The organism is Pseudomonas sp. G.S.17 (assembly GCF_038096165.1).
Classification (GTDB): domain Bacteria; phylum Pseudomonadota; class Gammaproteobacteria; order Pseudomonadales; family Pseudomonadaceae; genus Aquipseudomonas.
This window is the reverse complement of sequence record NZ_CP151076.1, coordinates 4,331,233-4,388,638: the sequence shown is the minus strand read 5'-3', so window position 1 is coordinate 4,388,638 and position 57,406 is coordinate 4,331,233. Positions and strand designations below refer to the sequence as shown.

Sequence of the window (57,406 nt, the reverse complement as noted above, 5' to 3'; positions counted from 1 at the left end):
ACGACAGCGACATCACGCTAAAAACGCACGCTGCGAGCGGTACCGTCCGAAACTACCTTAAGTCGGCTGCAGATATATATTTCGATGCTGATGGAGCTGTGATCGCGGATATGGTCCCGTTCGAGGTGAAAGCGGCAACCATGCTGATGCTTGGCTATTTGTACAAAGATCGCGACGAAAACGCCGATGGTGCCTTCGAGCAAGGTTATCTGCCGAAGCCCGTCACAGCCCTGCTGTATCCGCTGCGCGATCCGGCTTTCGCATGAGCTTGCGAGCAGGTCGCCTGCGCCACAGAATTAATATTCAAAAGTCTGAGCCGGTCCAGGACCAGCAAACCGGCGAGATGATCGACGTATGGGTGAGTCTGGTCGAGGTTTGGGCGTCAGTAGAGCCCCTAAGCTCGCGCGACTTGATTGCAGCCCAGGCAGTCCAGTCCGAGATAGTCGCCCGGGTCCTCATAAGAGCCCGCCCCGGAATAAATTCCGCCATGCGCGTGATCCATCGCGGGGTCGTCTATGTGATCAAAGGTGATCCGCTGCCAGATCGTGAATCCGGTCTGGAGTATCTAACGCTAATGGTCGCTGCGGGGGTGCTCGATGAGTGATCGGATTCAGTTCAAGCTCAAGGGTGCCGATGAGCTGTCAGCCAAGTTCAAGGAGCTCTCGGAAGGGATGCGGAACAAAGTGGCCCTGCCTGCCGCGAAAGATGCGATGGACATTGTGCTGATCGATGCGAAGGACCGCGCCGCTCGGGTGGACGACCCGACAACCCCGAATTACATCCCGGCCAACATTGCGCTGATCGAGCGCAAGAAGATCGGTGAAGAGATGGGCGCAGTTGTTGTGTCCGTCGGCGTTCGGAAGAAAAAGCGCGGGCAGGGTGGCGGCAACACGTTCTATTGGTGGTGGGTTGAGCTCGGCACCGAGAAAACACGCGCACGGCCATTCATGCGGCCTGCGCTGGCGAACAACAAGGAGGCGGTCTTCAAGGAGTTCCTGAGCTCGGCCAAGTTTCAGCTGATTAAGCTGGGGGTGAATTGATGTACCCGCCACTCTTCGCGGTTTGCTCCGCAGATCAGGCCGTCACTGCATTGCTGGGCACCGGCACTACACGCATCTATCTGTTCGGACTGGCTCCGGACAAGGTCGTCAAGCCCTACGTGGTTTGGCAAAGCATCGGCGGATCGCCAGAGAACGTGCTCAGCGGCCGCCCTGATATGGACGGTCACGCGCTTCAGGTCGATGTGTATGCATTGACCGCGCAGTCTGCAAGAGAGGTCGCTACCGCGATCCAGCGCGCCATTGAACTGGAATGCACGATCACGGGCTACAACGGAGAGTCACGCGACCCCGTCACGATGAGTTATCGCAGCAGCTTTGACATCGACTGGATTGTCAGCCGATAGCACCAAATATCTCTGAATCATCAAGAGCCCGCCCTTCAGCGGGTTTTTTTATGTCCGCAAGAAATGACTTCCAGTGAAGTCGAGGAGTTTACATTGAGTATCAAAACGCAAGGTACGGACCTGTACGGCATCGACCCGGTCCTCGGCAACGTGATTTTCGTCAGCTGTGTAACGTCGATTGACGGCATCGACTCGACGCTGGATCAGATCGAAACGACCTGCCTGGGTGACGATGCTCGCGAGTACGAAGCAGGCCTGGCCACTCCCGGCACCGGTAGCTTCGGTATCAACACTGATTCGCGCGACCCGGTTCACGTCCGTTTGCACGAAATCAAACGCCTGGGCTTGAAAATGAACTGGGCTGTTGGCTGGTCTGACGGTCGTGTTGATGGTGTCGGCATTCCACCAACTGTTGGCGTTGCTGGCCAGATCGCGGCGCTCAGCCTCACCAGTGCGGGCACCGGTTACACGACCGCTCCCACTGTGGCCTTGACTGGCGGCGGCGGTACTGGTGCAACAGCAACTGCAACGGTCGCTGGTGGTGTGGTTACCGGTTTCAACATCACCAGCGCAGGCACCGGCTACACGTCGGCCCCGACTGTCGCTTTGACGGGTGGCGATGGCACTGGCGCGACAGCTACGTCCGTGGTTTCGGTTGCTGGCGACTTCGACCTGCCATCCACTCGCACCTGGATCACTTTCCGGGGCTTCATGAACAGCTACCCGTTCAGCTTCGCGCAGAACGACGTTGTTAAATCCACCGTGGGCATCCAGATTTCTGGCGACCCAATGCTCATCGCGAAGGTTGCTTAAACATGGCGAACTTGACCATTGCTTCACTCATCGCGGCGGGCGCCTTTGCTGAAGCCCCGATGAAACAAGAAATCACGTGGGAGTCGGGCGGCAAAGTAAATAAGGCTGCGGTTTACGTCCGTCCGGCTTCTTACACCACCGTGACCCAGGAATGGAAAGGCATCCACGAAAATCAGGATGCCGTAGCCGGCCGAATCGCTGGCTACATCTGCAACCAAGATGGCGAGCAGATCTTCTCCGTGGACGATGTCTTGGGTAAGGCGGAAGAGGGTCGCGGTGAGCTCTGTGCCGAACTGACCGTGGCGCTGTTCGCGGCGATCAATCGGGCCAATAACCCGCCAGTGACGGCGGAAAAAAAGTCCCCGAAGAGTTCTGGCACCAAATCGTCCTCGCCGGAATCGGCGGCAGAACCATCGCCGAAGCCAAGCGAAACCTGAGTTACCTGGAAGCGCTTGATTGGATGGAATACATCAAGCGCAACGGGGGACTGAACGTCGCGTCTCGCATGGAGCAGGGCTTTGCCTTGCTCGCCATGATGATCAATCGATCTGTTGGCGGTAAGGCCGAGCTTGAGGACTTTCTGCCTGACAGGAGCCAGCCAGAGCCAGAAGTTGAGGGCGAAGAGGCTTCAGCGTCAGCGCAGGATGTGTTCCTGCTGTTGCGGGGATTGGCGAAGCCAGAAAAGTAACGCCTGCCGGTGGTGGGCGCCGCTCACTGCCAAGGGCGGCGACCATGCTAGAGTCGCAGCTCAACTATGGAGGGCTGTGCTGTGCGTGGATTTGGTTTCGTTGTCCTAGTAGTCGGCATCATCGCGCTGTTGGCGGCCATGAATATGGATGTCTCTGTCGCTTCCGGCGCGGGTCGAGTGAACAATCTCGGACTGATGTCTGAGAGGCAAAACTTCACGATGATTGCAGGTTTAGCAGTTATCGCGGGGCTCATGATGGTTATCTTCGGCAGTAAAAAGCCGGCGGCAATAATCGCTCATGCTGCAGATTCCGGATATGACACGCGCGCATGCCCATTGTGCGCAGAAACAATCAAGCGCGCGGCCATCAAGTGCAAGCACTGCGGCGCGGATGTTGGGCAGGCGCAAGTTACCCCGGTCAAACCTTCGCTTCGATTCGGATGGGTTGCACGGGTGATCTGCTCCGATCAGGAAGAGCGCGATCGAGTAACTGCAGCAATTCAGGAGGCCGGATTCCCTGTCGTCGAGATGCATAAGGTCGGCGGATTAGCTGCTGGGGCTTATGAAAAGAAGCCGCAGGCCGAAGAGGTTGCCGCCTATCTGGAGGAGCATCTCGGATATGCAGTCACGGTAATGTTCCGTGACAAGGTCAGTGGCGACTACAGCTGACCGCCCCAAATTTTAAAGCCCGCCCCTGAGCGGGCTTTTTATTACCCACAAACCGGCCATTGCCGGTTTTTTTGCGCCTGGAGATTAGTATGGCAACAGATAGCCTTGGCCAGCTGACGGTCGATCTTGTTGCTAATACTGGCAGCTTTGAAAAGGGTATGGACCGCGCCCAGCGGTCATTAAAAGCAGCGACAAAGGAAGCGGCTTACCAGGGCAATCAGCTTGAAAAACTGGTTGGCCAGATTGATCCGGTCACCGGCTCTCTTAACCGGCTGGATAAACAGCAAGAGCAACTCAACTCTCACTTTAAGGCTGGCCGTCTTCCTATTGAGGATTACCGTCAGTTCTCTAAAGTGCTCGACGCTCAGAAAGCCGCAGCCGAAACCGCTGGCACTGGACTGGGGAAGCTTGACCGCCAATTCGCGGCCAACGGGCAGACCCTCAAGCAATATCAGAACAACCTGCGAGGTGTGCCCGCTCAGTTCACGGATATTTTCACGTCGCTGCAGGGCGGCCAGGCTCCTTTTACTGTTCTTATCCAGCAGGGCGGTCAATTAAAAGATATGTTTGGCGGCCTTGGGCCTGCCACTAAAGCTTTGGGCGGCTACGTCCTCGGCCTGGTAAACCCGCTCACTATCGCTGGCGCGGCAGCGGTTGCGCTGGCGGTTGCGTATAAGCAGGGATCAGACGAGTCTTCGGCCTACATCGCCGCGCTGAGCAGCACTAATAATTTCGCCGGCACCTCTGCAGACGGTTTGGCGACGTTGGCCGAGCGAGTATCTGACGTAACCGGAACGGTTGGTGCCGCGTCTGAAGTTCTGGCGCAGCTTGCCGGCTCTGGCAAGATCGCAGTCGGCTCGTTCGACATGATCGCCGTTGCTGCCCTGAAGACACAGTCTGCAACGGGTCAAGCCGCGTCTGAGATTGTTGCAAACTTCGTCAAAATCGCCGATGACCCGCTAAAAGCAATCATCAAGCTCAACGAGGGAATGAATTTCCTCAGCGAGACTGTCTACAGCCAGATTAAGGCATTCACCGACGCCGGCAATTCCCAGGCCGCCGCCGCTGCGGCGAATGCTGCATATGCGAGTGCGGTGTCCGAAAGTGCGGATAAGATCAAAGAAAACCTCGGTTACGTTGAGTCGTCATGGAATTTTGTAAAGGAAGCTGCTAAAGGCGCATGGGATGCGATGGCCGGGATCGGGCGAGATACCACGCTTGATGAGGGGATTAAGAAGGCGCAAGAGCTTGTAGACACGCTTGCTGCGGCCAAGAAGAACGCTCTACCTGGCACGCCATCCAATGCCATCAGGGAGGAGGAGGCCGCTGCTCACCTGACCTCGCTGCTTATCGAAAAGCAGGAGAAATTACGGCGGGAATCTTCTGCGCGCACATCCGCACAGCAGAAATCGGACGTGTTAGATGCGGCGATCTACGTCGACAAGGTGCACGCTGACGGATTCAGCAAAGAGGAGCAGCGGCTGAAGGCACGCGAAACCTACGAGCTTAAAATTGCGAAGCTGCGCGCGGGCGTCTCCTCGGGCAAAGTTCAAGCTGATGATCCACGGTTGGACGCCGAGCGGATTGCCAAAGACCTTGACGGCATCGACGAAAAATACAAAGAGAAGAAAGCAGCCCGCGCCAAAGCCTATATAGAAGACGCCGGCACCAAAGAACTCGACCAAGCAAAACAGCAGTACGCCGTTTTGCAGCAACAATCGCAGCAGATTGACGATCAGACCGGGAAGACCAAAACGCTTGGCGCCGCTCAGCAAGAGCTGATCAAGTGGGAGCAAGAGCTCTCCGACCTGAAGAACAAAGGCACGCTGACGGCCGCGCAAAAATCGCTGCTGTCCACCGCTGACCAAATCACTGCACAGAAAACGCTGAACGCCGAACTGGAGAAGGACACCGCATCGCGGATTGCGTCTGCCAAACAGGCCGCGCAAATGGCCGAGTTCCAGCAGTCGGTGGCTGACAACGTTGCGCGCTACCAGCAGGGCCTGGACAACCAAGTTGCGGGTATCGGCCTGGGCAGTGAAGGTCGGCACCGGCTGCAAGTAGATCTCTCCTTGCAGCAGGATTATGCCCAACAGCTTGAACGTCTTCGCCGCGATAAAATCGGCGGGAAGATCGATCAGGACACTTACGACAAGCAGACCCAGATACTCAAGAGCGCTCTCGAAGATCAGCTGCAGGCCACGCGCGACAATTATTCAAGGATGGATGCGGCGCGGGCAGACTGGACCAACGGCGCGAACGCAGCGCTGCAGGATTACGCATTCGAAGCGGCTGACATTGCTGGCCAGACCTACGACCTGGTGTCGGATGGTTTGAGCGGCATCGAGGACGCCTTCGTTGACCTGGCAACCACTGGCAAGTTCTCGTTCAGGGATCTTGCTGACTCGATCATTGCCGATCTGGCTCGCATCATTGCCAAGACGCTCATCGTCCAGCCGCTGATCGCGGCTCTGTTCGGCGGGGGCGGCGCGGGTGGCGGAGGGGCATCGCTCGGCGGTCTTGTAGGCTCGATATTTAGTGGCTCTTCCTCTGGATCTAGCAGCTCCAGCGGTTGGGGCGGGATGGTTGGCCTGGGTAAAGACCTGTACTCGGTTTGGAGCGCTGTCACTGGCGTTGGTGCAGATGTCGTCGCCGGCTGGGCAAGCGGCGGCCTCACCGGTGCGGTAACTGGTGGCATCAATTACTACGCGGGCCTGTTGAGCACCGCAACGTCTACATTTTCCACTGGCGTGACAAGTCTTGCCACAGCCCTTGGGCTTCAGACGGCCGCAACTACCGCAAGCACTGCTGCTGCAGGCACTGGGTACGCGCTGGGCGGTTCGCTTGTTTCGGGTACTGCTGGCTCGGCGACCTATGCGGCTGGCACCGGCGCAGGTTCCGGCGTGCTTGCATCTATGGGTGCTATGTGGCCGCTCGCTGTAGTGCTGGGCATGTATCAGTCCGGCAAGCTGTACGACGCTGGCGTCCGTCCCGATGCCGGGAAGGTTCGGGAAAGCGCAGGCGGCACTGCCTTGGGCAACATCGCTATGACGCCTGGCGTCCTTCAGGCAGGCTTTCTGGAGGGTGTGGATAAAGTCCTCGGGAAAGTGGTTGGCGGTAAATGGGCGGCAATTCTGTCCGGCTCAACCTTCCACCAGATGGTGTGGACCGCTGTCGGCAGCAAGCTATTTGGCACTGGATATAAAACCAAGGATGTTGGCATTCAGCTTGGCGTAGACGATGGCGTGTTCGACGCCTCGCAGTACGTTAAGCAGAAGAAAAAGAAGGGCTTGATATCCGGGTCGAACAAAACTCGATACCTGTCAAATGAGCTGGACGAGGGCACGGAAGACGCCCTCGGTTCTGCCTATAACGCCAAGATCCTTGGCGCCATGGGCATGTTCTCGATTCTGAGCATCAAGCTCAGCGATTCGGTGCTGGACGGTCTGGATATGGCCGCGACCCGGATCAGCACCAAGGATAAGACGCCCGAGGCCATCCAGTCCGAGATTGAGGCCTGGTTCGTCAGCTTGGGTGACTCGGCTGTGTCGGCCATCAACAAGGCCACCACCGCCGGATTGGACGGATACACGTTCTCGGGCCTGTCTACCTTCATCAACAATCTGGTCCAGGTAAACGCCGGTTTCGACCTGCTGAATCTGAAAATGCTGGGAATGACAGTTGCCGGCGGCAAGCTGGCGGAATCGCTGCTGATCGGCATTGGCGGCATGGAGCAGTTCAATACCAACGGCCAGAAGTATTACGAAGCATTTTTCAGCGACACGGAAAAGGCCGACGATACGCTGGCGGCAGTGACCAAGCAGTTCAAGGAAATGGGTTACACGCTGCCTGACACGCGTGATGGCTTCCGCGCGCTGGTCGAATCGCTCGACACCACCACGGAAGCGGGTGCAGCAGCAGCTCTAACGCTGATCAAGTATTCGGATGTGGCAGCAGCCAAGTACGCAATTGTTGAGCAGCGAGCCACTGCGGCAGCCGAAGCTCAGGCAGCTTTGGCAGCAACAAACGCCAACTACTACAGCCTGTTCACGACTGATGCGGAAAAGGCCAACGACAAGCTATCCGACATCACGGCGCAGTTTGCCGCGATGGGCCTGGCACTGCCGACGACCAATGAAGACTTCAAGAACATGGTCTACGCCGCTGGCCAGGCGGGTGCATCGGGCAAGAAGGCGTTCGACTTCCTGATGGGTTCGGCAGGCAATGCCAGTGATGCAATTGCGATTCTGGCGCAGCAATCGGCGACGCTGAGAACCAACGCAATCGCTGGCGCGACTGCGGCGTTCGGCACTCTGCAACGCTCGATCACCGCGCAGCAGAAGGATGCAGCGACGGCTTATAACGACACAAACACCGCCTTGACCGCGATGTCCACGACGGCATCGACTCTGGTGTCGGACCTGACCTCGGTCGGATCGAGCCTGAGCAGCGCACTGAAAAACCTGCGGGGCGATTCTGACGCTGCAGTGAAGATGCTGCGGGCCCAGGCCCATGCCACTTTGCAAAGTGCACTGGCCACGGCTCGCGCAGGCGGCTCGCTCGCCGGATTCACTGGGCTCGACGATGCGCTTGATACAGCATCCAACATGGATCCTGAACTGTACGCGTCGCTGGACGATTTCGAGCGGGAGCAGGGCCGTACCGCCAACGTCATTGCCGAACTGAACGAGATCAATGGCGATCAGCTCACGACGGCTCAGAAATCCCTCGCGGCCGTCCAGGTACAGATTGATCAGGCCAAACTGGCTTACGAAACGCAGCTTGGGCAGTTCGATCAAGAGCTGGCATTTGCCCAGGCTCAGCTCGACGTGCTTAACGGCGTAGACACGTCAATCCTGAGTGTCGCGGCAGCGGTAAATGCAATGAATGCGGCAGTTGTTGCTGCGCTCAGGACCAACACCGCAACTAGTGGCCCTGGGAGCGCGTCTGCTGCAACCCCGGCCGATAACGCCACCATGGTCAATACCGCCTACAAAGATATGCTCGGGCGTGATGCAGACGCAGCTGGCCTTGCCGCTTGGGTTGGCGCATTGCAAGGGGGAGCGTCTTACCAGCAAGTGGTGGAAGGGATTCGCGCTTCAGCTGCTGCAAACGGTCAGTTGCTCCCAGGTCACGCGCTCGGTACGAACAGCTGGGACGGCACACCGGCTCTGGTTGGTGAGCACGGCCCTGAGATTGTCATGGCCAACAACATCAGCTCCGCCACGATCTATCCCGCCCAGCGCAGTCGCTCGATTTTGAACGCGGGCAGCGCCGAATCCGCAGGGGCAGACACGGACACCGCGAAGTTTCGGGACAGGATTGTGAAAATCTTGAACGAAGTTTCACGCAATGTCGGCTGGCTCGATGTTTGGAACAGCGACGGCATGCCAGCGACAAGGACATAACCAATGGATATTATTTACCCGGTAAAGGTCACTCCGGCGATCTTGACCAGCACCAACGTGCCCGAAAATGATTATGCCCAGTGGGTAGCCGGAACATATGTATTGGGTGATCGGCGAATTATCATCGCGGAGCACCTGATATATGAAGTTACCATCGCATCAACCACCGACTCGCCGCTTGCGGGAATCGCTAAGCCTGTTCCAAGTTGGCGAGTAGTAGGGCCGACAAATCCATGGCGTATGTTTGATGACAGTGTTGGGACGCTGACAACCAACCCCGGTTCGATTGTCGTGGTGCTGACACCTGGAACGGTCGTTAACTCGATGGCGTTCTTCAACCTTGGGGGGCGATCAGTTCGGGTGACCATGGTTGATCCCACTGACGGACTGGTCTTTGATCGAACGATAAGCCTAGTCAGCGCGGGCGTAAGCAACTGGTACGACTATTTCTTTTCGGATATCGAGACACAGACCGACGTCGTGTTTACCGACATGCCTGCTTACGGAACTGCATCTATCTCGGTGCAGATCGATGCGGGGTCGGGTATTGCATCCGCTGGCCACACCGTTATCGGGAAAATAAAGAACCTCGGTTGCGTAAGTTACGGCGCGGACGTTGGCGCTATTAGTTTCAGCCGCAAAGAGCGGGATACGTTCGGCAGCTTTATCGTCGTAAAACGTTCAAATGCAAAGCGGTCCGGGTTCGATATCACTTTCAACACCAATCAACTTTCATCGTTCCAAAGAACATTGATGAGTTTGGATGCCGTGCCGGTAGTTTGGATTGGATCACCGCTTGCGGCATATGAGGGAACAGTAGTGTTCGGGTTCTATCGAGACTTCACGCTTACTTATGAGGGCCCCAGGATTTCACGGGGCACTATCAACATCGAGGGCTTGACCTAATGGCTACTCCTGGACCCATGCCGGTACCACCGGCCGCCCCGAATCGAGGCGATGCCCCGGCTGACTTTTCGCAGAAGGCTGACGCTTCGACTGCTTACTGGCCGGTGATGACCGCGGCAATCAACGTGCGCGTCACCTACGTCGACGCGCAAGTCGCCGCCGCTTTGGATTACCGCAACGCCGCCGCCCAATCAGCCCAATACGCCGAAGCAGCCGCTGACCGGGCCGAGGCTGTAGACACCAACGTAAGTGAGCAAGTAGCCGCAGCGGAAGCCGCAGCCAACAACGCCGCTGCATCAGCCGCCGCCGCAGAATCAGCTCCCGGCTCTATCGGCAATCTCGCCCTGTTACACGCCCTCACCATCGCAATGCGCTAAGGAATAATCATGGCCAATACTTTCGTTGCACCGTTCGCACAGAAATTCAAGCTGGTCACGGCAATCGTCACAGCCGCTAGTGGTGGCATTGGTACGTCCACTGTCACCGGTTTGCAGCCGATAGCTACTGGCGGTGCGAACGGCTCGCTGATCACCCGCATAACCGCACTTCCTCGTGCGACAGCTACGGCGTCCTCGCTGATCCTGTTCATCGCCAAAGCCGCTACGCCCGCCGTATTCGTGATGGTCGATTCGGAGCTGATGGCCGCCTACACACTCGCGACAACCACGGCCATTCCCGAAACTACGTTCGGCAATATCACAAGCTCGGTTGGTATTCCGCTTGAGCAAGGTGACGTTCTGTATGTGGGCTCGCAGGTTGCGCTGGCGGCCGGTATCGCCTTTTCTGCTTGGCAGGCTGACCTATGATTCTCGGTAACCCGGTCGGGAATATTATGGGTAATCCCTTCAACCTGGCCCCGACAGCAGGCGACATAGTCGGAGGTATTGGCGATATCGTGCCGCGTGCCACTTCTCCCGGAGGCAGCTTCCTCAAACTCAACGGAGCGATTCTGGCAAAGACAGATTACCCGAAGCTGTTTGATGTGCTAGGCCAGCAAGGCAAGCTTAATTCCAACCTTCCGACGGTAAACACGACCACATTCCCTCCGGTGGCGGTTGCTGGCGTTGTCTTTGGGGGTGACGGATATTACGCGGTAGCGAATGGGAATCTGTCGATATACAAAAGTACCGATGGCTCTAGCTGGTCAGTTGTCGCTGCGGGGGTGTTTACAGTTGGCGGGGGCTGGATTTCCTACGCCAACGGGGCGCTATTTGCAGGCGAACAAAACGACAGGAACACCATCAAAAGATCCGTAGACGGGGGCGTGTCATGGACAACGATAACGGTTTCCTTGACTACCACGTACATGAGCGTCGTCTACGCGAAAGGGGCTTATGTACTGTTAACTGCGACAAGCTCAGGGGCATTAAGGTCCACTGACCTAATAACGTGGGTGGGGGCCGGAAGCATATCGGGCTCTTTTCGCTCGGCAGCGGTAGGAAAAGGAACAATTGTCGTTCCAGGGGGCAGCAATAACCAAGTGTATACGTCCATCGACGGAGGCGCGTCCTGGGTTACAAGCGTGCTAGGCGCAGGTAACTGGTCTGGCTCGGCGTTTGGTAACGACATCTTCATGGTTACGAACCGGACAAACAACACGCTGTACACATCCGCTGACGGGCTCGCCTGGGTGGCCGGCACACAGCCTGGCTCCAGTGTGGCTGGCACTCTATCCTTCGGTGACGGGTTATTTTACGGGATGGGCGGGACCGGTGCCGTCTATACGACTCTGGATGGAGCTGATTGGACACTGACAAATATCAGCGGCGGCGGCTCCTATGCCTGGGGGCAAACGACTTACGGCAACTATAAGTTTGTCGCTGTCACCAGCAGTATCTTCGTCGGCCTAGCATGGGACCGATTCGCGTACGACCCTATTCTGAATTTTCAGATACCTACGGTTCTTTTGCAAAATGGGTTATCCGCTTACGTAAAGGCGAAATAGCATGATCAAAGTAGAAAACAACATCCCGGTTCGCGAACCAATCCCCAACTTCATTGCGCAGCCAGACCCGGCAAGCATGCCTGAATGGTATGCCTCACTCCTCGACCTCTCATGGACAGACCCGCAGTTCGGATTGCAGGACGCCGCATGGTGGCCGGAAGAAAACGCTGACGTAGCGCTGGGCACCAACAAGAAGTGGGGCGCTGGAGTCCTCACGCTTGATGCTGATCGCAAGGTCGTAGTGGTCACGCGCAAGCAGGTCAACATGACGGCGGCAGAGAAGGCGGCGCGGGATGCGCTGATCGCCGAACAGTGGACAACCCAGATCGCGGCCCGCCGCTACACCGCCGAGACTGCCGGAACTACCATTGATGGCATGCCCATCGATACCGGACGCGACAGCCAAGGGCTGATTACCGGCGCGGCGGTGCAGGCGATCATCGATCCGGCGTATTCGCTGCACTGGAAAACCTCGGCTGGCTTCGTTGAGCTGACAGGCCAGCAGATCCTCGGCGTGGCTTCGATGGTTCGCGCGCACGTCCAGGCTTGTTTCAATCGCGAGGCTGCGCTGCTCGATGCGGTTGCCGACGGCACTATCACCACCGCCATGCTCGACGAGGGCTGGCCCACGTAATCCATCGACTACAAATTTCAGCTATCCCGGCCGCCTTGAGCGGTTTTTTTGTGCCCGCGATTCGGCGGGCCAAGGACTTTCTATGCCTACGATTTCTCGCGGACTACGCAATGACAACCCCGGAAACATCGACTACAACAAGGCCAATGATTGGCTGGGCCAACTCCCTTTCGATCCGCTCATTGAATCCAGATTCGCCCGGTTCGATAAGCCAGAGAACGGTATCCGCGCACTGGGCAAGCTGTTGCGTAACTACCGGGCCAAGTACGGACTGGACACCGTGAAGGGCCTGATCAATCGTTGGGCACCGTCGAACGAGAACGACACGGCTGCATACGTGGCCGCTGTCGAGAGCCGCATCGTCAAGGCGACCGGCAAGCCTGCTGGGAAGCTGGACCTGGACAGTCCGGTAATTCTTGGCTGCCTGGTGCGCGCGATCATCCAGCACGAGAACGGCAGCATTCCTTATTCGGATTCCGTCATTGACGAAGGTGTGCGGCGGGCTCTGGCATGAGCAAAGCCGGATCGCTCGGTAAATTGCCATACGTCGGCAACGGTCCTGGCCAGTTCTCCATCATTCCGCCGCTCCTCCCTTACAAAGTCGGTGAGTGGGCGCTTTTAGACGATCCGGTTTATACCGACAAGGCAGGAAAGCAGCATCCATGCCCTCGCTACTTCATCACTGACCTTGCATCAATCCCATGGCTAGCGGAGCCGATCTTCAATTCAGTTGATTCCCGGCTACCGGGCGCGATGCACGATCTTTTTTACTGTACCAATGCGCTACCCCGAGCCGAGTGCGATGCGCTGCTCAGAGAAATGTTACTGGTCACCGGCTGCGACGTCGTGCGTGCAAACCTGATCTATGCAGCCGTCCGGGTCGGTGGTGCGAGCCGGTACAAGGCCTGCACTGGCGGACCTAAGCGTGAGGACTTCGCCTGGGAATACATGACTCCTTATGAGGTGATCCTGTACGAGTCCGCTTACAAGTTGAGCGTAAATCACATGTGATGTTTTGATGTTTTGGGTGTTCGTCGGCAGGACGCCTACATTGACGGTCGGAAAAATTAGCACGCCCTTGTATCACTGCTAAATCTGAGATCTGTCAACCAGCCTTCACTGCTGATTTGCCGATCTGTCAACCTGCGCAGAATCGCAAGTTGGGTCGACGGCTCCTATTGCGTCCATCCACCTGCGGTGGCCGGAGACTTCCTCCGCCGCAGGAAGTTAACTTCCCCCGTTGGGGAGAGTGGCCCGCCCCCATCGGGGATTGGGTGTCCAGTAAACTTTGGAGCCCCGGCCTGCAATGCAGGTTGGAGAGGGCAGAACCGATCTGGCCCCAAATGGGGCTGGACACTGCCGCCGTCTGAAACGCAGCGTGATTCTCTTCTATATATAGGCGCGGATTGCATCTTGGCAGAAATGCCCTCGAATCGTTTCCGCAACTAAAAACAGACCCCGCGTGGTACTTGGCCTGTAGGCCCGTATAATGGGCACCATTACGGAAACTATATTGGCCTAACTCATTGAAAACTATCACAACTTCGGCAGACGAAATGGCCGCCGCTGGTTTTTCCCGAATCGCACTGGGTGTCGAGTACAAGGGCTCTCGCTATTGCGGCTGGCAGCGTCAGGCTTCCGGGGTGCTGACCGTTCAGGAAACCCTGGAAAATGCGCTGTCCAAAGTCGCCGACTCTCCGGTGTCGCTGTTGTGCGCCGGGCGCACTGACGCGGGCGTGCATGCCTGCGGCCAGGTCGTGCATTTCGACACTCAGGCCGAGCGTTCCATGAAAGCTTGGGTCATGGGTGCCAATATCAATCTGCCCCATGATGTCAGCGTGACCTGGGCGAAAGTGATGCCACCGGAATTCCATGCGCGCTTCAAGGCCATCGCCCGGCGCTATCGTTATGTCATTTATAACGATCAGATTCGTCCGGCTCATCTGGGTCAGGAAATCACCTGGAATCATCGCCCGCTGGATGCCGAGCGCATGGCGCAGGCCGCGCAGCATCTGGTCGGTACGCATGATTTCAGCGCGTTCCGCGCCGGCCAGTGCCAAGCCAAGTCGCCCATCAAACAGCTGCACCATCTGCGCGTTTCGCGACACGGCAAGATGATTGTCATTGATGTGCGCGCCAATGCCTTTCTGCATCACATGGTGCGCAATATCGCGGGCGTGTTGATGACGATCGGCACGGGCGAGCGCCCGATCGAATGGGCGCGGGATGTTCTGGAGAGCAAGGTGCGCAGGACCGGCGGCGTAACGGCACACCCTTATGGGTTGTATCTGGTGCAGGTTGAGTATCGCGACGAGTTTCCATTGCCGGAACGCTACGTCGGGCCGCACTTTCTGACAGGCTTCTCGGAACTTGACGGCTGACGTCCGGAAAAGCATTTGCTACCATCCCGGACTTTACAGAAAGGCTTGGGGTTCTCTACATGTCAGCCGTTCGCAGCAAGATCTGCGGCATTACCCGCATAGAAGACGCTTTGGCTGCTGTCGAAGCCGGGGCTGATGCTATCGGGCTGGTGTTTTATGCCAGGAGCCCGCGCGCGGTGACCGTGCAGCAAGCGCGGGCGATCATTGCCGCGCTGCCGCCGTTTGTCAGTACCGTCGGGCTTTTCGTCAATGCCAGTGCCTGCGAACTCAACGAGACGCTGGACGCCGTGCCGCTGGATCTGTTGCAGTTTCATGGCGACGAAACGCCAGAGCAATGTGAAGGCTACCATCGTCCTTACATCAAGGCGTTGCGGGTTCAGGCCGGTGACGATATTGCCGCCAGTTGCCGGGCATATTCCGGAGCCAGCGGTATTTTGCTGGACACCTATGTCGCCGGCGTTCCTGGCGGTACCGGCGAAACCTTTGACTGGGCCTTGATCCCGAGCGGTTTGAGTAAACCGATTATTCTGGCGGGTGGCCTGACGTCCGCCAATGTGGCGCAGGCCATCGCCCAGGTCCGTCCCTATGCGGTGGATGTCAGTGGCGGTGTCGAAAAAAGTGGAGGCATCAAGGACCATGACAAGATCCGCGCATTCATGAGTGCGGTGCATGGCGCTTGATAGCCAGCCGCTATAGATGTGACGGCTATTGATTGTCCGCCGTCCATAACCCTGGCTGCGCGATTGACGCACAGGTCGAATTCAAGAGTGCGCAGGTGTCGGTATGCCGCGCAAAAGCTGTTGCAGTTCCACGATTGACGACGTTGTTGTCATGCAGGTCAGGCCAATTGCCGACCGCTGACGCCGTGTTGTCAGATCATCCAAGAATTTAGCTCAAGGGCATGCGCAGACGTCGATTCGTCTGCGTTCGAGCCACCGGTACTGGAGAAATAAAGCATGAGCAACTGGTTGGTAGACAAGCTGATCCCTTCGATCATGCGTTCCGAGGTCAAGAAAAGCTCGGTTCCCGAAGGTCTTTGGCATAAGTGCCCTTCTTGCGAAGCGGTGCTTTATCGTCCGGAACTGGAAAAGACCCTGGACGTCTGCCCCAAGTGCAACCACCACATGCGTATTGGCGCCCGGGCACGTCTGAACATCTTTCTGGATACCGATGGCCGTGCCGAAATCGGCGCTGATCTGGAGCCAGTGGATCGCCTGAAGTTTCGCGACAGCAAGAAATACAAGGATCGTCTCACCGGCGCGCAGAAGCAGACCGGTGAAAAGGATGCGCTGATTTCCATGAGCGGGTCCTTGCTGGGCATGCCAGTGGTCGCTTGCGCATTCGAGTTCTCCTTCATGGGTGGTTCGATGGGGGCTATCGTTGGCGAGCGTTTCGTACAGGCCGCCAACTACGCGCTGGAAAAACGTTGTCCGATGATCTGCTTCGCGGCCTCCGGCGGCGCGCGCATGCAGGAAGCCCTGATTTCCCTGATGCAGATGGCCAAGACGTCGGCTGTGCTGGCCCGTCTTCGTGAAGAAGGCCTGCCGTTTATCTCGGTACTCACTGACCCGGTCTACGGCGGTGTTTCCGCGAGTCTGGCAATGCTCGGCGACGTCATCGTTGCAGAACCCAAGGCGCTGATCGGTTTCGCCGGTCCTCGCGTCATCGAGCAGACCGTACGCGAGAAGCTGCCTGAAGGCTTCCAGCGCAGCGAGTTCCTGCTGGAGCACGGCGCTATCGATTTGATCGTCCATCGCCAGGAGCTGCGTCCGCGTCTGGGCAGTCTGCTCGCGCAATTCATGAACCTGCCGACGCCTAAATTCGTCCCGCCGGTAATTGAGCCTATCGTTGTACCACCGATCCCGGCGAACGTATGACCCCAGGATCGCTGGGCGACTGGCTCGCCTATCTGGAGCAGTTGCACCCTTCGGCCATTGATATGGGGCTGGAGCGTTCGCAACAGGTTGCCCGGCAACTGGGTCTGACCCGTCCTGCGCCCAAGGTGATTACTGTCACCGGGACCAACGGCAAGGGTTCGACCTGCGCTTTCCTCGCGGCATTGCTGCAGGCGCAAGGCTTGAAAGTCGGCGTCTACAGCTCACCGCACCTGTTGCGTTACAACGAGCGGGTGCAGGTGCAGGGCGTCGAAGCCACTGACGTGGAACTGTGCGATGCCTTTGCCGCTGTCGAGGCTGCGCGGGGCGATGTCACGCTGACGTATTTCGAGATGGGCACCCTGGCGGCTTTCTGGCTGTTCGAGCAGGCCGCACTGGATGTTGCCGTGCTTGAAGTCGGTCTCGGCGGTCGGCTGGATGCGGTCAATCTGATCGATGCGGATCTGGCGCTGGTGACCAGCATCGGCATCGACCATGCCGACTGGCTGGGCGACAGTCGTGAATCTGTCGCCTTCGAAAAGGCGGGCATTTTCCGCGATGGTCGTCCCGCGCTCTGTGGCGATCTGGACCCTCCGGCGCCGTTGCTAGCCCAGGCTGCGGCACTCAATTGCCCGCTGTGGTTGCGCGGTCGCGAGTTCGATCTGTCGGTCACCGACCACAACTGGAACTGGCTGGGGCGCAACGGGGCAGGGGAGTTGGTTGAATTACGCGACCTGCCACTGCTCGATTTGCCCATGGAGAACGCCGCACTCGCGTTGCAGGCCTATTTGTTGCTGGATATTGCCTGGCAACCTGAGGTGATTCGCTCGGCATTGCTCGGCACGCGGATTATCGGTCGCCTGGATCGTCGTTCGTTCAAGTGGCATGGCAAGCACCTGCATTTATTGCTGGATGTGGGCCATAACCCCCACGCTGCACAGTTTCTCGCCCGTCGCATGGCGCAGCGTCCGGTCGTTGGCAAGCGCCTTGCGGTGTTCGGTTTGCTGGCCGACAAGGAGCTTGAAGGTGTGGTTGCCGAGCTGGTGGGCAGTATCGCCGAATGGGCTGTTGCGCCATTGCCGACCTCTCGCAGTCGCCCGGCGTCCGATCTTCAGCTTGCGCTACAGAACCTTGGCGCAAAAGTGACGTCCTATCAGAGTGTTGCGTTGGCGCTGGAAGCTCAGTGCGCGCACGCCACGGCCGATGATGAAATATTGCTGTTCGGGTCTTTTTACTGTGTTGCCGAGGCCCTGGAATGGTTGACCCGGCACGCCAAAGAGGAAGCTGCAAATGGCACTGCTGGATAACGTATTCAAACAGCGAATGGTCGGCGCACTGGTGCTTATTGCCGTGGCGGTGATCTTCCTGCCAATGCTGTTCACGCGACAGGACGAGTCGCATCGGGTATTGGTCGACGCGCCGGCTGCTCCGCAGACACCACCGACGCCTCAGGTGCGGATTGAGCCGGTTCCGGTTCCCGAACCTCAGGCCCTGCCTCAGGAGCCAGTACCGGGCGACGACGAAATTGGCCAGATTGCCCAGGCTCCATCGGCGCCAATCGCGCCTGCGCCGCCCGCTGCCAAGCCAGTTCCTGCGCCAGCTGCGCCTGTTGCCAAGCCGGCACCCAAGCCCGCCGCACCAGCTCCGGCGCCAGCCGCCCCGGCAGCAGCGCCAGCTCAAGCCGCGACCAAACCGGCCACGCCTGGCGGCGTCGATGCCAATGGCCTGTCGGTCAGCTGGTCGGTGCAACTGGCGAGCCTGTCGAATCGGGCCAATGCCGACAATCTGCAGAAAACCCTGCGTACCCAGGGCTATAACGCGTATATCCGTAGCGCCGACGGTGTGAATCGAGTGTTTGTCGGTCCGCTGATCGAGCGCGCCGAAGCCGATCGGCTGCGCGACCAGCTCGACAAACAGCAGAAACTCAAGGGCATCGTCGTACGCTTCCAGCCCGAACGCGGCTGAGGCTTTTTCAGCGAATGTGAGGCCTGCCGGTAATCCCCGCTTACCGGCAGGCTGGCGCTCTGCTAAAATGCGCCGCCTTATCTGTTCGCAGGCTCAAACGTGCCATTTACCCCGGTCGACTGGGCGATCCTCGGGATTGTCGTCATTTCTGCTCTGATCAGTCTCAAGCGCGGCTTCGTCAAGGAAGCCCTGTCGCTGGTGACCTGGATCATTGCAGGCGTCGTTGCCTGGATGTTCGGTGCGGGGCTTTCGCAGTATCTGGTCAGTTATATCGAGACGCCCTCGTTCAGGGTGATCGCAGCCTGTACTATTCTGTTTGTCGCCACCTTGCTGGTCGGCGCAATGATCAACTTTCTTATCGGAGAACTGATTCGAGTCACCGGGCTTTCCGGGACCGATCGTTTTCTCGGCATGGTCTTCGGCGCGGCGCGCGGGGGCTTGCTTGTCGTAGTGGCGGTCGGGCTGTTGAGCCTGGGGCCGGTGCAACAGGATCAATGGTGGCAGCAGTCCAGATTGTTGCCACAATTTCTCATGGTCGCTGACTGGTCGAAAAACCTGATTCTCGGGATGTCCAGCAAGTGGCTCGCCAGCGGCATCAGCGTACCTGCTGATCTGCCGTTCAAGGATCACCTTCTGCCGCCTACAATGCCGCAGGAAGTGCTCGGTAAATCCAGTTCCACTAAGTAGGGGTTGTGTCGCATGTGTGGCATCGTCGGTATCGTTGGTAAGTCGAATGTCAATCAGGCGCTGTATGACGCGCTAACCGTCCTCCAGCACCGCGGCCAGGACGCTGCCGGTATCGTAACCAGTCATGATGGCCGGTTATTCCTGCGCAAGGACAATGGTTTGGTTCGTGACGTATTCCATCAGCGCCATATGCAGCGCCTGGTCGGACATATGGGCATTGGCCATGTGCGTTATCCAACAGCGGGCAGCTCGACCTCGGCCGAGGCCCAGCCGTTCTACGTCAACTCGCCGTATGGCATCACGTTGGCCCATAACGGCAACCTGACCAACGTTGAGCAACTGGCCAAGGAGATTTACGAGTCCGACCTGCGCCATGTCAACACCAATTCCGACTCGGAAGTGCTGCTCAACGTCTTCGCCCATGAACTGGCCCGGCGCGGCAAGTTGCAGCCCACCGAAGAAGACGTCTTCGCGGCCGTGTCCGACGTGCACAATCGTTGCCGTGGCGGCTATGCCGTCGTCGCGATGATCACCGGTTACGGCATCGTCGGTTTCCGTGACCCGGATGCCATCCGCCCGATCGTATTCGGCCAGCGTCATACCGACGAAGGCGTCGAGTACATGATCGCCTCGGAAAGCGTTTCCCTGGACGTCCTGGGCTTCACGCTGATCCGTGACCTGGCACCGGGCGAAGCGGTTTACATCACAGAAGACGGCAAGCTGCATACCCGTCAATGTGCGGCGAACCCGAAATACGCACCGTGCATCTTCGAACACGTCTATCTGGCGCGTCCGGACTCGATCATCGACGGCATCTCGGTCTACAAGGCGCGTCTGCGCATGGGCGAGAAGCTGGCCGACAAGATCCTGCGCGAGCGTCCGGATCACGACATCGACGTGGTTATCCCGATTCCCGACACCAGCCGTACCGCCGCTCTTGAGCTGGCGAATCACCTGGGCGTCAAGTTTCGCGAAGGCTTCGTCAAGAACCGTTACATCGGCCGCACGTTCATCATGCCCGGCCAGGCCGCACGGAAAAAATCCGTACGCCAGAAGCTCAATGCCATCGAGCTGGAATTCCGCGGCAAGAACGTGATGCTGGTGGACGACTCCATCGTGCGCGGCACCACTTGCAAGCAGATCATCCAGATGGCTCGTGAAGCGGGCGCCAAGAACGTTTATTTCTGTTCCGCCGCACCGGCAGTTCGCTATCCGAACGTGTATGGCATCGACATGCCGAGCGCTCACGAGCTGATCGCCCACAACCGTACCACTCAGGACGTCGCTGATCTGATCGGCGCCGACTGGTTGATCTATCAGGATTTGAGTGACCTGATCGAAGCGGTCAGCGGCAGCAAAAAGATCAAGATCGATAACTTCGATTGCTCGGTCTTCGACGGCAAGTACGTGACCGGCGATATCGACGAGCATTACCTGAACAAGATCGAGCAGGCGCGCAACGACGCCTCCAAGGTCAAGACTCAGGCGGTGAGCGCGATCATCGATCTGTACAACAACTAATCATCAGGGAGGGCGCGGCATGACTCAGGAATGGGATGCCGGTCGGCTGGACAGCGATCTTGAAGGCGTGGGTTTTGACACCCTCGCCGTACGGGCAGGTCAACACCGCACGCCGGAAGGCGAGCACGGCGACCCGATGTTCTTCACCTCCAGTTATGTGTTCCGCACGGCCGCCGACGCGGCCGCGCGTTTCGCCGGTGAAGTGCCGGGCAACGTTTACTCGCGCTACACCAACCCGACCGTGCGCTCCTTCGAAGAGCGCATCGCCGCGCTGGAAGGTGCAGAGCAGGCAGTCGCCACTGCGACGGGCATGGCGGCAATTCTGGCCACGGTCATGAGTCTGTGCAGCGCGGGCGACCATGTACTGGTGTCGCGTAGCGTGTTCGGTTCGACCATCAGCCTGTTCGAGAAGTACTTCAAGCGCTTTGGTGTTGAAGTCGACTACGTGCCGCTGGCTGAACTGGCCGGCTGGGATGCGGCGATCAAGTCGAACACCAGGCTGCTGTTCGTTGAATCACCGTCCAATCCACTGGCTGAATTGGTGGATATCGCGGCTCTGGCCGAGATCGCCCACGCCAAGGGCGCGATGCTGGTGGTGGATAACTGCTTCTGTACGCCGGCGCTGCAACAACCGTTGCTGCTGGGTGCTGACGTGGTTGTGCATTCGGCCACCAAGTTCATCGACGGCCAGGGTCGTTGCATGGGCGGCGTGGTTGCCGGACGCAGCGAGCAGATGAAGGAAGTTGTGGGTTTCCTGCGTACGGCCGGTCCGACCCTGAGCCCCTTCAATGCCTGGATTTTCCTCAAGGGCCTTGAAACCCTGAACCTGCGCATGCGCGCTCATTGCGCCAGTGCTCTTGAGTTGGCCGAATGGCTGGAACAGCAGGACGGTATCGAGAAGGTGCATTACGCCGGTCTCAAGAGCCATCCACAGCATGCTCTGGCTCAACGTCAGCAGAAAGGCTTTGGTGCAGTGGTCAGTTTTGAAGTCAAAGGCGGCAAGGACGGCGCATGGCGGTTCATCGACGCAACTCGCCTGATCTCCATCACGGCGAACCTGGGTGACAGCAAAACCACCATCACTCACCCGAGCACCACGTCTCATGGGCGTCTGGCGCCTCAGGAACGGGAAGCGGCGGGCATTCGTGACAGCCTGATTCGCGTCGCGGTCGGTCTGGAAGATGTTGCTGACCTCAAAGCTGATCTCGTGCGTGGTCTGGCGGCATTGTGAGCGATTGGGTGGTGGAGGCCGCCAGCTCCAGCAATGGCCGGGTGGCCTTGGTCACCGGTGCGGCACGCGGGATTGGCCTGGGCATCGCTGCCTGGCTGATTACCGAGGGCTGGCAGGTCGTGCTCGCCGACATTGATCGTCCCCGTGGCTTGCGGGTGACCGAAGTGCTCGGCGAGAACGCGTTGTTCGTTGGCATGGATGTGGCCAGCGAAGAACAGGTCTCGGCGGGTGTTGCCGAGGTGATCGGACGCTTCGGGCGCCTGGATGCACTGGTGTGCAACGCTGCGGTGGCTGATCCGCGCAACTCCACTCTCGAAAGCTTGAGCCTTGCCCACTGGAATCGTGTGCTGGCCGTCAACCTCAATGGTCCGATGCTGCTGGCCAAGCACTGTGCGCCGTACCTGCGCGCTCACTGCGGCAGTATCGTCAACCTGACCTCGACGCGCGCTCGTCAATCAGAACCCGATACGGAAGCTTACGCGGCCAGCAAGGGCGGTTTGCTGGCGTTGACTCACGCCCTGGCGATCAGCCTTGGCCCTGAAATCAGGGTCAATGCGGTGAGCCCCGGCTGGATCGATGTTCGCGACCCGTCTGTGAGGCGCGCTGAGCCGTTGTCTGACGCCGATCATGCGCAGCATCCGGCGGGCAGGGTAGGGAACGTGGAGGACGTGGCAGCGATGGTTGCCTGGCTGCTGTCGCGCAATGCCGGTTTCATTACCGGGCAGGAGTTCGTGGTCGACGGCGGCATGACCCGCAAAATGGTTTATGTGGAGTGAAGGTGCCATTGGCGCTGTGATCTGTACGGAGTTGGCAAAGGCGCAAGAAATTGCGCCTTTTTTCGTTTCTGGCTTGCGGGTTGGAGCGTGAGGCTCGCAACTGCTTTTTTGGCTCTTTCGAAAAAAACTTCAAGCAGGCTATTGACTTAGGTTCGTTAGGTGCGTAAATTTCGCGGCCTCAACGAAGCAAAGGGTGATTAGCTCAGCTGGGAGAGCAGCTGCCTTACAAGCAGCGGGTCGGCGGTTCGATCCCGTCATCACCCACCACTTCGTGAGTTTCAAGCGACAAAGTTTGAAAGTTTGATAGCAGCATCGGACGCAAGTCCACCGACAAGCAGCGGTAGTTCAGTCGGTTAGAATACCGGCCTGTCACGCCGGGGGTCGCGGGTTCGAGTCCCGTCCGCTGCGCCATATTTTACGGATCGGGTCAGCCCGGTCTGCGATTGAGAAGCCTAAAGGCTGATCAGTCAGGGTTACAACGAAACAGATTCTCGAAAATCTGTTTCAACAGGTTCAAACGGATGCAAGTCCGAGCGATACGCAGCGGTAGTTCAGTCGGTTAGAATACCGGCCTGTCACGCCGGGGGTCGCGGGTTCGAGTCCCGTCCGCTGCGCCATACATAGCTTCGAGGCCCTTGAACTCCTTGAAGCGAAAAAAGAAAGCGACCTTAACGGGTCGCTTTTTTTTTGCCTGATTTCGGTAGAGTTGGGTCACCGTAGCGTCTGATTCGCGGGCAAGCCTCGCGCCTACTAGTCCATCTCAGGCATGTCAAAACGCTCTACCACTTCATCTCACCCTTGGCCACTTTCGCGCTCAGCACCAGTGACGATTCATCCGCCAGCTTTGGGTAGTGCGCTTTCATCGCTTCAATCAGTGAGACGGAGTCTTTGGCCTTGGTCGTTTCGGCGTCGAAGGTTTTGATATAGCGCGCGGTAAAGTCGGGCGATTGATTCGGCTTCAGCTCACCCGGCAGGAAATGACCGGGCACAATGGTCGCAGGCTGCAGTTTTTCGATCGCCGCCAGCGTCGCCAGCCAATCCTGATGGGATTTCGCGCTTTGGGTGTCCGCCATCCATACGTGAATATTGTTGGACAGCACCACGCCACCCATCACGGCGTTGATTGAGGGGATCCACACGAACGTGCGATCCGGCTGTGGACCGTCCAGGCCGATGATCTGCAGTTTCTGGCCTTCAAGCTTCAGCTCGTTGCCCTGAAGCACTTCAGGAACAATGACCTTGTCGGGCGCGCCAGCACCAAGTTTCGGTCCCCAGTAAGCGAGCTTGGCATCCTTGGTTTCCTTGATATGGGCTACGGTCTGGGCGCTGGCCACGACCCTGGCGTTGGGGAAGGCCTCGGTGAAGGTTTGCAGGCCAAAATAGAAGTCCGGGTCGCCATGACTGATGTAAATGGTGGTCAGATTCTTGCCGCTCTTGCGGATTGTTTCGACGATCTGCTCAGCCTGGGGTTTGGCAAATTGAGCATCGATCAGAATGGCGTCCTTCTCGCCAGTCACCAGCACCGAGGAGACCGGAAAGATGGCCTCATCACCCGGGTTGTAAATGTCCAGTTTCAACGGCTGTGCCGCCAGAGCGGAGCCTGCGAGCCCGAGCAGGGCGAAAGTGGCCAAAAGCCGTCGTGCGGGGAGCGGTAGCATGTCGAGTTCCATCTTGTCTGGTTGGGAGTCGGCAGATTAGTTGAGATTTATCGACCGAAAAACGCTAGATTGGCGGCAGGTTTGTTTCTAAAAACGGTCGAATCATGGACAAATTGTTGGCGATGCAGGCTTTCGTGACCGTCGTCGACTGTGGCAGCCAGACGGCCGCCGCAGACAAGCTTGGTTTGTCCAGGCCAGTGATTTCCAGATTCCTCGCCGAGCTTGAGGACTGGACGGGCGCGCGCCTGATGCATCGTACGACCCGCCGTTTGAACCTGACGGCGGCAGGAACCGAGGTATTGCCCCTGTGCAGGCGCATGCTTGATCTGGCTGAGGATATGCGCGCCGTAGTCGCGACGCCGGAGGTTGAGCCCAAAGGACTGCTGCGCATTACTGCCAGTACCTCGTTTGGGCAGGCTCAGCTTATGCACGCGATAACTGAGTTTGTCGGCCGCTACTCACAGGTCCGCGTCGACATGGTGCTGCTCGACCGCACGGTCAATCTGGTCGATGAGCGCATCGATCTGGCGATTCGTATCACTAACGAGTTGGACCCCAATCTGATTGCACGGCGCTTGACCACCTGCCGTTCGGTGGTTTGTGCCTCACCGGATTACCTGAGGACGCATTCAGCACCCAGGGTGATCGAAGACCTGACACTGCATAACTGCCTGACCCATTCCTATCACAGCAGCAGTCTGTGGCACTTTACCCGCAAGGGCGTGCCACAGAGCGTCGCGGTGAAGGGCAATCTCAGCAGCAATGATTCGATCACCACAATGCAGGCTGCGCTGTGCGACGCGGGAGTGGCGTTGTTGCCGACTTATCTGGCAGCGCCGCTCATCAGGCAAGGTCAGCTGGTCGCGCTGCTGACGGATTGCCAACCGATGGAGTTGAGCATTTTCGCGGTGTATGCCTCGCGTAAACACATGTCGTCAGCATTGCGCGCCATGCTCGACTTTCTGGCTCTGCGGTTTGCCCCCGCACCTGCGTGGGACAGTGATCATTTTGCCGCTTTGCCGGTTGTAACAAGATCCTTTCAATCTGTGCGTTGATCCTGCGCCTGCCTTGTTGCAGACTTGCCGATGTTTTCCTAGTCCGCAGTACTGCTGACCGTTATCTCCTCCAGGATTCTTGATGCCAAAATTATTTAGCTTTCGTACCGCGTGCTGGGCAGTTGCCTTGCTGGCTGCCGCAGGCTGTTCGGCAAAGAAGGCGGCCATGTATGAGCACGAAAACTTTGATGATGCGGGGACTTTTTCCAGAGCCTATCCCGTCACTGACTCCGCTTCCTGTGAAGCGGCGCGCCGTGCCTTGCTCAGTCAGGGTTACATCATCACCAGCAGCGACCCGAAGATGATCAGCGGGCACAAAAGCTTCCAGCAAACCGGCGAAACCCATATGGAGATCAGCTTCAATGTGGTCTGCGCTGCTGATGGCACCGAAAACAGCTCGACCATGTTCGCCAATGCCTTGCAAGACCGCTATGCGCTGAAAAAGACCAACAACTCCGCGAGCGTAGGTGTCGGCGTGCTGGGTTCGGTGTCGATGCCGATCGGCTCGACTGACGACTCAATGGTTAAGGTCGCCAGCGAGACGGTGGCGTCTGACAAGTTCTACGAACGTTTCTTCATTCTGGTGGAAAATTTCCTGCCGCCGGAAGCGAAGAATGCCGCGCATATCAAGGAAAAGCCGAAGACCGACCTTGGCATGCCTGAGCCAGCCGCCAAACCTGCTGCGCTGGCCGAGCCCAAGCCTGCCGACGTCAAGCCTGCTGAAACCAAGGCTGCTGAAGAAGCACCAAAGGCTGAGCCCGTCGCAGCGCCCGCTGTGGAAACCAGTCAGCCTATGCCGGCACCCGCAGCCTCTGATTCCTTCCAGGCCGAGCCAGCGCCTGTTGAAGCTGCACCAGCTACGCCGGAAACCACGCCTACGCCTTGAGCGTTGGAGCGAGCGGGCGGCTTGCCCGCTAATCGACCGTAGGACCGGCTTCAGCCGGGAGAATGCCTCTCGCGGCTAAAGCCGCTCCTACGAGAGCCCACAACCCGCAATTCACCCCAAAAACAGCTTATAAGCCGGATTCTCGCTTTCATCCCAATACGGATACCCAATCTCGGCCAGCGCCGCCGGGATCAGGTGCCGCTCGTTCTCGGGCACCACCAGGCCGGCCATGACCCGGCCATCGGCCGCGCCGTGGTTGCGGTAATGGAACATCGAGATATTCCACTGGCCGCCCAGCTTGTTGAGGAAGTTGAACAGCGCGCCCGGGCGTTCCGGGAATTCGAAGCGGAACACCACTTCATCGCTGACCCGCTCGGAGTGGCCGCCGACCATGTGCCGGATGTGCAGCTTGGCCAGTTCGTTGTCGGTCAGGTCCAGCACCGGAAAACCCTGTTCAGTCAGGCTGGCGACCAACGCCGCACGCGGATCGGTGTCGGGATGGGTCTGCACGCCGACGAAGATGTGCGCCTCGCGGTCGGTGTGGTAGCGGTAGTTGAATTCGGTGATCTGCCGTTTGCCGATGGCTTCGCAGAAGGCCTTGAAGCTGCCCGGCTGCTCGGGAATGGTCACGGCGATGATGGCTTCGCGGCCTTCACCCAGTTCGGCGCGTTCGGCCACATGGCGCAGACGGTCGAAATTGACGTTGGCGCCGGAATCAATCGCCACCAGGGTCTGGCCGCTGACGCCGTACTGTTCGACGTATTTCTTGATCCCGGCGACGCCCAGCGCGCCGGCGGGTTCGGTGATCGAACGGGTGTCGTCGTAGATGTCCTTGATCGCCGCACAGATTTCGTCGGTGCTGACCGTGATCACTTCGTCGACGTAATCCTTGCAGATGTCGAAGGTGTGCTTGCCGATCTGCGCCACAGCCACGCCATCAGCGAACAATCCGACCTGCTGCAACACCACGCGCTCGCCGTAGGCCATGGCTTGTTGCAGGCAGTTGGAATCATCCGGCTCGACGCCGATCACCTTGATCTCCGGGCGCAGGTATTTCACGTAGGCCGCGATGCCGGCAATCAGCCCGCCGCCGCCCACCGGGACAAAAATCGCGTCGAGCTGGCCCGGGTGCTGACGGAGGATTTCCATCGCCACGGTGCCTTGGCCGGCGATGGTGTCGGGGTCGTCGTACGGATGGATGTAGACGAAGCCCATTTCCTCGACCAATTTCAGCGAGTAGGCCAGCGCTTCGGGGAACGAATCGCCGTGCAGCACTACTTTGCCGCCGCGGGAGCGCACGCCTTCGACCTTGATTTCCGGGGTGGTCTTGGGCATCACGATGGTCGCTTCGACGCCCAGCGTCTTGGCCGCCAGCGCCAGGCCCTGCGCGTGATTGCCCGCCGACGCGGTGACCACGCCGCGCGCGAGCTCTTCCGGGCTCAACTGCGCCAGCTTGTTGTACGCGCCGCGAATCTTGAACGAGAACACCGGCTGCAAGTCTTCGCGCTTGAGCAGCACCTGATTGCCCAAGCGTTCGGACAGCTGGCGAGCGCCGTGCAGCGGGGTTTCCACGGCCACGTCGTAGACGCGGGAGGTGAGGATTTTCCGGGCGTAGTGATTGAGCAGGTCGGTCATCGCGTGCGTCCTTCACTGGTATTGAAGGCACGCAGATGCTGCGAGTTGAAGAGGGCGAGCGGGGTTGGGCAAATGATCATGTCTGACTCCTGAGTGGTTGGCCCTGGAGACAGAAAAAACCCGCCTCTAGGGCGGGTTGGGTGCACGCGTCGGCTAACCCGCCATGACTGGAATGGCGGTAATAATAATCTGGCCGAGGAAATGCTTGGTTACGTTCATGGCCTGAAGACTATTTCGGTTGTGTGGGCCAAGTCAAGGCGGCGCGGGGTAAATTCCCGCCAATGTGCCGCGTATCTTTAATGACACTGACATTTTTCCTTCACCTGGGCACTTTAAGGTGGAGGTCATGGTCAGTGAATGCAGTCATTAAAGAACAGCCAAGAGGGCATGCGTTATGGACGACTATCTGGAAGAAATACTCGAATACAAAGCGTTTGAACTGGATCCTCCGGAACCTGCGGACGACGCTACCGAGCTGTAAGCGTCACTTAAGGTTTCAGGCGATATGACGTTGGCTGCGGCGGAACTCCCCAGGAGTCTGGCCGTTCCAGCGCTTGAAGGCGCGTTGAAAGGCTTCGGCCGACGCGAAACCCAGCAGATAGGCAATTTCGCCGAACGCCAGTTCAGTGTCGCGTATATACGTCATTGCCAGGTCGCGTCGCGTGTCATTCAGGATAGTGCGAAAGCGCGTACCTTCTTCCGCCAGCTTGCGGCGCAACGTCCAGGTCGGCAGCTTCAACCGTGCGGCAACCTCTTCAAGATCAGGTTCCCTGCCGCCATTCAACAGCGGTCCGAGCAAACGCGTGATGCGTTCACGCAGGCTGCGGGTGCGGGTCAGTTGCTCCAGTTCCTTTTCACACAGTTGCAGCAAGTGCCGCCAGGTGCTCGGGCAGTGCTCGGGATTGCGCAACGCCAGCACGTCTTGATCCAGCAGCAATTGATTGGAATCTGCGGCAAAGGTCACCGGATTTTCACTCAGCGCTGCATAGTCCGCCGCGTACTGCGGCGCATCGAATTCGATCTCAATGCGCTGCGCGCGAATCGATGTCCCGGCCAGCGTCGAGAGTTGTTGCACCCAACCGGCGAATATCGAATCCACCACGAAGCGGTTGTAAGCGTTGTACGGGCTGATGGAGTAAAAACGCAGCCATGCGCCTTGAGCGTCTTCATGGAAACTCGAATGGCCCCGGTAATTGGAGCCGTACAGCGCTTCAAAACGGATCAGCGTGCGCACTGCCTCACGCACCGTGGGCGCTTGTGCGGCAGTCACGCCCGCCAGGCCGCATTGGTTGATCCGGCTTAACCGGCCCATGCGCAAACCCAGCCCCGGCTGGCCGGTGAGCTGAATGGCGGCATGGCCCAGGCGCATGTAGCGCGGAATCGACAGGCGGGCGCAGGCTTCGCCCAGGCGTGCGGCGTCCAGGCCGTATTGCTCCAGCAGCGGGGCAGGATCGCAACCGAAGCTGCGCACCGCATCGCTCAGGCTGTGAACAAACCCGACGGACAAATCTCCCAGACGCATCGGCGACGGATTCATGGTCAGAGCCAGACGTTGATCAGGCGCGCGCCATGGCCGGTCTTGTCGTCCAGCGAAGGCTCGACGATCTTCAGGCCGTTGCGGCTGGCGAAACTGTGCCCCGCGCTGCCCTGGTCCCAGAACTGACCACGCATGAACACGCTAACCCCGGCGCGGGCCGAGCTGCCGGGCAGCTTGCTGGTCAACGTCAGGCGCTGCCAGGCTTCGCCTTCGCTGAGGCTGCCAGTCGGCATATCGACGGGAGGGGTGAGGTCGGCGCGTTGCTCGCCGCGCCAGGGTTTGAGCCAGCCGCCGTTGCCGACCACGAATGCGGGCACGGCGATCAACTCCGCGCCGCCGTCGTTCAAGCGGCTGTAGTTACGCGGATACCAGCTGTCGATGCCGATCAGGATGCCCAATCGTCCAGCCGGGGTATCGATTACGTTGAGCGGTGCGTCGGCGGCGGACTGGATGTAACCGCGCTGATAACTGGCCGGATACAACTGTCGCTGCGGCTGACCGAGAGGCAAGCCATCGCTGCCAAACGCCAGGCTGCTGTTGAACAGCGGGCCGCTGCCGACTTCCAGTTTGCCGTCAACCACACGGGGTTCCGGCAGCACAATGGAACCGGCGACCAGGGTCACGCCGAATTCCTTGGCCAGCCCGCCGAACAACGTCTGGTAATCCTTGGCCATGCTGGCGGCTTTCATGCGCAGGTGTGCGTCGTTCAGGCGGTTCTCGCCAGTGGCGCCGAGCATGGCGGCCACGAATTTCAGCGGATTGCTCACCGACAGCCAGGTCATGGCGTCATCGATGGTGGTGGCTTGATACAGCTGATTTTTTTCGCCGCTGGCAAACAGCCAGGTGCCGACATGTTCGGGCAGCACAACGATGGTCTTGCTGCTGATCAGGCCTTTGTCCCGCGCCTGCTCCAGATAGGCAGCCAGTTTGCGGTGCAGACGGTCGATGCTTTGGTAGTCGGCGGGAAACAGTTCCGCCTGCACGCCCAGCAGGTTGCCGCGCTCGCCGGGTTGCCCGTCATCGACTGCCAATTGGATGCGCAGGTCGGACAGGTAATGGCCCACCGGCCGCTGTTCGGTCCAGATCCCGTAACCGGTCAGGGCGATCAGCAGCAGCGCGGCAATGAAAACAGCAAAAAATGTTCGCATGAGAAGGAAAAGGGCTGCCGGGTGCGGGTTTGCCGTCTAGGGTAGGGCGCGCCATCGCGCTTGCCAACCCTTGCTGCGCGTTTGGATCAATAACTTGTCACTTTCAGTCATTGAGCGCGCTGGGTGCGGCCTTTACTGTTGCGCCATGAACAGGCCCCGAGGGCCTGAATAATTGACGGTTGCCCAAGGCATCCGCGTCCCGTGATTACGCTTGATGGAGTCTTTATGGCCGCCGCTCACTACCCGCACCTGTTGGCCCCGCTGGATCTGGGTTTCACCACGCTGCGCAACCGCACGTTGATGGGCTCCATGCACACTGGCCTGGAAGAGAAGCCCGGTGGTTTCGAGCGCATGGCGGCGTACTTTGCCGAGCGTGCCCGTGGCGGTGTCGGCCTGATGGTCACCGGCGGTATCGCGCCCAACGATGAAGGCGGGGTGTATTCCGGCGCCGCGAAGCTGACCAATGCCGGGGAAGCGGAACAGCATCGCATCGTCACCCAGGCCGTGCATGAAGCGGGCGGCAAGATCTGCCTGCAAATCCTGCATGCCGGGCGTTATGCCTACAGCCCCAAACAAGTCGCGCCAAGCGCAATCAAAGCGCCGATCAACCCGTTCACGCCCCGGGAGCTGGATGAAGAAGGCATTGAGAAACAGATTCAGGATTTCGTGACCTGCTCGACCCTGGCCCAGAGCGCCGCCTACGACGGCGTCGAAATCATGGGTTCGGAAGGCTACTTCATCAACCAGTTCCTCGCCGCCCACACCAACCATCGCACTGATCGCTGGGGCGGCAGCTACGAAAACCGTATGCGCCTGGCCGTGGAAATCGTCCGTCGGGTGCGCGAGGCGGTCGGCCCGCAATTCATCATTATTTTCCGCCTGTCGATGCTGGATCTGATCGAAGGCGGCAGCAGTTGGGAAGAAATCGTCCAGCTGGCCAAGGCTATCGAACAGGCCGGTGCGACCATCATCAACACCGGGATCGGCTGGCATGAAGCGCGGATTCCGACCATTGCCACCAAAGTGCCGCGTGCGGCCTTCAGCAAAGTCACGGCCAAACTGCGCGGTTCGGTGGGCATCCCGCTGATTACCACCAACCGGATCAACACCCCGGAAATCGCCGAGCAGATTCTCAGCGAAGGCGACGCCGACATGGTGTCCATGGCCCGACCGTTCCTCGCCGATCCAGAGTTCGTCAACAAAGCCGCTGCCGGTCGCGCTGATGAAATCAATACCTGCATCGGCTGCAACCAAGCGTGTCTGGACCACACTTTCGGCGGCAAGCTGACTACCTGTCTGGTCAACCCGCGCGCCTGTCACGAAACCGAACTCAACTACGTGCCCACCCGGCAGATCAAGCGCATTGCGGTGATCGGCGCCGGACCTGCCGGTCTGGCGGCGGCCACGGTGGCCGCCGAGCGGGGACACAAGGTCACGCTGTTCGATTCGGCGAGCGAGATCGGCGGCCAGTTCAACATTGCCAAGCGCGTGCCGGGCAAGGAAGAATTTTTCGAAACCTTGCGCTATTTCGCTCGCAAGTTGCAGACCACCGGCGTCGAAGTGCGCCTGAATCAGCGGGTTGCCGTGACGGATCTGGTCAGCGCGGGTTACGACGACATCATCCTCGCCACTGGTATTGCGCCGCGCACGCCAGCCATTCCCGGCATCGACAACCCGAAGGTGCTGAGTTACCTGGACGTGATCCTGGCGCGCAAGCCTGTAGGGCATAGCGTGGCGGTGATTGGCGCAGGCGGCATTGGTTTCGATGTGTCGGAATTCCTGGTCCATCAAGGTGTTTCGACGAGCCTGGATCGCGAGGCGTTCTGGAAGGAATGGGGCATCGACACCACCCTGCAAGCCCGTGGTGGCGTGGCGGGCATCAAGCCCGAGCCTCATGCACCGGCGCGGCAGGTGTTTCTGTTGCAGCGCAAGGCTTCCAAGGTCGGCGATGGTTTGGGCAAGACCACCGGCTGGATTCATCGCACCGGCCTGAAAAACAAACAGGTGCAGATGCTCAACAGCGTTGAATACCTGCGCATCGACGACGCCGGCCTGCACATCCGCATCGGCGAAGGCGAAGAGAAATTGCTGCCGGTGGATAACATCGTGGTCTGCGCCGGCCAAGACCCACTGCGGGAGTTGTACGACGGGCTGGTGGGCGCGGGCCAGTCGGTGCATCTGATCGGCGGCGCGGACGTAGCGGCAGAACTGGATGCCAAGCGGGCGATTGATCAAGGCTCGCGATTGGCGGCGGGGTTGTAAACCGGCGCAATTCCTGTAGGAGGGAATTTATTCCCGAAGGCATTTGAACGGGCGGTGAATATTCATCGTCTGAACAGGCGCTTTCGCGGATATGCGCCAGACCAGCTGAATGTGCGTGAGTGTTAGACTGCGCCTCTCTCTATGCGGGCCAGACACCGTGTTGCTCAAACCCATCAGCTGGCAACCCCATGCCCCTCTGCAACCGCTGAAACTGCCCTGGTTAGACCACGCCGGGGTCGAGGTGGCGGTGTTGCGTCTGGACCTGATCGACGCGCTGATCAGCGGCAATAAATGGTTCAAGCTCGTCCATCACCTTAACGCGGCCATTCAGGCCAAGACCCAAGGGGTCATCAGTCTGGGCGGCGCTCATTCCAATCACCTGCACGCACTGGCGGCGGCAGGCAAACGTTTCGATTTTCCCACCGTGGGCTTATTGCGCGGTCATGCGCAGCAGACCCCGACCACGCGGGATTTGCAGGCATTCGGCATGCAGTTGCATTGGTTGGGCTATGGCGGCTATCGGGCGCGGCACGAGGCTGATTTCTGGCTACCCTGGCTGGCGCGCTATCCGCACTTTTATCCGATCCCGGAAGGCGGTGGCGGTTTGGCCGGTGCGTCGGGATGTGCCGGGTTATTGAACATGGCGCGCGGCCAGCTGGGTAATCTGGGTTGGGACGATTATCACGGCTGGTGGCTCGCCGCCGGGACGGGCACCACGCTGGCCGGGCTGGTGCTGGCTGAAGCGGGCGCGCATCCGGTGTATGGCGCCATGGCGGTGCCGGATGGGCATGGGGTGCGGGAGAATGTGGCGACGATCTCCGGCGCATCGTGTCAGGGAAGCTGTGCGCAATTTTTCGCGGATGAATCCGCTCCTACACATACCTCGCAAACCGCAGGTTCCACTCCCGCGTATTACTTGCTCGACGCCAGTCGCGGCGGCTTCGCCAAAACCGATCCGCACCTGCTCGATTTCATCGCTGCCAGCGAAGACCAGAGCGGAATTCCCCTCGAACCGCTGTACACCGGCAAAGCCCTGCTGATGCTGCGCGATGAAGTATCGGCTGGGCGTTTCGCCGCAGGCACGCGTTTGATCTTCATCCACACCGGTGGCCTGCAAGGTCGGCGGGCGATGGGCCTCTAGGCGCCCGACTCCTGCCTTTGGCACGAATCCTGCGCCACTCTGGTCATGACGGGTCGGCCCTGAATACGTGGATGACACTTTCAGAGTGAACCCTTTCAGCCGCTGTCCCGATAATCGATAGCTTCCTGATGCAACGTCGAGGTTCAGCATGACCAGTGCAACTGCAGGGCAGGTCAGTCCCGCCACTTTGAGAAAAGTTATTGTTGCCGCCGCCATCGGCAACTTCGTCGAATGGTTCGACTTCGCGGTCTACGGCTTCCTGGCCACCACCATCGCCCAACAGTTTTTCCCCAGCGGCGATGCCAGTGCCGCCTTGTTGAAAACCTTCGCGGTGTTCGCCGTGGCCTTTGCATTTCGGCCTTTGGGCGGGATTTTCTTCGGCATGCTGGGCGACCGGATCGGACGCAAGCGAACCCTGGCGATGACCATTTTGCTGATGGCTGGCGCCACGACCCTGATCGGCGTGTTACCGACCTATGCCGCCGTCGGGGTGATGGCGCCGATTCTCTTGACGCTCATTCGCTGTGCACAAGGTTTCTCGGCGGGCGGTGAGTACGCCGGCGCCTGTGCTTATCTGATGGAACACGCGCCCAACGACAAGCGCGCCTGGTATGGCAGTTTCATTCCCGTTTCGACCTTTTCCGCCTTCGCTGCCGCAGCGGTGGTGGCTTATGCACTGGAAGCATCGCTGTCTGCCGAGGCCATGGGCAGCTGGGGCTGGCGCCTGCCGTTCCTGATCGCCGCGCCATTGGGGCTCGTCGGGCTTTACCTGCGCTGGAAGCTGGACGAAACCCCGGCGTTTCAAGCCGTCAAAGAGGAGCACGCAGTTGCCCACTCGCCTCTTAAGGAAACCCTGCGCAACCACGGCGCGGCGATTTGCTGCCTGGGTGCCTTCGTTTCGTTGACGGCCTTGTCGTTCTATATGTTCACCACTTATTTCGCCACCTACCTGCAAGTGGCCGGCGGCCTGAGTCGTGCCACGGCGCTGCTGGTATCGTTGATCGCCTTGATCTTCGCCGCAGCGATCTGTCCGCTGGCCGGGCTGTATTCGGATCGCGTCGGGCGTCGCGTCACGGTCATGAGCGCCTGCGCGTTGTTGATCATCGTGGTTTATCCATCCTTCCTGATGGCCAGTTCCGGTTCGTTCGTGGCGTCCATTGTCGGCGTCATGCTGCTGGCCGTAGGCGCGGTGTTGTGCGGCGTGGTCACGGCGGCGCTGCTTTCGGAAACCTTTCCAACCCGCACCCGCTATACCGCATCGGCGATCACCTACAACATGGCCTACACCATCTTTGGTGGCACCGCGCCGTTGATGGCGACCTGGTTGATCACGACGACGGGCAGCAACCTTTCGCCAGCGTTTTACCTGATCGCTGTCGCGTTGCTGGCACTGGCGGGCGGGATGGCCTTGCGCGAGACCTCGCGGATTTCCTTGCATGATATTCCGACGGGGGAGACGCCGGGGGCGATGGGCGCTGCGGCGTAGTGCAAATCTGTAGGAGCGAATTTATTCGCGAGGAGGCCGGGCGGTCCGTTACAGCTCTGCTGACTGGACGATCGCCTCGCGAATAAATTCGCTCCTACAAGATGAATCCGGGAAAGAGAACACAAACGCTGCAACAAATTGTGGCGATAGCGCCCCAAAAAATGGCACATTGGTGGCCCCGCGTGCCGTCGACACATTTTGCAATGAGCTGTCAGGGCACATCCAAACGCTCCACGGATGATCTTCATGGCCGTCAGCAATCCTGCTTCAAACGCAATCCCAGCCTCACCGTCCAGCACGACCAGCACGACCAGCCCACTGGTGATGCGCATCATTGGCGCGGTGGCGCTGGGGCATTTGATCAATGACCTGATCCAGGCCGTACTGCCGTCGATCTACCCGATGCTCAAGGAAAACTACGGGCTAAGCTTCACCCAGGTCGGGCTGATTACCCTGACATTCCAGATCACCGCTTCGTTGCTGCAACCCTGGGTGGGTTATTACACGGACCGCCATCCCAATCCGCTGGTCTTGCCGCTGGGTTCGATCTGCACCTTGATCGGCATTCTGATGCTGTCCATGGTCGGCAGCTTCCCGCTGATCCTCCTGGCTTCGGCGCTGATCGGCATCGGCTCCTCGACCTTTCACCCGGAAGCTTCGCGTATCGCGCGGCTGGCATCGGGCGGGCGTTTTGGCTTGGCGCAGTCGACCTTTCAAGTAGGCGGCAACACCGGCTCGGCGTTCGGCCCGCTGCTGGCGGCGGCGATCATCATTCCGTTCGGCCAGGGGCACGTGGCCTGGTTCGGGCTGTTTGCGCTGTTTTCCTTAGGCTTGCTGTACGCCATCAGCCGTTGGTATCGCTCGCACTTGAGTCTGTTCAAGCTCAAGCAAGGCCAGGCCGCGACTCACGGATTGTCGAAAGGCCGGGTAACCATGGCGTTGGCGATCCTGGCGTTTCTGGTGTTTTCCAAGTTCTTCTACATGTCCAGCATCACCAGCTACTTCACCTTTTACTTGATCGAGAAGTTTGATCTGTCGGTAGCGGCTTCGCAGTTGCAGCTGTTCCTGTTTCTCGGCGCGGTGGCAGCGGGCACCTTCTTTGGCGGGCCGATTGGCGACAAGATCGGGCGCAAGGCAGTGATCTGGTTTTCGATTCTCGGCGCTGCACCCTTCACGTTGGCGCTGCCTTACGCGGACCTGTTCTGGACCAGCATCTTGAGCGTGATCATCGGTTTTATCCTGGCTTCGGCGTTTTCCGCCATCGTGGTGTACGCCCAGGCACTGGTGCCGGGCAACGTCGGCATGATCGCGGGGATTTTCTTCGGCCTGATGTTCGGCTTTGGCGGCATCGGCGCGGCCTTGCTCGGTTATCTGGCGGACAGCCACGGCATTTTGTTCGTCTACACGCTGTGTTCGTTCCTGCCGCTGCTGGGCCTGCTGGCGGTTTTCCTGCCGCGCACGAAAAAGACCGCCTGATCGCTCACGCCGGGGAAACGGGCAGGGCGAGACTCGACGCTGCGTTGGTGGTGTCGCCCAGGTTGGGCCAGATGTCAGCGACGAGAAATACTCGCTCGGCTTCTTCCCATTCGCCGTCAGGATTTTCTGTCAGGCGGACCAGAAGTTGCGCTGGCGCTAGTGGGTCCAGTTCCGCCAGCCAGTCAGCAAGTTGTTCGTGGCTCCACGGTTGCGCGTAATGCGCCGGTGCCAGCCAGGCGTGACGTGGCAGCAATTGCCAGCGGCCTTGGGGTCGCTGGGTGACGAAATCCTCCCAGTCGCGCTGATGCAGCCAACTGCCGCGTAAATGCTGGCGATGCGCCCCATCGGGTGATTGCGCCTGACCGGGCCAGGGATACAGCAGGTAACCGCCCAGCCAAAGCTCGGCATTGAAATGTTCGATATCCAGCGCCGCAAGGGTTTCGCGACTTTCCGGACGCGCCGAAATCGGCAACTGATGCTGGCTCAAATGGGCCAGCTTGCGATCCAGCCGGTCATGGCAGCCAGGACCAAGCCATTGCGCCGGATCGCTGCCATCGCCGTTTTGCGGACCCAGATACAGCTTGATCGCCAGTTCCACGTGGTGCACGCCTTCTGCATCGCGCAGCAGCATGTCCAGTTCCCCCAGCGTATGCCCGCCCAGACGGATCGGCAGGTTGGCGGCGATCATCTCGACGCCGGGCGCATGATGCACGGCGAATTGCCACAGACGTTCGTAATACAAACCCAGGCGTCGCGTGGCACCCAACGCCAACCAGTGATCGAGTTTGCGGCTGTCCTGATCCAGCTGGAGCAGGAAGTCGGCCAACTGTTGCGGCTGGTGTACCCAGTCGCTGGCCGATAACGGATGGCGCTGCGGCCACGGGGTTTGCCCAAGCATCGGCGGCGCCAGGATCACCCAGGCGAGATCACGCACTGACGAGGTGCGTAATTGGCGGGGCAGGTGGGTCAGGCTTGGGAATAGGGTCATGAACCGAGGATAGCGGAAGTTGTGGGGGGAAAGCAGACGATCCTTGTGGGAGCGAGCTTGCTCGCGAAGGATTGGTAGATCCAGCAGAGATTCAGCGCCTGACAAGGGTCGCCTCGCCAACAAGTTGGCCCCCACAACATCGGCAATTGCCGCTACCCCGGCCTTTCACCCATAATCCCCTTCTTTAAGCCGCATCGAACCCCCGCAGGAGCCCCATGGAGCAATTTCGCAATATCGGCATCATCGGTCGCCTCGGCAGTGTGCAGGTGCTCGATACCGTTCGCCGACTCAAGAAGTTTCTGCTGGGACGGCACCTGCACGTCATTCTCGAAGACACCATTGCTGAAGTGTTGCCGGGCCACGGCCTGCAAACTTCGTCGCGCAAGATGCTCGGGGAAGTGTGCGACATGGTGATCGTCGTCGGCGGCGATGGCAGCCTGCTCGGCGCGGCGCGAGCGCTGGCCAAGCACAATGTGCCGGTACTGGGGATCAACCGCGGCAGCCTGGGTTTTCTCACCGATATTCGTCCCGACGAGCTGGAAGTGAAGTGCGCCGAAGTGCTGGACGGCCACTATCTGGTGGAAAACCGCTTCCTGCTGCAGGCCGAAGTCCGTCGTCATGGCGAAGCCATCGGCCAGGGCGATGCGCTGAACGACGTGGTGCTGCATCCCGGCAAGTCGACGCGCATGATCGAATTCGAGCTGTATATCGACGGCCAGTTCGTCTGCAGTCAGAAGGCCGACGGCCTGATCGTTGCCACGCCAACCGGTTCGACTGCGTACGCGCTGTCGGCGGGCGGGCCGATCATGCATCCCAAGCTCGATGCCATCGTCATCGTGCCGATGTACCCGCATACCTTGTCCGGCCGGCCCATCGTGGTGGACGGCAACAGTGAACTGAAAATCGTCGTCTCCAAGGACATGACGATTTATCCACAGGTCTCCTGTGATGGGCAGAACCATTTCACTTGCGCCCCCGGCGATACCATTACCGTGAGCAAGAAGCCGCAGAAACTGCGTCTGATCCATCCGCTGGATCACAACTATTACGAAGTGTGCCGCACCAAGCTTGGCTGGGGCAGCCGGCTTGGTGGTGGAGGCGACTGATGCTTGATCCCGCGCGTAGCTACGATCTGATCGGTGACGTGCATGGATGTGCCCATACGCTGGAGCAATTGCTCAGCCTGCTGGGCTACCGTTTTCAGGCCGGCGTCTGGCGTCACCCGGAGCGCATCGCGGTGTTCCTCGGCGACATCATCGACCGCGGCCCCTTGATCCGCGAGGCCCTGCATATCGTGCGCGACATGGTCGTGGCCGGGCATGCGGTGTGCATCATGGGTAATCACGAGTTCAACGCGCTGGGTTGGGTGACACCGGCCTTGTCCGAAAGCGGCAAGCTGTTCGTGCGCGAGCATTCGCCACGGCACGCGCGTCTGATTGGCGAAACCCTGGCGCAGTTCGAGCACTACCCGGACGAGTGGAACGACTTCGTCAACTGGTTCTACGAACTGCCGCTGTTCATCGACGCCGAGCGTTTTCGCGTGGTGCATGCCTGCTGGGATTCCAGCCTGATCGGACCCTTGCTGGGTTTGCATGGCAACGGCTGCATCGACAAGCATTTTGTCCAGGCGTCGGCGGTGCCCGGCAGTTTTGCCAGCGCAGTATTCGATCGCCTGTTGCGCGGCACCGACATGCGTTTACCCCACGGCATGACGTTTACCGGTGGCGATGGCCTGACGCGGGCGTTCTTCCGCACCAAGTTCTGGGAAGACGATCCGCAAACCTATGGCGACGTGGTCTTTCAGCCTGATGCCTTGCCGGAAGGCGTGGCCAAGACGCCGTTGACCACCACTGAAAAAAACGCCCTGTTGCGCTATGGCATCGACGAACCCTTGCTGTTCGTCGGCCACTACTGGCGCAGCGGCGTGCCCGCTCCCATTCGGCCAAACCTGGCTTGCCTGGATTACAGCGCCGTGCTTTACGGCAAGCTGGTCGCCTATCGGCTTGACCAGGAAACCCGTATCGATCCCGACAAGTTTGTCTGGGTCGATGTCAAACGTCCCGAGGCCGTGTAATGAGTCCTGTTGCTGTATTGCGTCTGCCGTTGACCACTGATTTGAGTGGTTTCGTCAGCCTGTTGAACCGCTTGCGCGTGCCCCATCGAGTCAGCGAAGAGGCGGGCGAGCAAGTGCTGTGGGTGCCGGACACCCCGCAGCTCGCCGAAGATGTACGTACCCTGTATCAGCAATACCCGGAAGGCGACGAAAACTACCAGCTGCCCGCTGGCCAACAGTCCGGCAGCCTGCCGCGCTCGGGTTTTGTCCAACAGCTCAAGGACAGCCCGGTCACGTCGCTGATTCTGCTGGCCTGTCTGATCGTGGCCGGCATCACGCTGCTGGGCGACAACCTGCAGGCGGTGAGCTGGCTGACCTTCCTCGATTTCCGCATTCATGGCGATTACGCGAGTTTCAGGCCGCTCGCCGATACGCTGGCGGCCGGCCAATGGTGGCGCATCGTTACGCCCATGCTGATTCACTTCGGCATCCTGCACCTGGCCATGAACGCCATGTGGTACTGGGAACTGGGGCGGCGCATTGAGTTGCGTCAAGGCAGCGGGTATCTGCTCGGCCTGACCCTGTTGTTCAGCGCCGTTTCCAACTACGTTCAGTACCAGTTTGGCGGGCCGAGCCTGTTTGGCGGCCTGTCCGGCGTGCTGTATGGCTTGCTCGGTCATTGCTGGATCTTTCAAATGCTCGCGCCAAACCCCATCTATCGTTTACCGCGCGGGGTTCTGGTGATGATGCTGGTCTGGCTGGCGTTGTGCCTGTCGGGGCTGGTGAGCATGCTCGGCTTCGGCGAAATCGCCAACGGCGCGCATGTGGGCGGTCTGATCATCGGTTGTGTTACAGGTCTGTTGGGCGGTGCTCTGGCCCGCCGTAACGTTTAAAATCCGCCGCTAAATTGTGGAGTGCCTATGTCCTCTTTTGTTGAAATGATCGAAAACATCACCCCGGACATCTACGAGAGCCTGAAGCTGGCCGTGGAAATCGGTAAATGGTCGGACGGCCGCAAGCTGACCCAGGAACAGCGTGAATTGTCCTTGCAGGCGTTGATCGCCTGGGAAGTGCAGAACCTGCCGGAAGACCAGCGCATCGGCTACATGGGGCCGCAGGAATGCGCCTCCAAATCCACGACAGTGCCTAACATCCTGTTCAAGTCGGATGCCATCCATTGATCGAGATTGGTCGCGGCGCAGTCAACAAAATGTCAGCCCGCCTTGATGAACCGCTGGTGCAATACAGCTTTCGTCTGGGTGACAGTGAAATTCCGGTCAATCCGATGATCGGCAAGACCGTGCGCCTTGAATTCCTTGGTGCGATTCATTGCAGTCATTGCGGACGCAAGACCAAGTCCAGCTACAGTCAGGGCTATTGCTACCCGTGCATGCTCAAGCTGGCGCAGTGCGATATCTGCATCATGAGCCCGGAAAAATGCCATCACGAACACGGCACCTGCCGCGATCCGGCGTGGGGCGAGCAGTTCTGCATGACTGATCACGTGGTGTACTTGGCCAATTCGTCGGGGGTCAAAGTCGGTATTACCCGCGCGACCCAGCTGCCGACGCGCTGGCTCGACCAGGGCGCAAGTCAGGCGTTGCCGATTGTTCGCGTAGCCACTCGCCAGCAGTCCGGTTTCGTCGAAGATTTGCTGCGCAGTCAGGTCGCGGATCGCACCAACTGGCGCGCGCTGCTCAAGGGCGACGCGGTGCCTGTGGACCTTGCCGCCGTGCGCCAGCAATTGTTCGCCAGTTGCGCCGAGGGCCTGGCTGGACTGCAAGAACGATTCGGCCTGCAGGCTATCCAATTACTGCATGACGTCGAGCCAATCGAGATCCGTTACCCCGTCGAGGCGTACCCGACCAAGATTGTCAGCTTCAACCTGGACAAGAATTCGATCGCCGAAGGCACGTTGCTGGGGATCAAGGGCCAGTACCTGATTTTCGATACCGGCGTGATCAATATTCGCAAATACACGGCCTATCAACTGGCCGTGCATCAGTAAAAGGACTCCATCATGCGCACCGATCAACCGCAAATGATCTACCTGAAGGACTATCAGGCGCCCGAGTACCTCATCGACGAGACGCACCTGACCTTCGAATTGTTCGACGACTATTCGTTGGTGCACACCCAGTTGGTGATGCGTCGCAACCCGGCGCGTGGCGCGGGTCTGCCGCCGCTGGTGCTGGATGGTCAGTTGCTGGAACTGCTGTCGGTCAAGCTCGACGATGTCGAACTGACCAACACCGATTACCAGCTGACCCCGGACCACCTGACGCTGCACCCGAAGGCTGAATCCTTCGTGGTCGACAGCAGCGTGCGAATCCACCCGGAAACCAACACCGCCCTGGAAGGCCTGTACAAATCCAGCGGCATGTTCTGCACCCAGTGCGAGGCTGAAGGTTTTCGCAAGATCACCTATTACCTCGACCGCCCGGACGTGATGAGCAAGTTCACCACGACCCTCAGCGCCGACAAGCACGCCTTCCCGGTCCTGCTTTCCAACGGCAACCCGATTGCCAGCGGGCCGGAAGATGACGGCCGGCACTGGGCGACCTGGGAAGACCCGTTCATGAAACCGGCGTACCTGTTTGCGCTGGTGGCCGGTGATTTGTGGTGCGTGGAAGACAAGTTCACCACCATGAGCGACCGGGAAGTGACCCTGCGCATTTATGTCGAGCCGGAAAATATCGACAAGTGCCAGCACGCCATGACCAGCCTGAAGAAATCCATGCGCTGGGACGAAGAAACCTACGGTCGCGAGTACGACCTGGACATCTTCATGATCGTTGCGGTCAACGACTTCAACATGGGCGCCATGGAGAACAAGGGCCTCAACATCTTCAACTCCAGCGCCGTGCTGGCCCGCGCCGAAACCGCCACCGATGCCGCGCACCAGCGAGTCGAGGCCATCGTGGCCCACGAATACTTCCACAACTGGTCGGGCAACCGCGTGACCTGCCGCGACTGGTTCCAGCTGTCGCTCAAGGAAGGCTTCACGGTGTATCGCGATTCCGGTTTCTCGGCGGACATGAACTCGGCCACGGTCAAGCGCATTCAGGATGTGGCTTACCTGCGCACCCACCAGTTCGCCGAAGACGCCGGCCCCATGGCCCACGCCGTGCGCCCGGACAGCTTCATCGAGATTTCCAATTTCTATACGCTGACCGTGTACGAAAAAGGCTCGGAAGTGGTCGGCATGATCCACACCTTGTTGGGCGCCGAAGGCTTCCGCAAAGGCAGCGACCTGTACTTCGAACGTCACGACGGCCAGGCCGTGACCGTTGACGATTTCGTCAAGGCCATGGAAGACGCCAATGGCGTCGACCTGACCCAGTTCAAGCGCTGGTACAGCCAGGCCGGCACGCCGCGTCTTGCGGTGAGCGAGTCCTACGACAGCGCGGCCAAAACCTACAGCCTGACCTTCCGCCAAAGCTGCCCGACCACGCCGGGCCAGCCAGGCGATGCGAAGCAACCCTTCGTGATCCCGGTTGCGCTGGGCCTGCTGGATAAACAGGGCGGCGAAGTGGCCTTGCATCTGCAAGGCGAAGTGGCGGCGTCGGGCACTACCCGCGTGATTTCCGTCACCGAAGCCGAGCAGACCTTTACCTTTGTCGATATCGCCGAACAGCCGTTGCCGTCGCTGCTGCGCGGTTTCTCGGCCCCGGTGAAACTGAGCTTCCCGTATAACCGCGATCAGCTGATGTTCCTCATGCAGCATGACAGCGACGGCTTCAACCGCTGGGATGCCGGGCAGCAGCTGTCTGTGCAAGTCTTGCAGGAATTGATCGGCCAGTACCAGCAAGGTCAGGACATGGTCCTCGATCAGCGTCTGGTCACCGCGCTGGGTACGGTTCTGGCCGATACCACGCTGGATCAGGCAATGATTGCCGAGATGTTGTCGTTGCCGGGCGAAGCTTATCTGACCGAAATCAGCGAAGTGGCTGACGTGGATGCGATCCACGCCGCTCGCGAATTCGTGCGCAAGCAACTGGCGAACAGCCTGTTCGATGCGTTGTGGTCGCGTTACACCAGCAACCGCGAGGTGTCGAAAGCCACGCCTTATGTGGCCGAAGCCGAACACTTTGCCCGTCGCGCCCTGCAAAACATTGCCTTGTCGTACCTGATGCTCGGCGGAAAGCCGGAAGTCCTGGCCGCGACCATCGAGCAATTCGACACCAGCGACAACATGACCGAACGCCTCACCGCGCTGGCCGTGTTGGTCAATTCGCCATTCACCGCCGAGAAGGACAAAGCGCTGACGGTGTTCGCGGAAAACTTCAAGGACAACCCGCTGGTCATGGATCAATGGTTCAGCGTGCAGGCGGGCAGCACCTTGCCCGGCGGTCTGGATCGGGTCAAGGCGCTGATGCAGCATCCGGCGTTCAACATCAAGAACCCGAACAAAGTCCGCGCCCTGATCGGCGCGTTCGCGGGGCAGAACCTGATCAACTTCCATGCGGCGGACGGCTCCGGCTATCGCTTCCTGGCCGATCTGGTCATCCAGCTCAACGCGTTCAACCCGCAAATCGCGTCGCGCCAACTGGCGCCGCTGACCCGCTGGCGCAAATACGACAGCGCCCGTCAGGCGCTGATGAAGGCCGAACTGGTGCGCATCCGTGATTCGGGTGATCTGTCCAGTGACGTGTATGAAGTGGTGAGCAAAAGCCTGGCCGAGTAACTTCAGCGGTTGGTAAAGAAGGGCCTGACGCGCAAGCGGACAGGCCCTTTTTCATGCGCGCGCTGTTCGTAAAAGGGGTGTCCATGTAGGGGCTTTCCAGAGGTAGCCATGGAGGTTTCATACAGACCCGTGCGGACTCGGCTGGCAGAGATTTCCGGCGACAAAGCTCATCCTTTTGCTTCGTGTGGCGTCGACCTGATCGTCGCGCACATCATCCCGATTGAGGTGTGGACTTTGTTGATGAATGGACGGAATACGCTGGTGATGCTGGGGCTGGTTGCACTTGGGCAAGAGGCGATGGCCAATGCGCAGGTGACCAACGAGCAGCGGTTGCAGGTTGGCAGTGTTGAATTGAGTCTTGGTGTCGGGCTGTTGAACGGGAAGGCCGAGGAAAAGGTCTACGATGACGGCGAGAAACTCAGTCAGTTGAACTGGGATATCAAACAGGTGCCCACCTTGCATCTGGGCCTGACCTACCACGCGCTGGACTGGCTTTCCCTCGATGTACGTGGCTGGACGCGCATGAGCGCAGGCAACAGTCACATGCGCGATTACGACTGGCTCGACGCCGACGAGGCCGGTTGGAGCGATCGCTCCGATCATCCGGACACCCGCCTCAAGAATGCCTGGCAGGCCGAGTTCGCTGCCACAGCCTGGGCACTCAGGCGTGAAGACCTTGCCCTTGGGGTGATGGCCGGCTATCAGCGCAGCCAGTTTGATTGGCAGACTCGGGGCGGCAGTTACATTTATTCCTCGGATTATGGTTATCGCGATGTGGTCGGGGAGTTTCCGGCGGGGCAGAAAGTCATCAGCTATCAACAGACCTATTCAACGCCCTATGTCGGGCTGGTCGGTATCTACAACCTGCAGAACTGGACTCTGGAAAGCCGTTTCAAGTACAGCCAGTGGGTCCAGGCCAGATCCTACGACAATCATTACCTGCGCGACCTGACGTTCACAGGTAACCATGGCAACACAGGTCAAATGCAGAGCATTGCCGTCGCGCTGTCGTATCGCGTCAATCCGAAGCTTTCCGTGAAGGCTGGCATTGATCATCAGTTTTATGCCGAGGCCAAGGGCAATACGTTGATCACGCACGTACCCAGCGGCCGGAGCGGGCGTACCGGCAGTAACTCCAGTGGTCAGGCCAACAGAACCACGCTGTCGACCCTGGCGGTGGCCTACCGGTTCTGAACTCGATTACCGATATCGGCCAGCACACAGGGGGCGTAGGACCGGCTTTAGCCGGGAGGGCGGAAGGTCTGACGACGCAACTGCTGCGAATGTCCCGGCTTCCTCCCGGCTAAAGCCGGTCCTACGGAGGGCTGTGTGATGGGGGATCAAGACGGTGTCTACGAGGAGCTGCACTCCTGCCACATCAGCTTTACTGATACCCAAACAATCACACCAAGGGCGCTTAACAAAAGATAACGTCTTGTCGATTGTCACGGGTTTCCAAAGCTGGATAGGATAGGTCTGCTTCCAAAAGACTAGGGCTAGAGCGCTTGCAGCGTTTTTGCAAAGGCTGGTCAGTCTTCGGTGGACCTAATAACAATAAAAGGGGAACGCTCCATGAGTGAGCCTGCAGATCGGCGCACCCAGTCCAGTGCGGACGCGGCCATTGGCCTTTTACCGGCACTACGCACAGGCAAGCCCCTGGCTAAATCCTGCTCGCTTCTCGCTGCAATGATGCTGGCGGGTTTCATCACTTCCTCCATGGCGGCGACCGACAGCGCTCAGAGCAGCGCGGGTGGTGATCCTGCGGCGCTTTATTCCATTGAATCGGCCAAATCGGCTCGAGGTCTGTTGCTGGACGTCACCCACGCCGGCGCAAGACTGGTGGTGGTGGGTGATCGCGGCCACATACTGTATTCCGATGACCAAGGCAAGACCTGGACCCAGGCCAAAGTGCCGACTCGGCAGTTGCTCACTGCGGTGTATTTCGTCGATGAAAAACACGGCTGGGCGGTTGGCCATGATGCGCAGATTCTCGCCAGCAGCGACGGCGGCGCGAACTGGAGCAAACAGTTCGAAGACCTCAAGCGCGAAGCACCGCTGCTGGACGTCTGGTTCAAGGACCTCAGCACCGGTTTTGCCGTCGGCGCTTACGGCTCGTTGATGACCACCACCGACGGCGGCCAGCATTGGCAAGACGCCAGCGATCGCCTCGACAACGAAGACCAATATCACCTTAACGGGATTGCGCAGGTCGCCGACGCAGGCTTGTTCATCGTTGGCGAGGCGGGCGCCATGTTCCGCTCGGCTGACGACGGGCAGAGTTGGGAAAAGCTCGAAGGCCCTTATCAAGGCTCGCTGTTTGGTGCGATCGGCACGGGGCAACCCGGCACGCTGCTGGTCTACGGACTGCGCGGCAATCTGTATCGCTCGACGGATTTTGGCGACACCTGGAGCCCCATCGAATTGAAAGCGGCGCGTGGGCCGCTGGAATTCGGCCTGTCCAACGCAACCTTGCTCGCTGACGGCTCATTGGTGCTGGTCGGTAACGGCGGCAGTGTCATGCGCAGTACCGACGATGGCCTGACCTTTCAGGTTTATAACCGTCCGGACCGGATTTCGTTGGCCGGCGTGGCGGGTGATGCGCAGGGCAATCTGATTCTGGTCGGGCAGGGCGGCGTTCGCCTGACCTCGCCGACCGGCGCCGAGTCGACCCAACAATAAGAATTATCAAGGCGGGACATCCGGCATGAGTAATCTTCACCAGACTCAGCAGCACAACAACGACAAGGCCACGCTTCTCGAGCGGCTGATTTTCAATAATCGGCCGGCAGTGATCGTCATTTGCCTGCTGGTCAGCGCCTTTCTGTTCTGGCAGGCCACGCTGGTTCGACCCTCCACCAGTTTCGAAAAGATGATTCCGCTGGAGCATCCGTTCATTCAGAAAATGATGGAGCACCGCAACGACCTGGCCAACCTGGGCAACACGGTGCGGATTTCTGTCGAAGCCGTGGATGGCGACATCTTTTCCAAGCAGTACATGGAAACCCTGCGCGAAATCAACGACGAGGTGTTTTATATCCCCGGCGTCGACCGTTCCGGACTCAAGTCGTTGTGGAGCCCGAGCGTGCGCTGGACCGAAGTGACCGAGGAAGGCTTCGCCGGTGGCGAGGTGATTCCGCAGAGCTACAACGGTTCGGATGACAGCCTGGATTTGCTGCGCAACAACGTGCTCAAGTCCGGACAGGTCGGCCGTCTGGTATCCAACGACTTCAAGTCGAGTATCGTCGACGTGCCGCTGCTGGAGTCCTACCCGGACCCTGAAGACCAGGGCAAACTGGTCAAGCTGGACTACCAGCAGTTCTCACATCAGCTGGAAGAGAAGATTCGCGACAAGTACCAGGCGCAGAACCCCAACATCAAGATTCACATCGTCGGTTTCGCCAAGAAAGTCGGCGACCTGATTGATGGGCTGTTGATGGTGGTGCTGTTCTTTGGCGTGGCGTTCCTGATTACCCTGGTGCTGCTGATCTGGTTTACCCGCTGTATTCGCAGCACGATCGCGGTATTGAGCACCACGTTGATTGCCGTGGTCTGGCAGTTGGGCCTGATGCATGTGGTGGGTTTCGGGCTGGACCCTTATTCGATGCTGGTGCCGTTCCTGATTTTCGCCATTGGTATTTCCCACGGCGTGCAGAAGATCAACGGTATTGCCCTGCAATCCAGCGACGCCGAGAACGCCTTGACGGCGGCGCGGCGCACCTTCCGCCAATTGTTCCTGCCGGGGATGATCGCGATTCTGGCCGATGCGGTGGGGTTCATCACCCTGCTGATCATCGACATCGGGGTGATCCGCGAGTTGGCGATTGGCGCGTCGATTGGTGTCGCGGTGATCGTGTTCACCAACCTGATTCTATTGCCGGTAGCGATTTCCTACGTTGGCATCAGTAAAAAAGCGGTCAGCCGCAGCAAGAAGGATTCAGTCTGTGAACATCCGTTCTGGCGCCTGCTGTCGAACTTTGCCAGCGCCAAGGTCGCGCCGGTTTCCATCGCTCTGGCGGTGCTGGCCTTTGGTGGCGGGCTTTGGTACAGCCAGAACCTGAAGATCGGCGACCTTGACCAAGGCGCGCCGGAATTGCGCCCGGATTCGCGTTACAACAAGGACAACAGTTTCATTATCAACAACTATTCCACCAGTTCTGACGTACTGGTGGTGATGGTCAAGACGCCGCGCGAAGGATGCTCGGCGTACCCGACCCTGTCGGCGATCAACGAATTGACCTGGAAGATGGAGAACACGCCAGGCGTGCAATCGGCTATTTCCCTGGTGACCGTGTCCAAGCAAATGATCAAGGGCATGAACGAGGGCAATCTGAAATGGGAATCCCTGTCGCGCAACAAGGACGTGCTCAACAGCTCCATTGCCCGGGCCGATGGCCTGTACAACAACGATTGCTCGCTGGCGCCGCTGTTGATTTTCCTCAACGATCACAAGGCCGAAACCCTGGATAGGGCGGTGCATGCGGTGCAGGATTTCGCCAAGGAAAATAACCGCGAAGGCCTGGAATTCCTGCTTGCAGCGGGTAACGCCGGTATCGAAGCGGCGACCAACGAAGTGATCAAGCAGACCGAGATGACCATTCTGATCCTGGTCTACATCTGCGTCGCGACCATGTGCATGATTACCTTCCGCTCCTGGGCGGCGACCTTGTGCATCGTCTTGCCGCTGGTGCTGACGTCGGTGCTGGGCAACGCCTTGATGGCGTTCATGGGGATCGGCGTCAAGGTCGCGACCTTGCCGGTGATTGCCTTGGGCGTGGGGATTGGGGTCGATTACGGCATCTACGTCTACAGTCGCCTGGAAAGCTTCCTGCGCGCGGGCCTGCCGTTGCAGGAAGCGTATTACGAAACCTTGAAGTCCACCGGCAAGGCGGTGTTGTTCACCGGTTTGTGCCTGGCCATTGGCGTGTGCACCTGGATTTTCTCGGCGATCAAGTTTCAGGCCGACATGGGCCTGATGCTGACCTTCATGCTGCTGTGGAACATGTTCGGCGCGTTGTGGCTATTGCCAGCACTGGCGCGGTTCCTGATCAAGCCGGAGAACATGGCGGGCAAGGTGGGGAATTCGTTGTTTTCCCATTGACGTGTGTTCATCCGTAGGAGCGGCTTCAGCCGCGAGCGACGCTCTCCCGGCTGAAGCCGGTCCTACGGGTTATCTCGCCCCAACACCACACTCAACGCATTCCTGGCATCGTCGAGCTGCACCAGCGTCGCATGTCGCGCGCCGAGGGCGTCGCGGTTCTGGATGGCGGTGAGGATCGCCTTGTGACGCGGCAGCGCCAGCTCGTGCAGGTTGGGGCGGCGATTGGAATGTTTGAGGGCTTCACGCAGCGCCAGCGACAGCATATTGCACAGGTGCGAGAGCAGGTCGTTGTGGGTGGCGTCGGCGATGCGGCTGTGAAAGTCCAGGTCCGGCTGCAACAACGCTTCCGGCGTCGGCGCGGCTTCCATGCGTTGGTAGGCTTCGTCGATGGAGGCGATTTCTTCATCGGTAGCGTACTGGGCGGCCAGCGCGGCAACTGCTGGCTCGATGACCGCCCTCACGCTGGTGAGCAGGTTGAAGAATTCGTTTTGCGGGGTGCTCTGCATGACCCAATGCAACACGTCCGGATCAAGCAAGTGCCATTCCTTACGCGCTTTGACGACAGTGCCTACGCGCGGGCGGGAATAAACCAGGCCCTTGGCGACCAGAACGCGAGTTGCCTCACGCAGGACCGGCCGACTGACCGCATATTCTTCGCACAGCAAGGCTTCGGCGGGCAGCTTTTCGTCAGGCTTGAAACGCCCTGAGACGATCTGCATGCCAAGTTCCTGGACGATGCGGGCGTGCATGCTTTTACGGTCGGAAGGCTTTCGGTAATCCATGGGAACGCAAGTCGATCCTGAGCGATGAATGCGGCGCATCATAGCATTGGCGCACGATTGCAGGAGATTGCGCGCTTGCGTAGGACCGGCTTTAGCCGGGAGAGCGTCCTCCCGGCTAAAGCCGGTCCTACAGTGCAAGCCTGCAAATCTATCAATCAGTGCGAATGACGCGGCACCTCGGCCCCGCGGCAGCCCACCAGGAAGTCGAAATCGCAACCCTGGTCCGCCTGCAACACGTGCTCGACATACAACTCACGATAGCCACCGACCAACAGTTTTGGCGGTGCTTGCCAGTCCGCGAGGCGTGCGGCCAGTTCGGCATCGGGGATATCCAGATGCAGACGACCCGTCGCGCAGTCGAGTTCGATCCAGTCACCTTCCTGCACCACCGCCAGCGGTCCGCCCGCAGCCGCTTCAGGCGCTACGTGCAAAACCACGGTGCCATAAGCGGTGCCGCTCATGCGCGCATCGGAAATCCGCACCATGTCAGTCACACCTTGAGCGAGCAACTTGGCGGGCAGGCCCATATTGCCGACCTCGGCCATGCCTGGGTAACCCTTGGGCCCGCAGTTTTTCATGACCATCACCGAGTTGGCGTCGATGTCCAGATCCGGATCATTGATCCGCGCCTTGTACATGTCGAAGTTCTCGAAAACCACGGCGCGGCCCCGGTGCTGCATCAATGACGCGGTGGCGGCGGACGGTTTGAGCACTGCGCCCAATGGCGCAAGGTTGCCGCGCAGCACACAGATGCCGCCATCGGCGCGGATCGGATTGTCCAGGGCGCGGATCACTTCGTCTTCACCGTAGATCGGCGCGTTTTTGGTATTTTCGCGGATGGATTTGCCGTTGACCGTTAACGCGTCAGGATTGGGCAGCAACTTGGCCTCATCCATGCGGCGCAGCACGGCGGGCAAGCCACCTGCGTAGTAAAACTCTTCCATCAGGAAACGTCCGGACGGCTGCAAGTCGACGATGGTCGGCATGCCTCGGCCGATGCGTGTCCAGTCGTCCAGCTCCAGATCCACGCCAATGCGCCCGGCGATGGCTTTGAGGTGGATGACAGCGTTGGTCGAGCCGCCGATGGCCGCATTGACCCGAATCGCGTTTTCAAACGCTTCTTTAGTGAGGATCTTCGACAGACGCAGGTCTTCGCGGACCATTTCCACGGCGCGCATGCCCGACATATGCGCCAGCACATAACGACGTGAATCCACGGCCGGGATCGCCGCATTATGGGGCAGGGAAGTGCCCAATGCTTCCGCCATGCAAGCCATGGTCGACGCCGTGCCCATGGTGTTGCAGGTGCCGGCCGAACGCGACATGTCGCCTTCCGCCGCGAGGAAGTCATCGAGGGTGATCTGCCCGCCTTTATAGGCTTCGTGCATTTGCCAGACCACGGTGCCGGAGCCGATGTCCTTGCCTTTGTGCTTGCCGTTGAGCATCGGCCCACCAGTGACGACGATGGCCGGAACGTCACAACTGGCCGCGCCCATCAGCAACGCCGGAGTGGTCTTGTCGCAACCGGTGAGCAGCACCACGCCATCAATGGGATTGCCGCGAATCGCTTCTTCGACATCCATGCTGGTCAGGTTGCGGGTGAACATCGCGGTGGGGCGCAGGTTGGATTCGCCGTTGGAGAACACCGGGAACTCCACCGGCCAGCCACCGGCCTCGATCACGCCGCGCTTGACGTGTTCGGCGATCTGCCGGAAGTGCGCGTTGCACGGCGTCAGCTCGGACCATGTGTTGCAGATGCCAATAATCGGCTTGCCCTGAAATTGATGATCGGCGATGCCCTGATTCTTCATCCAGCTGCGGTACATAAAGCCGTTCTTGTCGGCAGTACCAAACCATTGGGCAGAACGCAGGGTGGGTTTTTTATCGGAATCAGACATGATCGGCTCTCTTATTGTAAGACTTAATGGCGTTTATGACGGTTAAAGTAAGCGCAAATTCGCCTCATTGGAAGAGTTGTGAGCTAAATAGTAATACTATATAGTCGGTTTTCAATGAGGGAATGACCCTGGCAAAAGCTCACGCTCGAAGCCAGAGGCGGCCCCGGAGGTTCCATAACAAAAACAATTGGAGACCGCTTTCATGAGCCAGGAACTCAGGCTTATTCGCCGCATCACCCTGAAATTGATCCCCTTTCTGATCCTGCTCTACCTGATCGCTTACGTTGACCGGTCCGCCGTCGGCTTTGCCAAGCTGCACATGAGCGCGGACATCGGCATCGGTGATGCGGCTTATGGCCTGGGTGCCGGTCTGTTCTTCATCGGCTATTTCCTCCTGGAAATCCCCAGCAACCTGATGCTTGAACGTTTCGGCGCGCGCCGCTGGTTCGCCCGGATCATGATCACCTGGGGCGCAATCACCATCGGCATGGCGTTCGTGCAGGGCGCGCACAGCTTTTATGTGATGCGTTTCCTGCTGGGCGCGGCAGAAGCCGGCTTCTTCCCTGGCGTGCTGTACTACATCACCCAGTGGTTCCCGGTTCGCCATCGCGGCAAGATCCTTGGCCTGTTCATCCTTTCCCAACCCATCGCCATGATGATCACCGGCCCTGTGTCCGGCGGTCTGCTGGGCATGGAAGGCGTACTCGGCCTGCACGGCTGGCAGTGGCTGTTCATCGTGATCGGCACGCCAGCGATTCTGCTGACCTGGCCGGTGCTGCGCTGGTTGCCGGACGGTCCGAAACAAGTCAAATGGATGGATCAGGCCGAGAAGGACTGGCTCACCGGTGAGCTGAAAAAAGACCTCGAAGAATACGGCCAGACCCGCCACGGTAATCCGCTGCACGCCCTGAAAGACAAACGTGTCTTGCTGCTGGCGCTGTTCTATCTGCCAGTAACGCTGAGCATTTATGGCCTGGGCCTGTGGTTGCCGACGCTGATCAAGCAGTTCGGCGGTACTGATCTGGTAACCGGATTCGTGTCTTCAGTGCCCTACATCTTCGGCATCATCGGCCTGCTGATCGTGCCGCGCAGTTCTGACCGCCTGAATGACCGTTACGGACATCTGGCGGTGCTTTATGTGCTGGGCGCTATCGGCCTGTTCCTCAGTGCCTGGCTGACCATTCCGGTCGCGCAGCTGGCAGCTTTGTGTCTGGTGGCCTTCTCGCTGTTTTCCTGCACTGCCGTGTTCTGGACCTTGCCGGGACGTTTCTTTGCCGGTGCCAGCGCCGCAGCCGGGATTGCCTTGATCAACTCGGTGGGCAACCTGGGCGGTTACATCGGTCCGTTCGTGATCGGCGCGCTCAAGGAATACACCGGCAATCTTGCGTCCGGGCTGTACTTCCTGTCTGGCGTGATGGTCTTCGGCCTGGTGCTGACCGGCGTGGTGTATCGCCTGCTGGAGCGCAAACACGTCTTGCCCGCCAGCGATTTCGCGGCAAGTGCGCGCAGCCGCCAAGCCTGAATTGTTTTGTGGGAGCGAGCTTGCTCGCGAAGGCGGTGAATGTGCTGGCGTTTTCGCGAGCAAGCTCGCTCCCACAGTCCGTACTGTATGAAAGGAGATCCCAATGAACCTCGTGCAATTCGAATTGAGCAACGGCCAGCGTCGCGTCGGTCTGGTAGACAGCGATCTGATCCGCGAAGTGCAGGGCGCACAGAGCGTGCGCGAATTGGCGTTGTCGGCCATTGATGCGGGCGTCGATCTGGCTCGGCAGGTCGACAGCCAAGGCCTCGGTGACAGCCACGATTATGCGCAACTGCTCAGCGAGCAGCGCATCCTGCCGCCGCTGGACCATCCCGACCCTGCGCACTTGCTGGTCAGCGGTACAGGTTTGACGCATCTGGGCAGCGCTTCGGCGCGGGACAAGATGCACCAGCAGGCCGGCGACGAAGCGTCGATGACCGACACCATGCGTATTTTCAAATGGGGCGTGGAAGGCGGCAAACCCGAGGCCGGTCAGGCCGGCGTGCAACCTGAGTGGTTCTACAAAGGCGATGGCGGCATCGTCGTGCGTCCTGGCGCGGCGTTTCCATTGCCACCTTTTGCCGAAGACGGCGGCGAAGAGCCAGAACTCAGCGGCCTGTATGTGATCGGCAACGACGGCAAGCCATATCGCCTGGGTTTCGCCATCGGCAACGAATATTCCGACCACATCATGGAACGCAGAAACTACCTGTACCTGGCCCATTCCAAGCTGCGCGCCTGTTCGTTCGGACCTGAACTGCGGGTGGGCGAGCTGCCGCAGAATCTGGCCGGCACCAGTCGGGTCATTCGTGATGGCGCCGTGCTGTGGGAGAAGGAATTCCTCAGCGGCGAGGCCAACATGTGCCACAGCCTGGAAAACCTCGAATACCACCACTTCAAATATGCGCAGTTCCTGCGTCCGGGCGACGTGCATGTGCATTTCTTCGGCACCGCGACCCTGTCGTTCGCCGACGGCATTCGTACCCAGCCGGGCGACCAGTTTGAAATCAGCCAGGCCGAATTCGGCAAGCCGCTGGTCAACGGGATCGCCGCGAGTGAAGCCGCGTTTCAGCCGGGTGGGATTGGCCGGCTTTAACGCCCGGGCGAGGTAGGAGCGAACGTGTTCGCGAGGCGCCATTGCTGTGTAAGCAGGCCCAGAGTATCGCCAACACGTTGGCTCCCACCTGCTCTACGACACCAATAAAAATAACGAGGTGTGCACATGACCAACACTACTGTGCCCGTCGAAGCCTTCGACGAGGACGCTTTCGAGGACCGGATTTATCGCAAGGTGAACTGGCGGATCATCCCGTTGTTCATTGCCTGTTTCCTGTTCGCCTATCTGGATCGGGTCAATATCAGTTTCGCCAAGTTGCAGATGCAGAGCGATCTGGGTTTCAGCGAAACGGTTTACGGCCTCGGCGCCAGCCTGTTTTTCGTCGGCTACTTCCTGTTCGAAGTGCCCAGCAACATGCTGCTGCACAAGATCGGCGCGCGAGTGTGGATCGCGCGGATCATGGTGACCTGGGGCATTACCTCGGCCTGCATGATGTTCGTGCAGAACGAATTCTGGTTCTACACCCTGCGGTTCCTGATCGGTGTGATGGAAGCGGGCTTTGTCCCCGGTGTGCTGTATTTCTTTACCCAGTGGTATCCGGGTAATCGGCGGGCGCGGGTCAATTCCTACTTCAAGAGTTCGATCTGCCTGTGCGGTATTGTCGGCGGTCCGATTGCCGGATTGATTCTCGGCCATTTTGATGGCGTGCTGGGCATGCCCGGCTGGCGTTGGTTGTTCCTGCTGGAGGGCATCCCTTCGGTGCTGCTCGGCATCGTGGTGTTCTGGTTCGTCTGCGACCGGATCGAAGATGCGCCATGGTTGAATGAGCGGGAGAAGAAAGTCGTGCTGGCGCGGATGGCCAAGGAAGTGCAGCCGGAGATTCCCCAGACCTTCAAGGACATCTGGAAACACCCGACCACTTACGTGATGTCGGTGATCTATCTGTGCCTGGTGATGGCGCTGACCGGCCTGTTGTTCTGGATGCCGCAGTTGATCAAGACCGCAGGCGTCGCCGACACCATGAACATCGGGCTGTTGACGGTCATTCCGTATCTGGGCGCCGTGGTCGGCAATCTGTTGATCGGTGCCAGCTCGGACCGCCATGGCGAGCGTCGCTGGCACATGGCCGGTTGCGCGTCACTGACCGCTGCGGGTTATCTGGTCTGCGCCAGCTTTCCTGGACAGCTGGTGCCGTTGATGGTCGGCATGACCATGATCATGACCGGGATCATCGCCTGGATGCCGATCTTCTGGACCATTCCGCCGCGCTTTCTCAGCGGACTGGCGGCGGCTGCGGGGATCGCACTGATCAACTCCATTGGTCAGCTCGGCGGGATCATTGCGCCGTTCATGGTTGGCCGGATCAAGGACCTGACCGGCGTCGCCACGCCGGCGCTGTACGTGCTGTGCGCCGTCTGCGTGCTGGCTACGGCGTTGATTATCTGGGGCATACCGAATCGCTATTACGTGCGTGAGACCATTCACGACAAGCCGATTGCGTCACCGGCGTAAGCCCCGGCCTGACCGAACAGGGCATTTTGGCCTATCATTCGCCTTTTTCATGAAGGCGAATGAAATGACTGACGCTCCTGCCACCCTGTGCGAATCCCTGAAGACCGCGACCATGCTGGAAATCGACGGCCTGCACATATGGGATTTCTTCCTCAAGGTTTTCCTGACTATGGAATGCATGGACGGTCGCGAGCGCAAGACCTGGCGTTTCACGTTGGAGCAGGTTCGTGCAGCGACGTTCGATGCCGCGAAGGAAAGCTGGACGATCAACGACGGCACCGACGATCACAGCCTGAAATGCCTGGATGCGTTCACCCCGAGCAATGACGTGGACGAGCTTGAAGAGGACGGATCCGAATAAAACCAATCCCGGGCAGGCAGTGTCATAGAGGTAACTTTCGCGTCGATGGCGCCCGATAACAATCCACAAGAGATATGCCCCATGACTCGTAAATTCCTGCCGTTGCTGACGCTGGTCAGCGCAATGAGCGCTCTGCCGCTACAGGCTCAAAGCATGACCGACTACGACGTACTGATTGGTTCATATACCCAGGGTGCCAGCGAAGGCATCTACCGTTATCGTTTCGACAGCCAGACCGGCAAGCTCGACGCCAAGCCGCTG

The 57,406-nt window shown here is 59.3% G+C and carries 52 protein-coding genes and 3 tRNA genes (2 of these 55 running past the window's edge); 48 read left to right on the top strand and 7 right to left on the bottom strand.

Annotation, left to right across the window (positions count from 1 at the left end; genetic code table 11):
• The 28 genes from AABC73_RS20525 to AABC73_RS20390 all read left to right on the top strand — a co-directional run.
• A protein-coding gene (locus tag AABC73_RS20525) for a head-tail connector protein (protein ID WP_341520714.1) crosses the window boundary here: on the top strand, positions 1-266 show its 3' portion. 58 nt of this gene lie to the left of the window's left edge; only the last 266 of its 324 coding nucleotides appear in the window; the start codon falls outside the window, past its left edge; its stop codon occupies positions 264-266.
• On the top strand, positions 263-604 hold the full coding sequence (locus tag AABC73_RS20520; RefSeq protein ID WP_341520713.1) for a phage head closure protein: 342 nt from the start codon (positions 263-265) through the stop codon (positions 602-604). Before AABC73_RS20525 ends, AABC73_RS20520 begins: the two co-directional genes overlap by 4 nt.
• A complete protein-coding gene (locus AABC73_RS20515; RefSeq protein WP_341520712.1) occupies positions 597-1,040 on the top strand; it encodes an HK97-gp10 family putative phage morphogenesis protein in 444 nt (147 codons plus the stop codon). Before AABC73_RS20520 ends, AABC73_RS20515 begins: the two co-directional genes overlap by 8 nt.
• A complete protein-coding gene (locus tag AABC73_RS20510; RefSeq protein WP_341520711.1) occupies positions 1,040-1,405 on the top strand; it encodes a DUF3168 domain-containing protein in 366 nt (121 codons plus the stop codon). The genes AABC73_RS20515 and AABC73_RS20510 overlap by 1 nt, the downstream gene beginning before the upstream one ends.
• Positions 1,406-1,498: 93 nt before the next feature.
• Positions 1,499-2,218, top strand: coding sequence for a phage tail tube protein (locus AABC73_RS20505; protein ID WP_341520710.1), 720 nt, complete (start codon positions 1,499-1,501; stop codon positions 2,216-2,218).
• 2 nt (positions 2,219-2,220) lie between these two features.
• Positions 2,221-2,655: a phage tail assembly chaperone family protein, TAC gene (locus tag AABC73_RS20500; protein ID WP_341520709.1), complete on the top strand. Its 435-nt coding sequence runs from the start codon at positions 2,221-2,223 to the stop codon at positions 2,653-2,655.
• A gap of 23 nt (positions 2,656-2,678) precedes the next feature.
• Positions 2,679-2,906 carry a hypothetical protein gene (locus AABC73_RS20495; RefSeq protein WP_341520708.1) on the top strand — a complete coding sequence of 76 codons (228 nt, stop codon included), beginning with the start codon at positions 2,679-2,681 and terminating at the stop codon, positions 2,904-2,906.
• A gap of 81 nt (positions 2,907-2,987) precedes the next feature.
• Complete coding sequence (locus AABC73_RS20490; protein ID WP_341520707.1) at positions 2,988-3,575, top strand: hypothetical protein; 588 nt, start codon at positions 2,988-2,990, stop codon at positions 3,573-3,575.
• Positions 3,576-3,664: 89 nt separating this feature from the next.
• Positions 3,665-8,983 carry a phage tail tape measure protein gene (locus tag AABC73_RS20485; protein ID WP_341520706.1) on the top strand — a complete coding sequence of 1,773 codons (5,319 nt, stop codon included), beginning with the start codon at positions 3,665-3,667 and terminating at the stop codon, positions 8,981-8,983.
• A 3-nt stretch (positions 8,984-8,986) separates the two neighbouring features.
• On the top strand, positions 8,987-9,889 hold the full coding sequence (locus AABC73_RS20480; protein WP_341520705.1) for a hypothetical protein: 903 nt from the start codon (positions 8,987-8,989) through the stop codon (positions 9,887-9,889).
• Positions 9,889-10,266, top strand: a complete 378-nt coding sequence (locus AABC73_RS20475) for a hypothetical protein (RefSeq protein WP_341520704.1) — start codon at positions 9,889-9,891, stop codon at positions 10,264-10,266. The genes AABC73_RS20480 and AABC73_RS20475 overlap by 1 nt, the downstream gene beginning before the upstream one ends.
• A 9-nt stretch (positions 10,267-10,275) precedes the next feature.
• Positions 10,276-10,695: a hypothetical protein gene (locus AABC73_RS20470; protein ID WP_341520703.1), complete on the top strand. Its 420-nt coding sequence runs from the start codon at positions 10,276-10,278 to the stop codon at positions 10,693-10,695.
• Positions 10,692-11,834 (top strand): hypothetical protein, encoded by a 1,143-nt coding sequence (locus tag AABC73_RS20465; protein ID WP_341520702.1) that lies wholly within the window; start codon positions 10,692-10,694, stop codon positions 11,832-11,834. Before AABC73_RS20470 ends, AABC73_RS20465 begins: the two co-directional genes overlap by 4 nt.
• A gap of 1 nt (position 11,835) precedes the next feature.
• Positions 11,836-12,468, top strand: a complete 633-nt coding sequence (locus AABC73_RS20460; RefSeq protein ID WP_341520701.1) for a DUF4376 domain-containing protein — start codon at positions 11,836-11,838, stop codon at positions 12,466-12,468.
• 82 nt (positions 12,469-12,550) lie between these two features.
• Complete coding sequence (locus AABC73_RS20455; protein ID WP_341520700.1) at positions 12,551-12,982, top strand: structural protein; 432 nt, start codon at positions 12,551-12,553, stop codon at positions 12,980-12,982.
• On the top strand, positions 12,979-13,479 hold the full coding sequence (locus tag AABC73_RS20450) for a DUF1353 domain-containing protein (protein WP_341520699.1): 501 nt from the start codon (positions 12,979-12,981) through the stop codon (positions 13,477-13,479). The genes AABC73_RS20455 and AABC73_RS20450 overlap by 4 nt, the downstream gene beginning before the upstream one ends.
• Before the next feature lie 545 nt (positions 13,480-14,024).
• Entirely contained in the window at positions 14,025-14,849 is an 825-nt protein-coding gene (gene truA / locus AABC73_RS20445; RefSeq protein ID WP_331151764.1) for a tRNA pseudouridine(38-40) synthase TruA, read from the top strand.
• 59 nt (positions 14,850-14,908) lie between these two features.
• Positions 14,909-15,529 (top strand): phosphoribosylanthranilate isomerase, encoded by a 621-nt coding sequence (locus AABC73_RS20440; protein WP_341520698.1) that lies wholly within the window; start codon positions 14,909-14,911, stop codon positions 15,527-15,529.
• Positions 15,530-15,805: 276 nt separating this feature from the next.
• Positions 15,806-16,726, top strand: coding sequence for an acetyl-CoA carboxylase, carboxyltransferase subunit beta (gene accD / locus AABC73_RS20435; protein WP_341520697.1), 921 nt, complete (start codon positions 15,806-15,808; stop codon positions 16,724-16,726).
• The gene (folC, locus tag AABC73_RS20430) at positions 16,723-18,030 is read left to right on the top strand and encodes a bifunctional tetrahydrofolate synthase/dihydrofolate synthase (RefSeq protein WP_341520696.1); all 1,308 of its coding nucleotides are present in this window, start codon (positions 16,723-16,725) and stop codon (positions 18,028-18,030) included. Before accD ends, folC begins: the two co-directional genes overlap by 4 nt.
• A complete protein-coding gene (locus AABC73_RS20425) occupies positions 18,014-18,688 on the top strand; it encodes an SPOR domain-containing protein (RefSeq protein ID WP_341520695.1) in 675 nt (224 codons plus the stop codon). Before folC ends, AABC73_RS20425 begins: the two co-directional genes overlap by 17 nt.
• Before the next feature lie 99 nt (positions 18,689-18,787).
• Positions 18,788-19,375, top strand: coding sequence for a CvpA family protein (locus tag AABC73_RS20420; protein ID WP_020290363.1), 588 nt, complete (start codon positions 18,788-18,790; stop codon positions 19,373-19,375).
• 12 nt (positions 19,376-19,387) lie between these two features.
• A complete protein-coding gene (gene purF / locus AABC73_RS20415) occupies positions 19,388-20,896 on the top strand; it encodes an amidophosphoribosyltransferase (protein ID WP_065833408.1) in 1,509 nt (502 codons plus the stop codon).
• Positions 20,897-20,915: 19 nt separating this feature from the next.
• Positions 20,916-22,127, top strand: coding sequence for an O-succinylhomoserine sulfhydrylase (locus tag AABC73_RS20410; protein ID WP_341520694.1), 1,212 nt, complete (start codon positions 20,916-20,918; stop codon positions 22,125-22,127).
• Positions 22,124-22,903: an SDR family oxidoreductase gene (locus tag AABC73_RS20405; protein WP_341520693.1), complete on the top strand. Its 780-nt coding sequence runs from the start codon at positions 22,124-22,126 to the stop codon at positions 22,901-22,903. The genes AABC73_RS20410 and AABC73_RS20405 overlap by 4 nt, the downstream gene beginning before the upstream one ends.
• Positions 22,904-23,094: 191 nt before the next feature.
• Positions 23,095-23,170, top strand: a tRNA-Val gene (locus AABC73_RS20400).
• 67 nt (positions 23,171-23,237) lie between these two features.
• A tRNA-Asp gene (locus tag AABC73_RS20395) sits at positions 23,238-23,314 on the top strand.
• Between the two features lie 129 nt (positions 23,315-23,443).
• Positions 23,444-23,520: transfer RNA gene (locus AABC73_RS20390), tRNA-Asp, on the top strand.
• A 162-nt stretch (positions 23,521-23,682) separates the two neighbouring features.
• Here the strand turns inward: AABC73_RS20390 and AABC73_RS20385 are convergent.
• Entirely contained in the window at positions 23,683-24,561 is an 879-nt protein-coding gene (locus AABC73_RS20385; protein WP_341524294.1) for an MBL fold metallo-hydrolase, read from the bottom strand.
• Positions 24,562-24,665: 104 nt separating this feature from the next.
• Here AABC73_RS20385 and AABC73_RS20380 point away from each other — a divergent pair, with 104 nt between their 5' ends.
• Together AABC73_RS20380 and AABC73_RS20375 are read left to right on the top strand one after the other, a co-directional pair.
• Complete coding sequence (locus AABC73_RS20380) at positions 24,666-25,616, top strand: LysR family transcriptional regulator (protein WP_341520692.1); 951 nt, start codon at positions 24,666-24,668, stop codon at positions 25,614-25,616.
• Positions 25,617-25,698: 82 nt separating this feature from the next.
• Positions 25,699-26,502, top strand: a complete 804-nt coding sequence (locus AABC73_RS20375) for a DUF2242 domain-containing protein (protein ID WP_341520691.1) — start codon at positions 25,699-25,701, stop codon at positions 26,500-26,502.
• 111 nt (positions 26,503-26,613) lie between these two features.
• Here the strand turns inward: AABC73_RS20375 and ilvA are convergent, their stop codons facing one another.
• The 3 genes from ilvA to AABC73_RS20360 all read right to left on the bottom strand — a co-directional run bounded on the left by ilvA (position 26,614) and on the right by AABC73_RS20360 (position 30,822).
• Positions 26,614-28,128 carry a threonine ammonia-lyase, biosynthetic gene (ilvA, locus tag AABC73_RS20370; protein WP_341524293.1) on the bottom strand — a complete coding sequence of 505 codons (1,515 nt, stop codon included), beginning with the start codon at positions 28,126-28,128 and terminating at the stop codon, positions 26,614-26,616.
• 505 nt (positions 28,129-28,633) lie between these two features.
• Complete coding sequence (locus AABC73_RS20365) at positions 28,634-29,674, bottom strand: AraC family transcriptional regulator (protein WP_341520690.1); 1,041 nt, start codon at positions 29,672-29,674, stop codon at positions 28,634-28,636.
• A gap of 2 nt (positions 29,675-29,676) precedes the next feature.
• The gene (locus tag AABC73_RS20360; RefSeq protein ID WP_341520689.1) at positions 29,677-30,822 is read right to left on the bottom strand and encodes a carbon-nitrogen hydrolase family protein; all 1,146 of its coding nucleotides are present in this window, start codon (positions 30,820-30,822) and stop codon (positions 29,677-29,679) included.
• 225 nt (positions 30,823-31,047) lie between these two features.
• Here AABC73_RS20360 and AABC73_RS20355 point away from each other — a divergent pair, with 225 nt between their 5' ends.
• The 4 genes from AABC73_RS20355 to AABC73_RS20340 all read left to right on the top strand — a co-directional run bounded on the left by AABC73_RS20355 (position 31,048) and on the right by AABC73_RS20340 (position 37,187).
• Positions 31,048-33,084: an NADPH-dependent 2,4-dienoyl-CoA reductase gene (locus AABC73_RS20355; protein ID WP_341520688.1), complete on the top strand. Its 2,037-nt coding sequence runs from the start codon at positions 31,048-31,050 to the stop codon at positions 33,082-33,084.
• 157 nt (positions 33,085-33,241) lie between these two features.
• Complete coding sequence (locus AABC73_RS20350) at positions 33,242-34,225, top strand: 1-aminocyclopropane-1-carboxylate deaminase (RefSeq protein WP_341524292.1); 984 nt, start codon at positions 33,242-33,244, stop codon at positions 34,223-34,225.
• Between the two features lie 148 nt (positions 34,226-34,373).
• A complete protein-coding gene (locus tag AABC73_RS20345) occupies positions 34,374-35,711 on the top strand; it encodes an MFS transporter (protein ID WP_341520687.1) in 1,338 nt (445 codons plus the stop codon).
• Between the two features lie 246 nt (positions 35,712-35,957).
• The gene (locus AABC73_RS20340) at positions 35,958-37,187 is read left to right on the top strand and encodes an MFS transporter (RefSeq protein WP_341520686.1); all 1,230 of its coding nucleotides are present in this window, start codon (positions 35,958-35,960) and stop codon (positions 37,185-37,187) included.
• Between the two features lie 4 nt (positions 37,188-37,191).
• On the opposite strand, the gene AABC73_RS20335 is transcribed toward AABC73_RS20340, so the two are convergent.
• A complete protein-coding gene (locus AABC73_RS20335; protein WP_341524291.1) occupies positions 37,192-38,175 on the bottom strand; it encodes a DUF1853 family protein in 984 nt (327 codons plus the stop codon).
• A gap of 215 nt (positions 38,176-38,390) precedes the next feature.
• Here AABC73_RS20335 and AABC73_RS20330 point away from each other — a divergent pair, with 215 nt between their 5' ends.
• From AABC73_RS20330 to AABC73_RS20290, 9 genes are all read left to right on the top strand, one after another.
• Positions 38,391-39,281 carry an NAD(+) kinase gene (locus tag AABC73_RS20330; protein ID WP_020288833.1) on the top strand — a complete coding sequence of 297 codons (891 nt, stop codon included), beginning with the start codon at positions 38,391-38,393 and terminating at the stop codon, positions 39,279-39,281.
• Complete coding sequence (locus AABC73_RS20325; protein ID WP_331151867.1) at positions 39,281-40,249, top strand: metallophosphoesterase; 969 nt, start codon at positions 39,281-39,283, stop codon at positions 40,247-40,249. The genes AABC73_RS20330 and AABC73_RS20325 overlap by 1 nt, the downstream gene beginning before the upstream one ends.
• Positions 40,249-41,121, top strand: a complete 873-nt coding sequence (locus AABC73_RS20320; protein WP_341520685.1) for a rhomboid family intramembrane serine protease — start codon at positions 40,249-40,251, stop codon at positions 41,119-41,121. Before AABC73_RS20325 ends, AABC73_RS20320 begins: the two co-directional genes overlap by 1 nt.
• Positions 41,122-41,148: 27 nt before the next feature.
• Positions 41,149-41,409 (top strand): DUF1315 family protein, encoded by a 261-nt coding sequence (locus AABC73_RS20315; protein ID WP_020288830.1) that lies wholly within the window; start codon positions 41,149-41,151, stop codon positions 41,407-41,409.
• On the top strand, positions 41,406-42,236 hold the full coding sequence (locus AABC73_RS20310; protein WP_341520684.1) for a DUF2797 domain-containing protein: 831 nt from the start codon (positions 41,406-41,408) through the stop codon (positions 42,234-42,236). The genes AABC73_RS20315 and AABC73_RS20310 overlap by 4 nt, the downstream gene beginning before the upstream one ends.
• Before the next feature lie 12 nt (positions 42,237-42,248).
• Complete coding sequence (gene pepN, locus AABC73_RS20305) at positions 42,249-44,915, top strand: aminopeptidase N (protein ID WP_341520683.1); 2,667 nt, start codon at positions 42,249-42,251, stop codon at positions 44,913-44,915.
• A 240-nt stretch (positions 44,916-45,155) separates the two neighbouring features.
• A complete protein-coding gene (locus tag AABC73_RS20300; protein ID WP_341520682.1) occupies positions 45,156-46,109 on the top strand; it encodes an omptin family outer membrane protease in 954 nt (317 codons plus the stop codon).
• A 378-nt stretch (positions 46,110-46,487) separates the two neighbouring features.
• Complete coding sequence (locus AABC73_RS20295) at positions 46,488-47,594, top strand: YCF48-related protein (RefSeq protein ID WP_341520681.1); 1,107 nt, start codon at positions 46,488-46,490, stop codon at positions 47,592-47,594.
• Between the two features lie 25 nt (positions 47,595-47,619).
• Positions 47,620-50,013 carry an RND family transporter gene (locus AABC73_RS20290; protein WP_341520680.1) on the top strand — a complete coding sequence of 798 codons (2,394 nt, stop codon included), beginning with the start codon at positions 47,620-47,622 and terminating at the stop codon, positions 50,011-50,013.
• A 62-nt stretch (positions 50,014-50,075) separates the two neighbouring features.
• Here AABC73_RS20290 and AABC73_RS20285 read toward each other — a convergent pair whose 3' ends face one another.
• Both AABC73_RS20285 and AABC73_RS20280 read right to left on the bottom strand, forming a co-directional pair.
• A complete protein-coding gene (locus AABC73_RS20285; protein ID WP_331151874.1) occupies positions 50,076-50,795 on the bottom strand; it encodes a FadR/GntR family transcriptional regulator in 720 nt (239 codons plus the stop codon).
• A gap of 155 nt (positions 50,796-50,950) precedes the next feature.
• Positions 50,951-52,693 (bottom strand): IlvD/Edd family dehydratase, encoded by a 1,743-nt coding sequence (locus AABC73_RS20280; protein ID WP_341520679.1) that lies wholly within the window; start codon positions 52,691-52,693, stop codon positions 50,951-50,953.
• Between the two features lie 202 nt (positions 52,694-52,895).
• Between AABC73_RS20280 and AABC73_RS20275 the strand changes: the two genes are divergently transcribed.
• The 5 genes from AABC73_RS20275 to AABC73_RS20255 all read left to right on the top strand — a co-directional run.
• Entirely contained in the window at positions 52,896-54,215 is a 1,320-nt protein-coding gene (locus AABC73_RS20275; RefSeq protein ID WP_341520678.1) for an MFS transporter, read from the top strand.
• 103 nt (positions 54,216-54,318) lie between these two features.
• Positions 54,319-55,311 (top strand): AraD1 family protein, encoded by a 993-nt coding sequence (araD1, locus tag AABC73_RS20270; RefSeq protein WP_341520677.1) that lies wholly within the window; start codon positions 54,319-54,321, stop codon positions 55,309-55,311.
• 126 nt (positions 55,312-55,437) lie between these two features.
• On the top strand, positions 55,438-56,784 hold the full coding sequence (locus AABC73_RS20265) for an MFS transporter (protein WP_341520676.1): 1,347 nt from the start codon (positions 55,438-55,440) through the stop codon (positions 56,782-56,784).
• Positions 56,785-56,848: 64 nt separating this feature from the next.
• Complete coding sequence (locus AABC73_RS20260) at positions 56,849-57,145, top strand: DUF5629 family protein (protein ID WP_341520675.1); 297 nt, start codon at positions 56,849-56,851, stop codon at positions 57,143-57,145.
• 81 nt (positions 57,146-57,226) lie between these two features.
• Positions 57,227-57,406, top strand: partial view of a lactonase family protein gene (locus AABC73_RS20255; RefSeq protein WP_341520674.1) — the 5' portion only. The gene runs 990 nt beyond the window's last position; the window shows 180 of its 1,170 coding nt (coding positions 1-180); it begins with the start codon at positions 57,227-57,229; the stop codon falls past the right edge of the window.

What these genes read in the sequence shown, in the direction of transcription:
- AABC73_RS20520 (WP_341520713.1), top strand. Translation starts at nt 263, where the DNA reads ATGAGCTTGCGAGCAGGTCGCCTGCGCCACAGAATTAATATTCAAAAG.
- AABC73_RS20515 (WP_341520712.1), top strand. Translation starts at nt 597, where the DNA reads ATGAGTGATCGGATTCAGTTCAAGCTCAAGGGTGCCGATGAGCTGTCA.
- AABC73_RS20510 (WP_341520711.1), top strand. Translation starts at nt 1,040, where the DNA reads ATGTACCCGCCACTCTTCGCGGTTTGCTCCGCAGATCAGGCCGTCACT.
- AABC73_RS20500 (WP_341520709.1), top strand. Translation starts at nt 2,221, where the DNA reads ATGGCGAACTTGACCATTGCTTCACTCATCGCGGCGGGCGCCTTTGCT.
- AABC73_RS20495 (WP_341520708.1), top strand. Translation starts at nt 2,679, where the DNA reads ATGGAATACATCAAGCGCAACGGGGGACTGAACGTCGCGTCTCGCATG.
- AABC73_RS20485 (WP_341520706.1), top strand. Translation starts at nt 3,665, where the DNA reads ATGGCAACAGATAGCCTTGGCCAGCTGACGGTCGATCTTGTTGCTAAT.
- AABC73_RS20480 (WP_341520705.1), top strand. Translation starts at nt 8,987, where the DNA reads ATGGATATTATTTACCCGGTAAAGGTCACTCCGGCGATCTTGACCAGC.
- AABC73_RS20475 (WP_341520704.1), top strand. Translation starts at nt 9,889, where the DNA reads ATGGCTACTCCTGGACCCATGCCGGTACCACCGGCCGCCCCGAATCGA.
- AABC73_RS20470 (WP_341520703.1), top strand. Translation starts at nt 10,276, where the DNA reads ATGGCCAATACTTTCGTTGCACCGTTCGCACAGAAATTCAAGCTGGTC.
- AABC73_RS20465 (WP_341520702.1), top strand. Translation starts at nt 10,692, where the DNA reads ATGATTCTCGGTAACCCGGTCGGGAATATTATGGGTAATCCCTTCAAC.
- AABC73_RS20460 (WP_341520701.1), top strand. Translation starts at nt 11,836, where the DNA reads ATGATCAAAGTAGAAAACAACATCCCGGTTCGCGAACCAATCCCCAAC.
- AABC73_RS20455 (WP_341520700.1), top strand. Translation starts at nt 12,551, where the DNA reads ATGCCTACGATTTCTCGCGGACTACGCAATGACAACCCCGGAAACATC.
- AABC73_RS20450 (WP_341520699.1), top strand. Translation starts at nt 12,979, where the DNA reads ATGAGCAAAGCCGGATCGCTCGGTAAATTGCCATACGTCGGCAACGGT.
- truA (WP_331151764.1), top strand. Translation starts at nt 14,025, where the DNA reads ATGGCCGCCGCTGGTTTTTCCCGAATCGCACTGGGTGTCGAGTACAAG.
- AABC73_RS20440 (WP_341520698.1), top strand. Translation starts at nt 14,909, where the DNA reads ATGTCAGCCGTTCGCAGCAAGATCTGCGGCATTACCCGCATAGAAGAC.
- accD (WP_341520697.1), top strand. Translation starts at nt 15,806, where the DNA reads ATGAGCAACTGGTTGGTAGACAAGCTGATCCCTTCGATCATGCGTTCC.
- folC (WP_341520696.1), top strand. Translation starts at nt 16,723, where the DNA reads ATGACCCCAGGATCGCTGGGCGACTGGCTCGCCTATCTGGAGCAGTTG.
- AABC73_RS20425 (WP_341520695.1), top strand. Translation starts at nt 18,014, where the DNA reads ATGGCACTGCTGGATAACGTATTCAAACAGCGAATGGTCGGCGCACTG.
- purF (WP_065833408.1), top strand. Translation starts at nt 19,388, where the DNA reads ATGTGTGGCATCGTCGGTATCGTTGGTAAGTCGAATGTCAATCAGGCG.
- AABC73_RS20410 (WP_341520694.1), top strand. Translation starts at nt 20,916, where the DNA reads ATGACTCAGGAATGGGATGCCGGTCGGCTGGACAGCGATCTTGAAGGC.
- AABC73_RS20385 (WP_341524294.1), bottom strand. Translation starts at nt 24,561, where the DNA reads ATGCTACCGCTCCCCGCACGACGGCTTTTGGCCACTTTCGCCCTGCTC.
- AABC73_RS20380 (WP_341520692.1), top strand. Translation starts at nt 24,666, where the DNA reads ATGGACAAATTGTTGGCGATGCAGGCTTTCGTGACCGTCGTCGACTGT.
- AABC73_RS20375 (WP_341520691.1), top strand. Translation starts at nt 25,699, where the DNA reads ATGCCAAAATTATTTAGCTTTCGTACCGCGTGCTGGGCAGTTGCCTTG.
- AABC73_RS20365 (WP_341520690.1), bottom strand. Translation starts at nt 29,674, where the DNA reads ATGAATCCGTCGCCGATGCGTCTGGGAGATTTGTCCGTCGGGTTTGTT.
- AABC73_RS20360 (WP_341520689.1), bottom strand. Translation starts at nt 30,822, where the DNA reads ATGCGAACATTTTTTGCTGTTTTCATTGCCGCGCTGCTGCTGATCGCC.
- AABC73_RS20355 (WP_341520688.1), top strand. Translation starts at nt 31,048, where the DNA reads ATGGCCGCCGCTCACTACCCGCACCTGTTGGCCCCGCTGGATCTGGGT.
- AABC73_RS20345 (WP_341520687.1), top strand. Translation starts at nt 34,374, where the DNA reads ATGACCAGTGCAACTGCAGGGCAGGTCAGTCCCGCCACTTTGAGAAAA.
- AABC73_RS20340 (WP_341520686.1), top strand. Translation starts at nt 35,958, where the DNA reads ATGGCCGTCAGCAATCCTGCTTCAAACGCAATCCCAGCCTCACCGTCC.
- AABC73_RS20335 (WP_341524291.1), bottom strand. Translation starts at nt 38,175, where the DNA reads ATGACCCTATTCCCAAGCCTGACCCACCTGCCCCGCCAATTACGCACC.
- AABC73_RS20330 (WP_020288833.1), top strand. Translation starts at nt 38,391, where the DNA reads ATGGAGCAATTTCGCAATATCGGCATCATCGGTCGCCTCGGCAGTGTG.
- AABC73_RS20325 (WP_331151867.1), top strand. Translation starts at nt 39,281, where the DNA reads ATGCTTGATCCCGCGCGTAGCTACGATCTGATCGGTGACGTGCATGGA.
- AABC73_RS20320 (WP_341520685.1), top strand. Translation starts at nt 40,249, where the DNA reads ATGAGTCCTGTTGCTGTATTGCGTCTGCCGTTGACCACTGATTTGAGT.
- AABC73_RS20315 (WP_020288830.1), top strand. Translation starts at nt 41,149, where the DNA reads ATGTCCTCTTTTGTTGAAATGATCGAAAACATCACCCCGGACATCTAC.
- pepN (WP_341520683.1), top strand. Translation starts at nt 42,249, where the DNA reads ATGCGCACCGATCAACCGCAAATGATCTACCTGAAGGACTATCAGGCG.
- AABC73_RS20300 (WP_341520682.1), top strand. Translation starts at nt 45,156, where the DNA reads ATGAATGGACGGAATACGCTGGTGATGCTGGGGCTGGTTGCACTTGGG.
- AABC73_RS20295 (WP_341520681.1), top strand. Translation starts at nt 46,488, where the DNA reads ATGAGTGAGCCTGCAGATCGGCGCACCCAGTCCAGTGCGGACGCGGCC.
- AABC73_RS20290 (WP_341520680.1), top strand. Translation starts at nt 47,620, where the DNA reads ATGAGTAATCTTCACCAGACTCAGCAGCACAACAACGACAAGGCCACG.
- AABC73_RS20285 (WP_331151874.1), bottom strand. Translation starts at nt 50,795, where the DNA reads ATGGATTACCGAAAGCCTTCCGACCGTAAAAGCATGCACGCCCGCATC.
- AABC73_RS20280 (WP_341520679.1), bottom strand. Translation starts at nt 52,693, where the DNA reads ATGTCTGATTCCGATAAAAAACCCACCCTGCGTTCTGCCCAATGGTTT.
- AABC73_RS20275 (WP_341520678.1), top strand. Translation starts at nt 52,896, where the DNA reads ATGAGCCAGGAACTCAGGCTTATTCGCCGCATCACCCTGAAATTGATC.
- araD1 (WP_341520677.1), top strand. Translation starts at nt 54,319, where the DNA reads ATGAACCTCGTGCAATTCGAATTGAGCAACGGCCAGCGTCGCGTCGGT.
- AABC73_RS20265 (WP_341520676.1), top strand. Translation starts at nt 55,438, where the DNA reads ATGACCAACACTACTGTGCCCGTCGAAGCCTTCGACGAGGACGCTTTC.
- AABC73_RS20260 (WP_341520675.1), top strand. Translation starts at nt 56,849, where the DNA reads ATGACTGACGCTCCTGCCACCCTGTGCGAATCCCTGAAGACCGCGACC.